The sequence below is a fragment of the Acidovorax sp. AC410 genome, assembly GCF_979253235.1.
In genome coordinates this window covers 2108992-2165520 of sequence record NZ_CEEDCG010000001.1, presented here as the reverse complement: position 1 = coordinate 2165520, position 56529 = coordinate 2108992, and the positions used below count along the sequence as shown (strand labels likewise).

General features: G+C 67.1%; 49 protein-coding genes, 1 CRISPR repeat array and 1 riboswitch (2 of these 51 cut by a window edge). Of the genes, 18 read left to right on the top strand and 31 right to left on the bottom strand.

Annotated features, from left to right (window positions below; translation table 11 throughout):
* From AC0IZS_RS10025 to AC0IZS_RS10005, 5 genes are all read left to right on the top strand, one after another.
* Positions 1-170: the 3' end of an SDR family NAD(P)-dependent oxidoreductase gene (locus AC0IZS_RS10025; RefSeq protein WP_471635502.1), read on the top strand. 616 nt of this gene lie to the left of the window's left edge; 170 of the gene's 786 nt are visible here — the last part of the coding sequence; its start codon lies off the left edge, out of view; it ends in the stop codon at positions 168-170.
* A gap of 51 nt (positions 171-221) precedes the next feature.
* Positions 222-1214, top strand: coding sequence for a Bug family tripartite tricarboxylate transporter substrate binding protein (locus AC0IZS_RS10020; RefSeq protein ID WP_436176387.1), 993 nt, complete (start codon positions 222-224; stop codon positions 1212-1214).
* Positions 1215-1347: 133 nt separating this feature from the next.
* Complete coding sequence (locus AC0IZS_RS10015; protein ID WP_471635501.1) at positions 1348-3087, top strand: acyl-CoA dehydrogenase family protein; 1740 nt, start codon at positions 1348-1350, stop codon at positions 3085-3087.
* A 110-nt stretch (positions 3088-3197) separates the two neighbouring features.
* Positions 3198-4955 carry a tannase/feruloyl esterase family alpha/beta hydrolase gene (locus AC0IZS_RS10010; RefSeq protein ID WP_471635500.1) on the top strand — a complete coding sequence of 586 codons (1758 nt, stop codon included), beginning with the start codon at positions 3198-3200 and terminating at the stop codon, positions 4953-4955.
* An 85-nt stretch (positions 4956-5040) separates the two neighbouring features.
* A complete protein-coding gene (locus AC0IZS_RS10005; protein WP_471635499.1) occupies positions 5041-5469 on the top strand; it encodes a VOC family protein in 429 nt (142 codons plus the stop codon).
* Here AC0IZS_RS10005 and AC0IZS_RS10000 read toward each other — a convergent pair.
* Genes AC0IZS_RS10000 through pcaB form a run of 3 tightly spaced genes read right to left on the bottom strand, consistent with a single transcriptional unit; the run spans position 5459 to position 9381 of the window.
* Entirely contained in the window at positions 5459-6958 is a 1500-nt protein-coding gene (locus AC0IZS_RS10000; RefSeq protein ID WP_471635498.1) for a fumarate hydratase, read from the bottom strand. The two genes, AC0IZS_RS10005 and AC0IZS_RS10000, sit on opposite strands and share 11 nt — an antisense overlap.
* A gap of 3 nt (positions 6959-6961) precedes the next feature.
* Entirely contained in the window at positions 6962-7945 is a 984-nt protein-coding gene (locus AC0IZS_RS09995) for a Bug family tripartite tricarboxylate transporter substrate binding protein (RefSeq protein ID WP_471635497.1), read from the bottom strand.
* Positions 7946-8004: 59 nt separating this feature from the next.
* Positions 8005-9381 (bottom strand): 3-carboxy-cis,cis-muconate cycloisomerase, encoded by a 1377-nt coding sequence (pcaB, locus tag AC0IZS_RS09990; protein WP_471635496.1) that lies wholly within the window; start codon positions 9379-9381, stop codon positions 8005-8007.
* A 116-nt stretch (positions 9382-9497) separates the two neighbouring features.
* Here pcaB and AC0IZS_RS09985 point away from each other — a divergent pair, with 116 nt between their 5' ends.
* The 3 genes from AC0IZS_RS09985 to AC0IZS_RS09975 all read left to right on the top strand — a co-directional run bounded on the left by AC0IZS_RS09985 (position 9498) and on the right by AC0IZS_RS09975 (position 11200).
* Positions 9498-10232 (top strand): GntR family transcriptional regulator, encoded by a 735-nt coding sequence (locus tag AC0IZS_RS09985; RefSeq protein ID WP_471635495.1) that lies wholly within the window; start codon positions 9498-9500, stop codon positions 10230-10232.
* Between the two features lie 85 nt (positions 10233-10317).
* The gene (locus AC0IZS_RS09980; protein ID WP_471635494.1) at positions 10318-10698 is read left to right on the top strand and encodes a VOC family protein; all 381 of its coding nucleotides are present in this window, start codon (positions 10318-10320) and stop codon (positions 10696-10698) included.
* Positions 10655-11200, top strand: a complete 546-nt coding sequence (locus tag AC0IZS_RS09975; protein ID WP_471635493.1) for an EVE domain-containing protein — start codon at positions 10655-10657, stop codon at positions 11198-11200. The genes AC0IZS_RS09980 and AC0IZS_RS09975 overlap by 44 nt, the downstream gene beginning before the upstream one ends.
* Before the next feature lie 3 nt (positions 11201-11203).
* On the opposite strand, the gene AC0IZS_RS09970 is transcribed toward AC0IZS_RS09975, so the two are convergent.
* The 12 genes from AC0IZS_RS09970 to AC0IZS_RS09915 all read right to left on the bottom strand — a co-directional run bounded on the left by AC0IZS_RS09970 (position 11204) and on the right by AC0IZS_RS09915 (position 26340).
* Complete coding sequence (locus AC0IZS_RS09970; protein ID WP_471635492.1) at positions 11204-14941, bottom strand: molybdopterin cofactor-binding domain-containing protein; 3738 nt, start codon at positions 14939-14941, stop codon at positions 11204-11206.
* Positions 14938-15465: a (2Fe-2S)-binding protein gene (locus AC0IZS_RS09965; protein WP_471635491.1), complete on the bottom strand. Its 528-nt coding sequence runs from the start codon at positions 15463-15465 to the stop codon at positions 14938-14940. The genes AC0IZS_RS09970 and AC0IZS_RS09965 overlap by 4 nt, the downstream gene beginning before the upstream one ends.
* A gap of 16 nt (positions 15466-15481) precedes the next feature.
* Positions 15482-16657 carry an ABC transporter substrate-binding protein gene (locus AC0IZS_RS09960; protein ID WP_471635490.1) on the bottom strand — a complete coding sequence of 392 codons (1176 nt, stop codon included), beginning with the start codon at positions 16655-16657 and terminating at the stop codon, positions 15482-15484.
* A gap of 155 nt (positions 16658-16812) precedes the next feature.
* On the bottom strand, positions 16813-17538 hold the full coding sequence (pncA, locus tag AC0IZS_RS09955) for a bifunctional nicotinamidase/pyrazinamidase (protein ID WP_471639494.1): 726 nt from the start codon (positions 17536-17538) through the stop codon (positions 16813-16815).
* Between the two features lie 79 nt (positions 17539-17617).
* On the bottom strand, positions 17618-18364 hold the full coding sequence (locus tag AC0IZS_RS09950; protein WP_471635489.1) for an ABC transporter ATP-binding protein: 747 nt from the start codon (positions 18362-18364) through the stop codon (positions 17618-17620).
* Positions 18364-19164: an ABC transporter ATP-binding protein gene (locus AC0IZS_RS09945; RefSeq protein WP_179682549.1), complete on the bottom strand. Its 801-nt coding sequence runs from the start codon at positions 19162-19164 to the stop codon at positions 18364-18366. Before AC0IZS_RS09945 ends, AC0IZS_RS09950 begins: the two co-directional genes overlap by 1 nt.
* Positions 19161-21056 carry an ABC transporter permease gene (locus AC0IZS_RS09940; RefSeq protein ID WP_471635488.1) on the bottom strand — a complete coding sequence of 632 codons (1896 nt, stop codon included), beginning with the start codon at positions 21054-21056 and terminating at the stop codon, positions 19161-19163. Before AC0IZS_RS09940 ends, AC0IZS_RS09945 begins: the two co-directional genes overlap by 4 nt.
* Before the next feature lie 141 nt (positions 21057-21197).
* A complete protein-coding gene (locus tag AC0IZS_RS09935; RefSeq protein ID WP_471639493.1) occupies positions 21198-22397 on the bottom strand; it encodes an ABC transporter substrate-binding protein in 1200 nt (399 codons plus the stop codon).
* Positions 22398-22491: 94 nt separating this feature from the next.
* Positions 22492-23076: an amino acid synthesis family protein gene (locus AC0IZS_RS09930; protein WP_471635487.1), complete on the bottom strand. Its 585-nt coding sequence runs from the start codon at positions 23074-23076 to the stop codon at positions 22492-22494.
* Between the two features lie 43 nt (positions 23077-23119).
* Entirely contained in the window at positions 23120-23761 is a 642-nt protein-coding gene (locus AC0IZS_RS09925) for an amino acid synthesis family protein (RefSeq protein ID WP_471635486.1), read from the bottom strand.
* Between the two features lie 20 nt (positions 23762-23781).
* Positions 23782-24705 (bottom strand): UPF0280 family protein, encoded by a 924-nt coding sequence (locus AC0IZS_RS09920; RefSeq protein ID WP_471635485.1) that lies wholly within the window; start codon positions 24703-24705, stop codon positions 23782-23784.
* A gap of 12 nt (positions 24706-24717) precedes the next feature.
* Positions 24718-26340 (bottom strand): 6-hydroxynicotinate reductase, encoded by a 1623-nt coding sequence (locus tag AC0IZS_RS09915; protein WP_471635484.1) that lies wholly within the window; start codon positions 26338-26340, stop codon positions 24718-24720.
* Between the two features lie 175 nt (positions 26341-26515).
* Here AC0IZS_RS09915 and fdxA point away from each other — a divergent pair, with 175 nt between their 5' ends.
* From fdxA to AC0IZS_RS09885, 6 genes are all read left to right on the top strand, one after another.
* Positions 26516-26845: a ferredoxin FdxA gene (gene fdxA, locus AC0IZS_RS09910; RefSeq protein ID WP_471635483.1), complete on the top strand. Its 330-nt coding sequence runs from the start codon at positions 26516-26518 to the stop codon at positions 26843-26845.
* Between the two features lie 67 nt (positions 26846-26912).
* Entirely contained in the window at positions 26913-27686 is a 774-nt protein-coding gene (locus AC0IZS_RS09905) for a ferredoxin--NADP reductase (RefSeq protein WP_471635482.1), read from the top strand.
* 61 nt (positions 27687-27747) lie between these two features.
* Complete coding sequence (locus AC0IZS_RS09900) at positions 27748-28434, top strand: TetR/AcrR family transcriptional regulator (RefSeq protein ID WP_436176374.1); 687 nt, start codon at positions 27748-27750, stop codon at positions 28432-28434.
* 258 nt (positions 28435-28692) lie between these two features.
* Positions 28693-29880: an amidohydrolase family protein gene (locus AC0IZS_RS09895; RefSeq protein ID WP_471635481.1), complete on the top strand. Its 1188-nt coding sequence runs from the start codon at positions 28693-28695 to the stop codon at positions 29878-29880.
* A gap of 95 nt (positions 29881-29975) precedes the next feature.
* Complete coding sequence (locus tag AC0IZS_RS09890) at positions 29976-30725, top strand: electron transfer flavoprotein subunit beta/FixA family protein (protein WP_471635480.1); 750 nt, start codon at positions 29976-29978, stop codon at positions 30723-30725.
* Positions 30726-31658: an electron transfer flavoprotein subunit alpha/FixB family protein gene (locus AC0IZS_RS09885; RefSeq protein ID WP_471635479.1), complete on the top strand. Its 933-nt coding sequence runs from the start codon at positions 30726-30728 to the stop codon at positions 31656-31658. It abuts the gene before it with no gap.
* Between the two features lie 16 nt (positions 31659-31674).
* Here the strand turns inward: AC0IZS_RS09885 and AC0IZS_RS09880 are convergent, their stop codons facing one another.
* Positions 31675-32442, bottom strand: a complete 768-nt coding sequence (locus AC0IZS_RS09880; protein ID WP_471635478.1) for an outer membrane lipoprotein — start codon at positions 32440-32442, stop codon at positions 31675-31677.
* A 240-nt stretch (positions 32443-32682) separates the two neighbouring features.
* A complete protein-coding gene (locus tag AC0IZS_RS09875; RefSeq protein WP_471635477.1) occupies positions 32683-33642 on the bottom strand; it encodes a YihY/virulence factor BrkB family protein in 960 nt (319 codons plus the stop codon).
* Between the two features lie 135 nt (positions 33643-33777).
* Between AC0IZS_RS09875 and AC0IZS_RS09870 the strand changes: the two genes are divergently transcribed.
* Together AC0IZS_RS09870 and AC0IZS_RS09865 are read left to right on the top strand one after the other, a co-directional pair.
* The gene (locus AC0IZS_RS09870) at positions 33778-34911 is read left to right on the top strand and encodes a serine hydrolase domain-containing protein (protein WP_471635476.1); all 1134 of its coding nucleotides are present in this window, start codon (positions 33778-33780) and stop codon (positions 34909-34911) included.
* Positions 34912-34962: 51 nt separating this feature from the next.
* Positions 34963-35514 (top strand): shikimate kinase, encoded by a 552-nt coding sequence (locus AC0IZS_RS09865; RefSeq protein WP_471635475.1) that lies wholly within the window; start codon positions 34963-34965, stop codon positions 35512-35514.
* A gap of 23 nt (positions 35515-35537) precedes the next feature.
* On the opposite strand, the gene AC0IZS_RS09860 is transcribed toward AC0IZS_RS09865, so the two are convergent.
* Entirely contained in the window at positions 35538-36317 is a 780-nt protein-coding gene (locus tag AC0IZS_RS09860) for an IclR family transcriptional regulator (protein ID WP_471635474.1), read from the bottom strand.
* A 93-nt stretch (positions 36318-36410) separates the two neighbouring features.
* On the opposite strand from AC0IZS_RS09860, the gene AC0IZS_RS09855 reads away from it, so the two are divergent.
* A complete protein-coding gene (locus AC0IZS_RS09855; protein WP_471635473.1) occupies positions 36411-37415 on the top strand; it encodes a Bug family tripartite tricarboxylate transporter substrate binding protein in 1005 nt (334 codons plus the stop codon).
* 30 nt (positions 37416-37445) lie between these two features.
* Positions 37446-38717: a fumarylacetoacetase gene (gene fahA / locus AC0IZS_RS09850; protein ID WP_471635472.1), complete on the top strand. Its 1272-nt coding sequence runs from the start codon at positions 37446-37448 to the stop codon at positions 38715-38717.
* Between the two features lie 112 nt (positions 38718-38829).
* Positions 38830-41700: a CRISPR direct-repeat array (repeat unit 36 nt; unit sequence GTTCCGGTCAGAGCGCATATCCCAGTGATCTAGACT).
* A gap of 71 nt (positions 41701-41771) precedes the next feature.
* Here fahA and cas2 read toward each other — a convergent pair.
* From cas2 to urtA, 13 genes are all read right to left on the bottom strand, one after another.
* Positions 41772-42098: a CRISPR-associated endonuclease Cas2 gene (cas2, locus tag AC0IZS_RS09845; RefSeq protein WP_366145936.1), complete on the bottom strand. Its 327-nt coding sequence runs from the start codon at positions 42096-42098 to the stop codon at positions 41772-41774.
* A gap of 20 nt (positions 42099-42118) precedes the next feature.
* Positions 42119-43048 carry a type II CRISPR-associated endonuclease Cas1 gene (cas1, locus tag AC0IZS_RS09840; protein WP_471635471.1) on the bottom strand — a complete coding sequence of 310 codons (930 nt, stop codon included), beginning with the start codon at positions 43046-43048 and terminating at the stop codon, positions 42119-42121.
* Positions 43049-43053: 5 nt separating this feature from the next.
* On the bottom strand, positions 43054-46191 hold the full coding sequence (gene cas9, locus AC0IZS_RS09835) for a type II CRISPR RNA-guided endonuclease Cas9 (protein WP_471635470.1): 3138 nt from the start codon (positions 46189-46191) through the stop codon (positions 43054-43056).
* Positions 46192-46353: 162 nt separating this feature from the next.
* On the bottom strand, positions 46354-49092 hold the full coding sequence (gene metH, locus AC0IZS_RS09830; protein WP_471635469.1) for a methionine synthase: 2739 nt from the start codon (positions 49090-49092) through the stop codon (positions 46354-46356).
* A 29-nt stretch (positions 49093-49121) separates the two neighbouring features.
* A riboswitch (S-adenosyl-L-homocysteine riboswitch) is annotated at positions 49122-49217 on the bottom strand.
* 17 nt (positions 49218-49234) lie between these two features.
* Positions 49235-49990 (bottom strand): hypothetical protein, encoded by a 756-nt coding sequence (locus tag AC0IZS_RS09825; RefSeq protein ID WP_471635468.1) that lies wholly within the window; start codon positions 49988-49990, stop codon positions 49235-49237.
* A gap of 48 nt (positions 49991-50038) precedes the next feature.
* Positions 50039-51064, bottom strand: coding sequence for an aliphatic amidase (locus AC0IZS_RS09820; RefSeq protein WP_471635467.1), 1026 nt, complete (start codon positions 51062-51064; stop codon positions 50039-50041).
* Between the two features lie 37 nt (positions 51065-51101).
* A complete protein-coding gene (locus AC0IZS_RS09815; RefSeq protein WP_471635466.1) occupies positions 51102-51470 on the bottom strand; it encodes an FmdB family zinc ribbon protein in 369 nt (122 codons plus the stop codon).
* 15 nt (positions 51471-51485) lie between these two features.
* Positions 51486-52715: a formamidase gene (fmdA, locus tag AC0IZS_RS09810; RefSeq protein ID WP_057266745.1), complete on the bottom strand. Its 1230-nt coding sequence runs from the start codon at positions 52713-52715 to the stop codon at positions 51486-51488.
* A 57-nt stretch (positions 52716-52772) separates the two neighbouring features.
* The gene (urtE, locus tag AC0IZS_RS09805) at positions 52773-53462 is read right to left on the bottom strand and encodes an urea ABC transporter ATP-binding subunit UrtE (RefSeq protein ID WP_471635465.1); all 690 of its coding nucleotides are present in this window, start codon (positions 53460-53462) and stop codon (positions 52773-52775) included.
* Positions 53463-53492: 30 nt separating this feature from the next.
* Positions 53493-54236 carry an urea ABC transporter ATP-binding protein UrtD gene (gene urtD / locus AC0IZS_RS09800; RefSeq protein WP_145694307.1) on the bottom strand — a complete coding sequence of 248 codons (744 nt, stop codon included), beginning with the start codon at positions 54234-54236 and terminating at the stop codon, positions 53493-53495.
* Positions 54237-54263: 27 nt separating this feature from the next.
* Entirely contained in the window at positions 54264-55469 is a 1206-nt protein-coding gene (urtC, locus tag AC0IZS_RS09795) for an urea ABC transporter permease subunit UrtC (RefSeq protein ID WP_471635464.1), read from the bottom strand.
* A gap of 43 nt (positions 55470-55512) precedes the next feature.
* A complete protein-coding gene (urtB, locus tag AC0IZS_RS09790; RefSeq protein WP_057266749.1) occupies positions 55513-56427 on the bottom strand; it encodes an urea ABC transporter permease subunit UrtB in 915 nt (304 codons plus the stop codon).
* Between the two features lie 84 nt (positions 56428-56511).
* Positions 56512-56529 carry the 3' portion of an urea ABC transporter substrate-binding protein gene (gene urtA, locus AC0IZS_RS09785; protein ID WP_471635463.1) on the bottom strand. The gene runs 1251 nt beyond the window's last position, so only the last 18 of its 1269 coding nucleotides appear in the window; the start codon falls outside the window, past its right edge; it ends in the stop codon at positions 56512-56514.

The following is a 56529-nucleotide window of genomic DNA, read 5'->3' as shown; positions in this document are numbered from 1 at the left end:
AGGAGCTGCCCGAGGCCGTGCAGCAGTCGCTGGCGGCGAGCATCCCCTTCCCCCCGCGCCTGGGCAAGCCCGAGGAGTTTGCCGAGCTGGCGGCCCACATCGTGACCAACGGACACCTCAACGGCGAAGTCATCCGCCTCGACGGTGCCCTGCGCATGGCACCCCGATAGCCCCCCCGTTCCCTGCCCCGTCAACACACCATACCTATACCGGAGACAACCATGACGACGACACGACGCCACTTTGTTCACACCCTGGGCAGCGCCGCCGCCCTCGCAGCGCTCTATCCCCTGTCTTCCTTCGCGCAGGCGCTGGACCAGGTCAAGATCATGTACGGCTTTCCGGCCGGCAGCGCGGGCGACAGCGTGGCCCGCCGCGTGGCCGAGAAGCTGGGCGGCACGGCCTACAGCAAGAACCCGGGCTTCGTCGAGAACAAGCCCGGCGCCGGTGGCCGCATCGCAGTGGAAACGCTGAAGAACTCCCCCGCCGATGGCTCGGTGCTCACCCTGGCACCGGTATCGGCCCTGTCGGTGTACCCGCACATCTACCCCAAGCTCAGCTACAAGCCCGACGACGTGGTGCCCGTCTCCATCGGCGCGATCATGCACCACGGCCTGGCCGTGGGCCCGGCCGTGCCGGCCGAGGTGAAGACGCTCAAGGACTTCCTGGCCTGGGCCAAGGCGAACCCGGACAAGGCCAGCTACGGCTCGCCCGGCGCGGGCTCCATGCCCCACCTGCTGGGCGCGCTGCTGGGCATCCGTGCGGCAGTGGAGCTCAAGCACGTTCCCTACCGTGGCACCGTGCCCAGCATCACCGACCTGGTGGGCGGCCAGATCGCTGCCGCCATGAACCCCAGCGGCGACTACCTGCAGTACATGAAGACCGGCCGCGTGCGCGTGCTGGCCACCTCGGGCAAGAAGCGCTCGCCCTACCTGCCAGATGTGCCCACCTTCATCGAACTGGGCTACCCCGACGTGACGTCCGAGGAATGGTTCGGCTTCTACGCCCCGGCCAAGACGCCCGCCGCCACGCTGGCCAGTGCCAATGCCGCCATCACCGGCGCGCTCAAGGACAAGACCGTGATCGACGCGCTGGGCGTCGTTGGCCTGGTGGCCCACGGCAGCACGCAGCAGGAGATGCTGGCCGACCAGAAGGCCGAGTTCGAGCGCTGGGGCCCGCTGGTCAAACAGATCGGGTTCACTTCAGAGTCTTGACTCTGGATTGGCTCCCCCCTGAGGGGGGACGCCTCCGGTGGCCCGGCAAAGCCGGTTCCACGGTGGCGCTGGCCTTTGGCCGCGCCAGTTGCGAAGGCCATGGGTTAACGACGGACAAGGACGCACGATCAGCATGCAAGCACACCAGACCCTGGCCGATATCCAGCACCTGCTGACCGAAGTGCTCCATGCGCCTTCGCAGTGGCAGGCGCTGGCGCCGTTTGCCGACACCGATGGCGGGCTGGCGGCGCAGGTGCTGGAGGAGGCCGCCAAGTTCGTCGACAGCGCCATCGCCCCGCTGCAGCGCACCGGCGACGCAGAGGGCTGCCACTTCGAGGCCGGCAGCGTCACCACGCCCGCCGGTTTTCGCGCGGCCTACCAGGCCTTCTGGCAGGCCGGCTGGCCCTCGCTGGCCTGCGCGCCCGAAGACGGTGGCCAGGGCCTGCCCGCGGTGCTCGAATGCGTGCTGTTCGAATGGCTGGCCGGTGCCAACCATGGCTGGACCATGGCGCCTGGCCTGCTGCACGGCGCCTACGAGTGCCTGCGCCACCATGGCAGCGAGGCCTTGAAGGCGCAGTACCTGCCGAAGATCGCCAGTGGCGAATGGCTGGCCACCATGTGCCTGACCGAGGCCCATGCGGGCAGCGACCTGGGCCTGGTGCGCACGCGCGGCGTACCGCAGGCCGACGGCAGCGTGCGCGTGAACGGCAGCAAGATCTTCATCTCCGGCGGCGAGCACGACCTGACCGACAACATCGTGCACCTGGTGCTGGCGCGCCTGCCCGGTGCACTGGCCGGCCCCAAGGGGCTGTCGCTGTTCCTCGTGCCCAAGCGGCTGCCGGGCGGCGAGCGCAATGCCGTGGTGTGCGAACGCATCGAGGAGAAGATGGGCCTGCACGGCAGCCCCACCTGCGTGATGCGCTTCGACGATGCCACGGGCTGGCTGGTGGGCGAGCCCCACAAGGGCCTGGCCGCCATGTTCGTGATGATGAACGCCGCGCGCCTGCACGTGGGACTGCAGGGCCTGGGCCTGCTCGAAGCGGCCTGGCAGAAGGCCAGCGCCTATGCCCACGAGCGCCGGCAGATGCGTGCGCCCAAGGCCGTTGGCAGCAGCGCACCCGCGGGCCCCGATCCGATTGCCGAACACCCGGCCATGCGCCGCATCCTGCAGACGCAGCGCGCCTGGATCGACGGCGGGCGCGTGCTGGCCTACCACACGGCCCTGCAGCTCGACGTGGCGCGCCACCACCCCGACGCGACCGAGCGCGCCGTGGCCCAGCGCTGGTGCGCGCTGGTCACGCCCGTGCTCAAGGCCGCGCTGACCGACCAGGCCTTCCATGGCGCCAGCGCCTGCCTGCAGGTCTTCGGCGGCCACGGCTACGTGCGCGAATGGGGCATCGAGCAGATCGTGCGCGATGCGCGCGTGGCCATGATCTACGAGGGCACGAACGAAATCCAGGCCATCGACCTGCTGGTGCGCAAGGTGCTGGCCGATGGCGGCCAGGGCCTGTGTGCACTGCTCGCATCCCTGCGTGCCGGCCTGCCCCCCGACGAAGCCGCCAACACCCGGCGCAATGCCCTGGCCGACACCACGCGCGCGCTGGCCGCCGCAGCCGCCACCCACCCCGAGCTACCTTACTGGGTGGCCGACGACTACCTGCGGGCCGTGGCCCTGGTGCTGCTGGAGTGGGCCTGGGCGCGTGTCGCAGCGGCACCCGCCAGCCACGTGCCGCGCTGGACCGAACCGGCGCAGGCATGCAAGACCTGGGTGCTGCCCGAATTCGACATGCGCCTGGCCATCATTCGCCAGCGCCTGTCCACCGCTGCAGCCGACGTTCACCGACGTACCGCGCCCGCCATGGCTGCCGCCTGACGGTCCACGCCTTTTTTTCTCTCTTTGCTTTCCCCATCCCACAGCGCTTCGAGGCCGCGCTGCGGGTCTGCCTGCCTGCGCCTTGAGACAACACACGAGGAGACAACACCATGAAGACGAACGAGGGTATCTGGAGAACGCACCGTGGCCTGGGCCGCCCCCTGGCACTGGCCGCCCTGCCCGCCGCGGTATCGCTGCTGCTGGCCGGCTGCGGCGGATCCGACGGGGGGCTGCGGCAGCTCTCGGCGGCCTCGCCAGGCACGCTGCAGTCCTGCGCCAACCTGGCCACCACGCTGGCCCTGCCCAATACGCGCATCGCCTCCGCCGTGCCCGTGGCCGAGGGCGAGCTCAAGGCCACCGGCGTGAACACCCCCATCCCGGCGCACTGCCTGGTCAAAGGGGCGATGAACCAGCGCACCAGCACGGTCGATGGCGCGAGCTACGCCATCGGCTTCGAGATGCGCATGCCCGTGGCCTGGAACGGCCGCTTCCTCTACCAGGCCAACGGTGGACTCGATGGCAGCGTGGTCACGGCCCTGGGCGCGACCAGCGGCGCGGCACCCGTCGCGCCGGCGCTGAGCCAGGGCTTCGCGGTGCTCAGCTCGGACGCGGGGCACAGCGCTCCCACGCCCTTCTTCGGCGTGGACCCGCAGGCCCGGCTGGACTATGGCTACACGGCCGTGGGCAGCCTCACGCCCATGGCCAAGGACCTCATCAAGAGCGCCTACGGCAAGGCGCCCGACCGCTCGTACTTTGCGGGCTGCTCCAACGGCGGGCGCCACGCCATGGTGGCCGCCTCGCGCTATGCGGACCAGTACGACGGCATCCTGGCCGGAAACCCGGGCTTTCACCTGCCCAAGGCAGCTACCGCGCAGCTGTGGAAGGCCCAGCAGTACGCCAAGGTCTCCACCCCGGATGCCAGCGGCCAGCCCGACCTGAACACGTCCGTGACCGCCGCCGAGTACAGGCTGCTGGGCAGCCGCATCCTCGCCAAGTGCGATGCGCTGGACGGCGTGACCGACGGCCAGGTCAACGACGTGGCGGCCTGCCAGGCGGCCTTCAACCTGCAGACCGACGTGCCCAGTTGCAGCGCCGGTGCCGCGCGGGACGGGACCTGCCTGACGCCAGCGCAGAAGAACGTGCTGGCCGACATCTTCGCGGGCCCGAAGAACAGCAAGGGCGAGGCGCTGTACACCGGCACCTGGTTCGATCCGGGCGTGGGCGGCGTCAACTTCGCACAGTGGCACCTGGGCTCGCCCGCCACGCGCGATGCCGGCGCCGTGGCCTTCATCTTCACTTCGCCGCCCTCCTCCGTGGCGGCCTTCGGCGCCACCACGGGTCTGCAGTACGCGCTGAACTTCAGCATGGAGACCGACTACCCGAAGATGTTCGCCACCAGCGCGCTCTACCCCGAGTCGCCCTGGTCCTTCATGACGCCACCCAACGAAGCCGATCTGGGCGCCTTGAAGGAACGCGGTGCCAAGATGATGGTCTACCACGGTGTGGCCGACGGCGTGTTCTCGCCCGTGGACACCGCCAACTGGATGGACCGGCTGCAGGCCAACCACAAGGGCGATGCCGCCAGCTTTGCGCGCCTGTACATGGTGCCCGGCATGAACCACTGCTCGGGCGGCCCCGCCACCGACCAGTTCGACATGCTGGCGCCGCTAGTGCAGTGGGTGGAGCAGGGCAAGGCGCCCGATACCGTGCTGGCCCAGGCCCGCGGCGCCGGTGCCAATGTGGTCAATACCGAGCTGCCCGCCAGCTGGTCGGCCAACCGCACGCGCCCGCTGTGCGTCTACCCCAAGGTGGCCCGCTACAACGGCACGGGTGATGTGGAGAGCGCCAGCAGCTTCAGTTGCCGGTAGCAGCTGTAACAGGGGGTGAGAGCAATGGTGCCCGCCCCCTGGCGCTGGCACACTGTGCCAGTGTTGTCACTTCAAGGACTGCGCCATGGAAGCACAGGAACTGCACAGGGGGCGTCTGATCGACCATATCCAGCTGGTGGTGCGCGATCTGGCCGCCAGCCAGGCCTTCTACACGGCCATCTTCGAAGTCCTTCAGGTGCCACTGGGCGGCACCGCCGAGGACTACTTCTGGGCCGACGAGCTATTCGTCTCCACGTCCAAAAGTGCCGCGGCACAGGGCCACCTCACGGGCCGGCACCACCTGGCCTTCCAGGCCCGGGACGAGGCCATGGTGCAGGCCTTCTACAAGGCGGCCCTGGCCCATGGCGGCAAGGACAATGGCGCCCCGGGGGAGCGGCCCTACCACCCGGGCTACTACGCGGCGTTCGTGCTCGACCCCGATGGCAACAACATCGAGGCCGTGTTCCACGGCAAGGCCCAGCGCAGCGCGACCTCGGTCAAGATCACGCTCTAGCTTCCAAGAAACGGTGGATCGTGTGCCCGTGCGAGTCCACGGCCACCGTGACCGGAAAGTCCACCACCTCGAACTCGTGGATGGCCTCCATGCCCAGGTCGGCAAAGGCCAGCACCCGTGCCTTGCGGATCGAGCGCGAGAGCAGGTAGGCCGCGCCGCCGGTCGCCGCAAGGTAGGCAGCGCCATGGCGGCGGATGGAGGCGATGGCCTCGGGCCCGCGCTCGGCCTTGCCGATCATGGCCAGCAGCCCGGTCTGCGCGAGCAGCGGCTCCACGAAGCGGTCCATGCGCGTGGCGGTGGTCGGGCCGGCCGGGCCCACGGCTTCGCCCGCCACGGCCTCCACCGGGCCCACGTAGTAGATGGTGCGGCCGTGCAGGTCCACGGGCAGCGGCTCGCCGCGCTCCAGCAGGTCCACCAGGCGTTTGTGCGCCGCGTCGCGCGCGGTCAGCAGGGTGCCCGTGAGCAGCAGGGTCTGGCCGACCTTCCATTGGCCGACCTCGGCACGGTCCAGCGTGTCCAGGTCCACGCGCACCGCATCGTCCACCGTGAAGTGGTCGGGAATGCCCTCCCAGGCGTCGAGCGACAGCTCCGGCAGGGGGGCCGGCCCTGTGCCGTCGAGCATGAGGCGCAGGTAGCGCGTGGCGGCGCAATTGGGGATCAGCGCCACGGGAATCGTGGCCGCATGGCAGGGCGCGCTGCGTACCTTCACGTCGAGCACAGCCGACAGGCCGCCGAGCCCCTGCGCGCCGATGCCCAGGGCATTGCTGCGCGCGTGCAGGTCCAGCCGCAGCGCCTCCTCGGGTGTGGTCGCGCCGCGCGCACGCAGTGCGTCGATGTCGATGGCATCGAACAGCGACAGCTTGGCCAACAGCATGGCCTGCTCGGGGCTGCCGCCGATGCCGATGCCCAGCACGCCGGGCGGGCACCAGCCCGCTCCCATGCCGGGCAGCTGCGCCAGCACCCAGTCGGCCACGCTGTCGCTGGGGTTGAGCGTGGCAAAGCGCGCCTTCACGTCACCGCCGCCGCCCTTGGCCACCACCAGCAGCTCCAGCGCATCGCCTTCCACCAGTTCGCAGTGCACGATGGAGGGCGTGTTGTCGCGCGTGTTGGTGCGCGCGCCCAGCGGGTCGGCCACCATGGTGGCGCGCAACGGGTTGGTGGGGTCGCCATAGGCGGTGCGCACCGCTTCGTCGACCACGGCCTGCAGGCTGCGCAACGGCGCGCCGTCGTGCCGGATGAAAGCCACGCCGGCACCCAGGCGCAGGAACACCTGGGCCACGCCCGTGTCCTGGCACAGCGGACGCCGGCCCAGGGCCGCCATGCGGCTGTTGACCAGCAACTGGCCCATGGCCGCGCGCGCCGGCGCATGGGTTTCGGCCGCATGGGCGCGCCGCAGCGCGCGCACGAAGTCGGGTGGATGCCGGTGGCTGATGAACTGCAGCGCCTGGGCGATGCTGGTGGCCAGGTCTTCCTGCGCAATGCGGGTCATGGCTCAGTCGATCTGGATCTTGGCGTCGGTCGCCACCTTGCGCCACTTGTCCACTTCAGCCGCCGTGTGCTTCGCGAACGCATCGGGCGCGTACTGGGCCTCGGGCAGCAGGTGGATGCCCTGCGCCACCATGCGCGCCGTCCACTGCTTGTCGGCCAGCGCCTTGAGGTAGGCGTGGTGGAGCTTTTGCACCACGTCCTTGGGCACCCCCTTGGGCGCATACAGGCCATACCAGGTGGCGGCCTCGAAGCCGGGCAGGGTCTTCTCTGCCAACGGCGGCACGTTCGGGTACTGCTGCGGCATGGGCGTGAGCGAGGTCAGCGCAATCGCATTGAGCCGACCACCCGTGACCTGGGGCAGCGCCGTGTTGCTCTGGTCGAACATGGCCTCCACCTGCCCGCCCACCAGGTCGTTCATGGCCGGGGCCGCGCCCTTGTACGAGATGGACGTGACCTCGATTCCGGCGCGCGATTCGAACAACGCGGCGATCAGGTGCGAGGTGGAACCCACGCCCGCATTGCCGAAGTTGATCTTGCGCGGGTTGGCCTTGGCCGCCACGATCAGCTCGCCGGCTGTCTTGTAGGGCGAGCTCTTGGGCACCAGCAGCACCAGCGGCGTGTCGGGAAAGCGGAACACCGCGTCGAAGTCCTTCACCGGGTCGTAGGCCAGCTTTTTGTACAGCGAAGGCGCCGCGCCCATGTAGCCCATGTGGCCGACCAGGAAGGTGTAGCCGTCGGGTGCCGACTTGGCAGCCTTGGCCGTGCCGATGGTGCCGCCCGCACCGGCCGCGTTCTCGATCACGATGGACTGGCCGATCTGGCGCCCCACCTTGTCGGCGATGTCGCGCGCCATGGCGTCGGTGGGCCCGCCCGCCGCGAACGGCACGACCCAGGTGAGCGGCTTGGCGGGCCAGGCCTGCTGGGCGTGGGCGAAGGTGGCGGCGCACAGCAATGCGGCGGCGGCACCGAGGACTTGGGCGGTGTTCATGGACTTGTCTCCTGCAATGGTTGTGGGAAGGAACGGAAAGCGCAAGCGGATGCGGTGCTTCAGTGGCCGAGCGCGGCCGAGGCGGCCAGGGCGCGGTCCACCATGGCGGGTGCCAGGCCCAGGTAGTTGGCGGGGTCGGTAAGGCGGTCGATGGTGGCGCGGTCAACGTGGCGCATGACCTCGGGCAGCGCAGCCAGGGCCTCGGCCAGCGTGCCGCCGTGTTCGTTGACGGTGCGGCAGGCGCCGTAGACCACGTCGTGCGCCTGCTGGCGGCCCATGGCCGGGGCCAGGCCCATCATCACGGCCTCGGCCACGATCAGGCCCCGGCTGATGCCCAGGTTGTTGCGCATGCGCGCTTCGTCCACGGTCAGGCCGCCGAGCGCGAACTTCGCCTGGTGCAGCGCGCCGGCGGTGAGGATGAAGCTCTCGGGCAGCGCCAGCCACTCGGCGTGCCAGGGGCCGGTGGCGCGCTCGAAGTCCTGCACCATGGCATCGACCATCAGCCCCGCGTGCTGGCGCACGGCTTTCGAGGCCGCCAGCATCAGCTCGCTGGAGATCGGGTTGCGCTTTTGCGGCATGGTGCTGCTGGCGCCCCGGCCCTTCACGAAGGGCTCGTAGACCTCGCCGAACTCGGTGGAGGCCATGATCATGATGTCCAGCGCGATCTTGCCCAGCGAGCCGGTGACCAGGGCCAGCAGATTGACGGCCTCGGCGAAGCCGTCGCGCGCCACGTGCCAGGTGGTCGCGGGCACGGCCAGGCCCAGTTCTTCAGCCAGCGCGGCCTGCACTTCGAAGCCCTTGTCGCCCAGCGAGGCCAGCGTGCCGGCAGCCCCGGCGAACTGCACCACCAGCACGCGCTTGCGCAGCTCGGCCAGGCGCTCCTGGTGCCGGTCGAACATGGCCAGCCAGATCGCCACCTTGTAGCCGAAGGTCACGGGCAGCGCCTGCTGCAGGTGGGTACGGCCGGCCATGGGCGTGTCGCGGTGCTTGGCCGCCAGCGCGGCCAGGATGCCGCGCAGTTCGCGGATGTCGGCCTCCACCAGCGCCATGCCGTCGCGCAACTGCAGCACGTTGGCCGTGTCCATGATGTCCTGGGTGGTGGCACCCCAGTGCACGTAGCGCCCGGCCTCGCCGCACATCTGCACGAGCTGGTGTACCAGCGGCAGGATGGGGTAGCCGACGATGTCGGTCTCGTGGCGCATGTGGTCGAAGTCCACGCGGTCCAGGCGCGATTCGCGCGCGATGGCCTCGGCCGCCTCGGCCGGGATCACGCCGCAGCGCGCCTCGGCCCGCGCCAGCGCCACCTCCACCTCGATGTAGCGGGCGACCAGGGTGTGGTCGGAGAACACCTCGCGCATGCGCGGCGTGCCGAAGGCGTCGCGGAACAGCACCGAATCAAGCACCGTGCTGGCGGGGGTAAACAGGGAAGAGGACATGGCAGGCCGAATATGTTGATAAAATACGAACATATATAAATGTTCGAACAAATGAACTGTAAATATGTTCGAACAAAACTAGATCTGGGGTTTTCCCTGAGCAGGAGCCTGCCCGCATGACCGCCGCCAAAAACACTGACCTCGCCCGCGACCTGTCCGAAGGCATCGCTTCGGGGCGCTTCGCCGTGGGCACGCTGCTGCCCACCGAGTTCGAGCTGTGCGACCAGTACGGCCTGAGCCGCTATGCCGTGCGCAAGGCGCTGGACGAACTGCAGGAGCTGGGCCTGATCTCGCGGCGCAAGAACGTGGGCACACGCGTGGAGGCCGTGCGGCCGCGCGCCGGCTTCACGCAGTCCATCGCCACGGTGGAAGAACTGGCGCGCTTTGGTGCCGAGCATGTGCGCACGGTGCAGTCGATCAACGACGTTGTGGCGGACCTGGCGCTCGCCAAGCACCTGGCCTGCCCCGGCGGCACGCGCTGGCTGCACATCGCCTGCCTGCGCATGGAAGGCGGCAGCACCCGGGCACGCCCGATCTGCTGGCTGGACCTGTACATCGACCCGGCCTATGCCGACATCGGCCCCATCGTGCGCGACGCGCCCGAGACGCTGGCCAGCTCCATCATCGAGGAGCGCTATGGCCGGCGCATCGCGCGCATCCGCCAGGACATCGAGGCCGTGCTGGTGCCACGCGAGCATGCCGAGGCCCTGCGTGCCGAGGCCGGCGCGCCGGCGCTGAAGATCACGCGCCACTACATCGACCCGGCCGACCAGGTGTTCGAGATCTCGGTCTCGCTGCACCCGGCGGACCGGTTCAAGTTCTCGATGGAAATGACCCGCACGAAGGAATGACGGCACTGCTGCAAACCTGCTGACAAAGCGGTGTCAGCAGACGGTCGGCACCATGCGGGCTCCATTCAACGCAAGGAGCCCTTCCATGAAAAACGCCATCACCTGGTTCGAGATCCCCACCACCCAGCTGGACCGCGCCCAGGCCTTCTACGAAGCCGTGCTGGGCCAGACCATGCGCCGCGAGGCCATGGGCCCGAGCGAAGGCGCCGTGTTCGCCTACGACCCCGAGGCCGATGGCACGGGTGGCGCACTGCTGATGGGACCGACGGCGCCACTGCCCGCGCCTGGCGCGGGCACCCTTGTCTACCTGGACGCCTCGCCTTCACTCGACGCAGCGCTCGCCCGCGTGCTGGACCAGGGCGGCCAGGTGGCCCTGCCGCGCCAGGCGCTGCCGCCGGGCCTGGGTTTCTTCGCGCACATCCATGACCTGGATGGCAACCGTGTCGGCCTCCACGCACTGGCCTGAGCCGGTGCAGTCGCACCTGTGGACCGAAGCGGCCCCACCGACGGCCACCACCGCCCCCCGAGGCAACTGGATTGCGGTGGCCAGCGCAAGCCATGCGCGGCGTGGCTTCGCCGAGCCGGGTGCGGGCTACATGCAGGTCTGCCATGGCAAGGTCGCGCCACTGCGGCGCGTCAAGCCCGGCGACCGCGTGGCGTACTACGCGCCCACGGTCACCAGGGGCGGCAGCGACAAGCTGCAGACCTTCGTTTCGCTGGGGCTGGTGAAGCCCGGCGAGCCCTATGCCTTCGCCATGGGCGGCGGCTTCGTGCCGTTTCGCAAGGGCGTGGACTATGTGCCCGCCCGCGAAGCGCCGATCGCAGCGCTGCTGGACCACTTCGACTTCGTGCAGGACCGCGCGCGCTGGGGCTATGCGTTCCGTTTCGGGCTCTTCACCATCAGCGCCCATGACATGCGGCTGATTGCCGATGCCATGGGTGCCGACGCGGATTCATTGCATTTCTGAACGCTATGGATGGGCCGGACCGGCGCGCACACGTGCCAGCGCGGCCGGCACATCGTTCCATGCGGGGCGCCCTGGCGCATAGCGCTGGCGCATATAGCCCGCGAGCTCTGCGATCTGCGCATCGCTGAGCGCATCACCAAAGCCGGGCATGAAGCCCAGTTCGCGCGAAGCCGGCTCGCGGATGCCGTGCACGATGACCTGCAGCAGGTTGTCTGGCCGGTCGCTGTGCAGGTTGCTGTTGAGCGCCAGCGTCACGTTCACGCCCAGAAGCTTGGGGCCGTTGCCGTCATGGTGGCAGGCAGCGCAGGCCCCGTCGAACAGGCGCTGTGCCTGGCCGGGCTGGGGCGCCAGTGCAGCGGCCCTGGCCACTGCGGTCTGCGCCTTCGTCAATGCTTCAGCGACTGGCTCCGGGGCCGCGCTGAACGAGGCCAGGTAGGTGGCCATGGCGCGGATGTCCTCGTCGGGCAGCTGCGCCAGTTCCTGCACCACGGGCGCCATGGGGCCAGAGGCGCTGCCGTGCTCCGGGCTGTGGCCCTTGCGCAGGTAGCTGTACAGCGCGTCGGCGCTCCACGGCACGGGCGCCTTCGACAGGCCGGTGAGCGCGGGCGCTTCCCAGCCATCGACCAGCGCACCCGAGAGGAAGGCCGCACCACCCATCTCCGCCCCCAGCGCATTGCGCGGCGTGTGGCAGGCGCCGCAGTGGCCGGCGCCCTGCACCAGGTAGGCGCCGCGGTTCCATTCGGGCGGGCGAGTGGGGTCGGGCTTCCAGGGCGTGGCGTCGTGGAACAGCGCGTTCCAGCCCGCCATGAGCGGGCGCACGCTGAACGGGAATGCCAGCTGCGTGGGCGGGACCTCGGAGCGCACCGGGGGCTGGGCCATGAGCCAGGCGTACAGCGCGGTCAGGTCGTCGTCGTCCATCTTCGCGAAGGACGTGTAGGGAAAGGCCGGGTACAGGTGCTTGCCGTCGCGCGAGATGCCCTCACGCATGGCGCGCTGGAAGGCGCTGAAGGACCACAGGCCGATACCGGTCTCGGCATCGGGCGTGAGGTTGGTGGTGGTGATGGTGCCGAAGGGCGTGTCCATGGCCCGCCCGCCGGCATTCGGCACGCCGCCCGGGGCCGTGTGGCAGACCACGCAGTCGCCGGCAGCCGCCACCAGGCGCCCACGTTCTATGGTGGCGGCGTTGTAGACCGAAGCACCTGCAGTCTGTGCGACCGGTGCGATGGCCGGGCGCCAGCCCAGCAACGCAGCACCCATCGCCAGGCCGCCCGCGGCCAGGGCCAGAGCCCGCGCCCAGGGGCTGCGCGGGCGTGGCCAGGTGGCCGTGGCGGGCACCACCGGGGCGGGCAGCTCCAGCGTGGGCAGCACATCGGCCGGTTCGGCCGGCGACCCCGCAGGGGCGGCACCGCCCTGCCCTGCGGCTGCGCCCAGCGGGTTGAGCCCGGCGCGCACCACCTCGGGCGTGAAAGGCGGCGCACGGAAGCGCACGCCCGTGGCGTCGAAGATGGCGTTGGCGATGGCCGCCGTGCCGGGCACCGAGGACGACTCGCCCGAGCCCAGCGGCGCCTCGTCCTGCCGGGGCATGTGCATGACCTCGATGACCGGCACCTCGCGGAAGCTCAGAATCGGGTAGCTGCCCCATTCGCGCGTATCCACCGCCTGCGTGACCGGGTCGAAGCGCACCTGCTCCTTGAGCGCGCGGCTGGTGGTCTGCACCACGTTGCCATGCACCTGGTGCTCCACGCCCGCGGGGTTGACCATCAGGCCCGCATCGTGCCCCACGACCACGCGGCGCACATGCACCTCACCGGTCTTCCGGTTCACGTCCACGTCGGCCACCCAAGCCGCCCAGGCGGCGCCGAAGCCCGGCCACTTGCTGTGGATGTAGCGCGCGTAGGCAAAGCCCTGGCCCTGCACCCAGTCGCCATCGGCGCCTTGCAGTTCGGCCGGGCCGGGCACGCGCGGGCCGGTATGGGGCAGCCAGCCGGCCTTCTCGGCCGTGGCCTTCACGAGCTCTGCCGCGCGCGGGTCGCTCAAGAGCTGCAGACGAAACTCGACCGGGTCCACGCCGGCCGCGGTGGCCAACTCGTCCACATAGGATTCGTGCGCGAACGAGTTGGGCAGGGCCGAGACGCCACGCAGCCACGAGGCACGCACGATGGGCGCCATGTCGTTCACGGCCACGCGCAGGTTGTCGTAATCGTAGGGCGGGCGGGCCGTGCGGTCGCCCATCTCGTAGGCCTGGGCCACGGGCTCGATGGTGCGGGTGAGCAGCAGCGCCAGCGTGGGCGCGCCGTTGGAGGGGTAGGATGTCTCGAAATCGTAGGCGGCCACCGAGCCATCGGCATTGAGCCCGCCGCGCACCTGCATGAGCTGGGCCGTGCCCTTGGGCTCCCACAGGTGCTCCTGCTCGCGCGTGAGCTGCACGCGCACGGGCGCACCCACAGCGCGCGAGAGCAGCGCGGCATCGGCCGCCACGTCGTCGGCGCCGTTGCGGCCGTAGCAGCCCGCGGCCTCCATGCGCACCAGGTCGATGTCCACGTCGGCCAGGCCCATCAGGCGCGCCAGGTCGGCGCGCAGTACGTGGGGGTTTTGCGTGCCGGCCCACACCGCCATGCGCGCACGGCCGGACGCTTCGTCCTGACGCCACTCGGCTACCGCGCACGAGGGGCCGATGGAGCCGTGCAGCTGGTACGGCCAGACATAGGTGCGGGGCATGGACTGCGCGGCACCGGCCAGCGCGGCATCCACATCGCCCTCGTCCACCAGGCGGCGTTGCGTGGAGGGGTTGGCGCGGATGGCCTGGGCCACGGCCTCGGGGCTGTCCTGGCGCGGGAAGCCGGGCCAGGGCTTCCAGTGCACGCGCAGCGCGCGCATCGCCTCCTCGGCCTGTTCCTCGCGCTCGGCGACGATGCCCACGAAGTCGCGCACCACCACCACCGCGCGGATGCCCGGGATGTGCGCGATGGACGACTGGTTCACCGATTCGAGCGTGTTGCCGATGAAGTCGCCATGGTCGGCCCCGGCATAGGGCGGGCGCACCACGCGGCCGTGCAGCATGCCGGGCACGCGCATGTCGTGCACGAAGACCAGCTCGCCGCTGACCTTGGCGGGTATGTCCACGCGCGGCACCGACTGGCCGACCACGGTGTAGTCGGCCGTTGGCTTGGTGGGCGTGGCCTCGGCGAGCTCCAGCGCGGTGTGCGCACCGGCCAGCAGCTCGCCATAGGCCACTTGGCGGGCCGGGTCGGCCGCCACCTGCACCACGCCGGCCTGCACCTGCAGCGCATCAGTCGCCACGCCCAGGCGCTCGGCGGCCTGGGCCACCAGCCAGTGGCGCGCCTGCGCTGCGGCGGTGCGCAGGGGCTTGGCGTGTATCTGGATCGAGGCGCTGGCAATGGTCGCGCCCTGGTTGGGCGCGCGCGTGGTATCGCCCAGCACCATGTTCACGTGGGCCAGCGGCACGTCGAGCTCTTCGGCCACGATCTGCGCGAGCGCCGTGCGGATGCCGGTGCCCAGGTCGACGTGCCCGTTGAGCGCGGTCACGCTGCCGTCGTCCCACACGGCCAGCAGGATCTCCACGCCCTCGGCTGGGTTGCCGGCCACCAGCGCGGGCTGGCCCTTCACGGGCGGAGGGGCGGGCGGCGGGTTGCGCACGACCAGCAGCACGCCCTCGGCCGCGTGGAAGTCGGCACGTGTGAGCGGGCTGTGCGCGCGCAACGCTACAGGGGGCGCGCTCATGCGGCCACCCCGCGCACCAGCACCGCCGCGCGCTGCACGGCGCGGATGATCTCCACATGCGTGCCGCAGCGGCACAGGTTGCCCGAAAGCTCGCGGCGGATGGCAGCCTCGTCGGGATCGGGGTTGCGTTCGAGCAGGGCCACGGCCATCATCACCATGCCATTGAGGCAGTAGCCGCACTGGGCGGCCTGCTCGTCGACGAAGGCCTGCTGCACCGGGTGCAGCCTTCCCTCCCCGGCCGCAGCACTTCCAGCGTGGCAACGCGCGGGCAGGCCCTCCAGCGTCGTCACCTCGCGGCCCGCCACGCCGTGCGCGGGGATCACGCAGGCACGCGCCGCCACCCCGTCCACCAGCACCGTGCAGGCGCCGCACTGGCCCAGGCCGCAGCCGTACTTGGGGCCATTGAGCGAGAGGTCGTTGCGCAGCACATGCAGCAGCGTGGCGCCCGCGCCCGGGGTACCTGCTGGCAGTTCACGTGGCTGGCCGTTGACGGCAAGAGAGAGAACGGTGGCTGGGGTCTGCATGATCCTGAATGAAACGTCAGCGGCGCAGGCTGCCGGTGCGCGTGTACATCTCCAGGTCCACGAAGTTGGACCCATTGTGGTTGTTCGGACCGTACTGCACCGGGAAATCGCCGAACTTGGTGGTGCCCAGGTCTTCCATGGCCTTGATGAAGGCCTCGCGCGTGAGGTTGCGCCCCGCGCGTTTGAGCCCTTCGACGAACACGCGCGCGGCGATATAGCCCTCGAGCATGGTGTAGCTGTCGATCTTGGCACCGGCATCGGTGCGGTCCTTGCGGTAGTCGACCACGATGGGCAGCCGGCTGGCCTGCGGCGACGGCACGATGCTGGCCGTGACCAAGCCCTCGATGCCGCCGTTCAGGCGCTGGGCCGAGCCCGGCGCGTCGGTGATGCCCACCGAGATGGTGTACAGCGGTGCAGCGCCCCCGCCCGCACGGTAGTCGCGCAGGAACACCTCGACCATCTTGCCGGCCATGATCATCACCACCGCGCCGGGCTGGGCCTTGGTGAGCTGGGCCACCTGGGCCTTGGCGTCGGTGGCGGCGATCTCCATGGGCGCGGACTCGACCACCTTGACCTTCAGGCCCTGGGCGATCTGCAGGCAGGTTTCGAGGTTGGATTTGCCGAACGCGCTGTTCTGGTAGGCGACCGCGATGTTGGTGATGCCCAGCGTGGCCAGGTGGCCGACGATCTTGCGCAGCTCGGTCTCGTAGCTGGCGCGCACATGGAACAGGTAGCGGTTGTGCGTGGTGCGAAACGACGTGGTGCCCACCAGCGGCGCGAACATGGGCACGCCGGCCTTCTCGGCCAGGGGCATGGCGGCGATCAGGTTGCCCGTGGCCACGTAGCCGATCAGGGCGAAGACCTTTTCCTCGTCGATCAGGCGCGCCGTGTTCTCGGCGGTCTTCTTGGGCTCGTAGGCGTCGTCGAGCGAGACGAGTTCGAGCTTGCGCTCGAACACCCCGCCGGCCTTGTTGGTGCGGTCGAAGTACAGGGAGATGCCGGCCTTGTAGTCCACGCCGAAGTCCTTGGCGGGCCCGGTGAAGACGGCGGACTGCCCCACTTTGATGCTTTTGTCGGTCACACCGGTCTCGGCCGCCGCAGCTGTGCCGGCGCTGCCCAGGGCCGTCGCCGCCATGGCCATCAGCACGGCCCTGCGGTCGGTGCGCCCATCCCTCATCCCACGGTACTTCATGAAACGCTCCTTACATCAAAGGTGGCAGTTTCCCCGCAACACGAGGGACTGTGCAACCATTTACAGGGGGTGTTGCGAAACCGTCAAAAACGGCTTCCCGCGCTGCCGGCCAGGCGGCAGCCCCTGGTGGTTTGCAAGTCCCGTGCCCATGGCGTTCAGGCGACGTCGAGGTCGCTCGACTGGATGCGCTTGACGCCTTTGGCCTTCATCTGCTTCCAGGCTGCCTCCAGCGAGCCATTGAGATCGATGGCCCGGCAGGCATCCTCCACCACATAGGTCTCGAAGCCCAGGCGCTTGGCGTCCAGGGCCGTCCAGGCCACGCAGAAGTCGGTGGCCAGGCCGGTCACGAACACGGTCTTGATGCCACGCTGCTTGAGGTAACCGGCCAGGCCGGTAGAGGTCTTGCGGTCGGCCTCCTCGAAGGCCGAGTAGCTGTCCACATGCTCGTGGAAGCCCTTGCGCAGGATCACCTGGGCCTGGGGCAGCTTGAGGTCCTTGTGCAGGGCCGCATCGTCGGTGCCGCGCACGCAGTGGTCGGGCCACAGCACCTGCTGGCCGTAGCTGAGCTTGGTGGTCTCGAAGGGCTTCTTGCCGGCATGCGTGCTCGCGAACGAGGCGTGGCCCGGCGTATGCCAGTCCTGCGTGACGACCACGTTCTCGAAGGCGGTGGCGATGCGGTTGATGACCGGCACCACCTCATCGCCCTTGGCCACCGGCAGCGTGCCGCCGGGCACGAAGCAGTTCTGCACGTCCACGACGATCAGTGCCGCTCGCTCGCCGGGCTTGATCTTGCCCGCCGCAAAGGCCAGGGGCAGGCCGCCCCCCGCAAGCGTGAAGGCGGCGGCAGATTGGAGGAAGAAACGGCGCTGGGCAGGGATCATCATGGCGGACACTCCGGTTGGGAACGCACTGGCAGATCGGTACGGGCCCACCGGGCCCGCGCCGGGAAAATCCTTGGTTTCAAACGCTCAGGTAGGACCTGCGCACCTCGTCGTTGGCGGCCAGCTCGGCCATGGACGCCTGGTAGCGGATCTGGCCCTTTTCGAGCACGTAGGCTCGGTCGGACACCAGCTCGGCGAAATGCATGTTCTGCTCGGACAGCAGAATGCTCACGCCCTGGGCCTTGAGCTCCAGGATCATCTGCGCCATCTGCTCGACGATGACCGGGGCCACGCCTTCGGAGGGTTCGTCGAGCAGCACCAGGTAGGGGTTGCCCATCAGCGTGCGCGCCACGGTCAGCATCTGCTGCTCGCCGCCACTCATGCGGCCGCCGGGGCGCTGCGGCATCTCGCCCAGGTTCGGGAACAGCTTGAACAGGGCCTCGGGCGTCCACAGCGGCGCTGCCGTGCCGTCAGGCCAGTGGCGCGCGGGCTGGCGCCCCACCTCCAGGTTTTCCATCACCGTGAGGTCGGTGAACACGCGGCGGTCCTCGGGCACGAAGCCCAGGCCCAGGCGCGCCGCATCGTGCGGGTCGCTTTTCGACAGGTCCTTGCCCATGAAGCGGATCTGGCCCTTGCGTTTGGCCAGCATGCCCATCAGCGTCTTGAGCGTGGTGGACTTGCCTGCGCCGTTGCGGCCCATCAGCGCCACGACCTCGCCGCGGCGCACGGTGAGGTCCACGTCGTACAGGATCTGCGCAGCGCCGTACCAGGCCTGCAGGCCCTTGGCCTCCAGCAACACGTCCTTGGAATCAATCGTCGTCGTCATCATGCGGTCTCCGCAGGCGCAGCGGCAGTCGCTGCACCGGCCGTCTTTTTCTCGAAGGTCTTGCCGGTGCCGAAGTACACCTCCTGCACCTTGGGGTGGTCGCGCAGCTCCAGCGGCTTGCCCTCGGCGATCAGGCGCCCGCGCGCCAGCACGATCATGCGGTCGGCGTAGGCGAACACCACATCCATGCTGTGCTCGGTGAACAGCACGGCCATGCCGCGGTCGATCACCAGCTGCTTGGTCAGCGCCATGAGCTCGTTGCGCTCCTTGGGCGCCATGCCGGCCGTGGGTTCGTCCATGAGCAGCAGCTTGGGCGCGTTGGCCATGGCGATGGCCAGCTCAACGCGCTTCACGTCCCCATAGGCCAGCACGCTGCAGGGGCGGTCGGCCTGGGCCTTCATGCCCACCTGCTCAAGCAGGGCCAGGGCTTCATCACGCTTGTGCTCCGAGGCCTTGCGGAACATCGAGAACAGGCGGCTGTCGTTGGAGATCAGTGCCATCTGCACGTTCTCCACCACGGTCAGCGAGGAGAAAGTCTCGGCGATCTGGAACGTGCGGCCCACGCCCATGCGCCAGATGTCGCGCGGCTTGCGGCCCACCAGCTCCTGGCCGTTGAGCTGGATCGAACCCACGTCGGCCGGCAGCTGGCCGTTGACCATGTTGAAGGTGGTGGACTTGCCGGCGCCGTTGGGGCCGATCAGGGCCAGCAGCTCGCCGGCCGCCAGCTCGAAATGGATGCCGTCGACGGCCTTGACCCCACCGAAGGACTTGCCCAGGCCGGTGACTTTGAGCAGGCTCATGCTGCCTCCTTGGCTTCGCGCTTGTTATCGAAGAGTTGCTTGATGGCCCCCGCGATGCCCTGCGGGAACAGCAGCACCAGGATCAGGATGATGGCGCCCAGCATGGCGCGCCAGTAGTCGGTGTTGCGTGCCACCGTGTCGTGCAGCCAGGTGAAGGTGACCGCACCCACCACCGGGCCGGCCAGGGTCTGGATGCCGCCCAGCAGCACCATCACCAGGCCGTCGACCGATTTGCCCACGTGCAGCGCCTCGGGCGAGATGCTGCCCTTGGAGAAGGCGAACAGCGCACCGCCCAGGCCCGCGAACAGGCCGGCGATGACAAAGGCCGTCCACTGCATGCGCTTGACGTCGATGCCGATGGCATCGGCGCGCAGCACCGAGTCGCGCCCGGCCCGCAGCGCATAGCCGAACGGCGAGAACAGCACCCGGCGCAGGGCCAGCACGCCACCCACCACCAAAGCCAGCGTGAGGAAGTAGTAGTTGCGCTTGTCCGACAGCCACTCGGCCGGCCACACGCCCGTGAGGCCGTTGCTGCCGCCGGTGAAGCCATCCCACTGGTAACAGATGGCCCAGGTGATCTGCGCAAAGGCCAGCGTCAGCATGGCCAGGTACACGCCCGACAGGCGCACGCAGAACCAGCCATAGATCAGCGCACCGGCCGCAGCGGCCAGGGGGGCCAGCAACAGCGCCGCTTCCATCGGGATGCCGGCCGAGCGCACCAGCAGCGCAGCCGCATAGGCCCCGAGGCCGAAGTAGGCCGCATGGCCGAACGAATGCATGCCCGCCGGCCCCATGATGAAGTGCAGGCTGGCCGCGAACAGCGCCGCGATCAGCAGGTCGATCATCAGCACGGTGAGATAGGGCGACCCGGTGGTGACGAAGGGCAGCAGCACCAGCGCGGCCACCAGCACGGCCGCACCGATCTTGTACCAGGGCGGCGAGGCGCGCAGCGGCGCTTCGGGAATACCGGTGTTGCGGCTGGCAGCCTGGGGCTTGCCCATCAGCCCCCAGGGGCGCACCACGAGCACGACGGCCATCACCAGGAACTCGACCACCAGCGTGAGCTTGGAGAACGAGACGCTGTAGCCGAAGATTTCGACCACGCCGAGCCAGATGCAGATGGCCTTGATCTCGGCAATCAGCAGCGCGGCCACATAGGCGCCCGGGATGGAGCCCATGCCGCCCACCACCACCACCACGAAGGCGGCGCCGATGGTGTTCAGGTCCATCTCCAGCGTGGCCGGCTCGCGCGGCAGCTGCAGCGCACCGCCCAGGCCGGCCAGCAGGGCGCCCAGGGCGAACACCGCTGTGAACAGCCAGGCCTGGTTCACGCCCAGGGCGCTGACCATCTCGCGGTCCTGCGTGGCGGCGCGCACCAGCGTGCCCCAGCGGGTGCGGGTGAGCAAGAGCCACAGCAGGCCCAGCACCACCGGGCCGACGACGATCAGGAACAGGTCATACGAAGGGAATTGCCGCCCCAGGATGTCTACCGAGCCCGACAGGCCCGGCGCACGCGGGCCGAGCAGTTCCTCGGGCCCCCAGATCCACAGTGCGGCGTCCTTGATCACCAGCACCAGCGCAAAGGTCGCCAGCAGCTGGAACAGCTCGGGTGCCTTGTAGATGCGGCGCAGCAGCACCACCTCCACCAGGGCACCGAGCGCGCCGACCACCACGGCCGACAGCAGCAGCGCAGGCCAGAAGCCCAGGCCGGTGCCCAGCTTGGCCACCATGGAGTAGGCGACGTAGATGCCCACCATGAAGAACGAGCCATGCGCGAAATTCACGATGCGCGTGACGCCGAAGATCAGCGATAGCCCGGCGCCCACGAGGAACAGCGAGGAGGCCCCCGCCAGTCCATTGAGCAGCTGAACGATAAAACTCGATAAACTCATTCCAGATCCTTCGGGGTCACGGCAAAGGTTGTCCCTCGGGCATGTCATCTGCCCGTTTTGTGCTTGTGGGGTTGCAATATGGCTGCAGCGGCCAGCGGACGCAAGGGTCCGCCGGAACTGCCGTCAGCCGGGGACCGGCGCTCAGTCGGCCGGGCGCATCTTCTTGACTTCTTCGTTCGTGGGCTGCACCTTGGCGCCGTCCACGTAGCGGTAGTCGACCATCACTCCCTTGCCACCCTCGTTCTTGGTGCGGCCCACGTAGCCGCCCATGGTGGACTGGTTGTCCTCGGGGCGGTAGGTGATGCGGCCGAACGGTGTGGGCACCTGCAGGCCCTTGAAGGCGACAACGAGCTTTTCGGTGTCGGTGGAGCCGGCCTTCTTGATGCCTTCGGCCAGCGACTTGATGGCGCTGTAGCCGACCACCGAGCCCAGGCGCGGGTAGTCGTTGAACTTGCCTTGGTAAGCCGTTTGGAAGGCCTTGTGCTCGGGCGTCTGCAGGCCGTACCAGGGGTAGCCGGTCACGATCCAGCCATTCGGTGCCTCGTCCTTGAGCGGGTCCATGTACTCGGGTTCGCCGGTCAGCAGGCTGACCACTTCACGGTCCTTGAACAGGCCACGCGTGTTGCCTTCGCGCACGAACTTGGACAGGTCGGCACCGAACAGCACGTTGAAGATCGCGTCGGGCTTGGCATCGGCCAGGGCCTGCACCACGCTGCCCGAGTCGACCTTGCCCAGCGGGGGCGCCTGCTCGACGACGAATTCCACGTCCGGCTGGGCCGCCTTGAGCAATTGCTTGAAGGTGGCCACGGCCGACTGGCCGTATTCGTAGTTGGGGTAGACCAGCGCCCAGCGCTTCTTCTTGAGGGCCACGGCCTCGGGCACCATCATCGACACCTGCATGTAGGTCGAGGGGCGCAGGCGGTAGGTGTAGCGGTTGCCGTTCTGCCAGACGATCTTGTCGGTCAGCGGCTCGCCGGCCAGGAAGAAGAATTTCTTTTGCTTGGCGAAGTCGGTGAGCGCCAGGCCCACGTGCGAGAGAAAGGAGCCGGTGAGCACATCCACCTTCTCGCGCGAGACCAGTTCCTCGGCGGCGCGCACGGCATCGCCGGGGTTGCCGTTGTCGTCGCGGATCACGAGCTGGACCTTCTTGCCCAGCAGGCCGCCCGCGGCGTTGATCTCGTCCACGGCCAGCTCCATGCCCTTCTTGTAGGGCTCCAGGAAGGCGGGCTGGGCCTTGTAGCTGTTGATCTCACCGATCTTGATGACATCCTGGGCCATCGCGGGAGCGATGGTGGCGGCCAGCGCGGCAGCGGCCGTAGCACGCATGAGGGTCTTAAGCATCGTCATGGAAACACTCCTGATGGATTGGATGGGAGAGAAACAGCGGTGGCAAACAGTATGCGGGAGACTGGGGGTCACGGGTGTGGCGGTGCGCTCAGCGCAGGCCGTCCTTGCCCTGGATTTCTGCGGTAGTGAGCCCGCCGATGCGCGGCAGCGGGCGGCCACCGGCCGTGACCACCACCGCCACCACGATTTCATTGGCGCGTGGTGCATCGGCCACACGGGCCTCCATGGCATCGAAGTGGCTGCGCACATAGGCGGCGTCCTTGTGGCCCAGCGGCACGTCGATGGCAGCGCCCAGGCCGCCGATCTTCTTGCTCGATGGCACCAGGGCGGCGCCCTTCTCGACCGCCACGCGCAGCGGCGCGCCCAGCTTGGGGTGCAGGATGGCGGCGGCGTGTTCGAGCTCGCCGCCCTCGCCCACGATGGCGGCCTTGCCATAGCTCTCGGCCTGGCCAGGGGCAATGCCCAGGGCGCGCACGCAGCGCTCGCCGAGCAGGCCGCCGAGCTCTTCGCCGATGGCGATCAGCTCGTCGAGGTTTTCCGCGTAGCGGCCAGCAAAAGGATTCTCGATGACGGCCATGGCCAGGGCCTTGCGCACGGGCGGGTTCACCTCGCGGCCCATTTCCACGCGCACTTCGTCGGTCTGGACGATGATTTTCCGGATCTTGGCTGGCATGTGTGCTCCTTGGTCTCTCGTAGTCGTTATGGTTGGCGTGGGTTCAGCGCAGGCCGTTCCACTGGCTGATGTCGGCGGCCTTGAGCCCGCCCACGCGTGCATGGATGCGTGCGCCGGTGGTCATGGCCAGGATGAAGACGATCTCGTCAGCCCGCGGCGCGCCGGGCACACGCACCTCGATGGCGTCGAAATGGCTGCGCACGTAGCTGGCATTGATGTGCGTGAGCGGCACGTCGAGCGCAGCGCCCGGGCCGCCCACCTTCTTGGTCGAGGGCACGATGGACAGCGCGTTGGCAGGCTGACCGGTCTTTTCCTCGGCCTGGCCCTTGGCGTAGGCGTTGCGGTCGCCCTTCCAGCCGAGCAGCTCGCGCATGGCGTAGCCGCCCGGCACATGCCACAGCGCGCCGTGCTCCAGCTCGCCAGCGGCGCCGATGATGGCGCCCTTGCCATAGGTCGCGATGCGCTCGGCCGGCACGTCCATGGCCGCCAGCAGGCGCTGCGCCATGTCCAGGCCCACGTCCTGCAGCGCATCCATCATGGGCAGGATGTCCGCCTCGTAGCGGCCGGCATAGGGGTTGGTGAGCACAGCACCGATAGCGCCGCGCAGCAGCGGTGCACCAGTCTCGGGCCCGAATTCGTGCCGGATTTCTTCAACATGGGTGAAAACGCGTCGGATCTGAATCATGGGATGGCCTGTGCAATTCATTAAGCAAATACTGAACCAACTTCAAAAACGGCGCCGGTTTCCCGAGGGGCGGCGTGCGGCGGCGCCAGGAGTTCGGAGGCAGTCGCCATCCATTGCCCCTGGCATGAGAGCAGCGCGCACCACAGGTGCCCGCGGGACTGCAATTCTTGCGCTTTTTCAAGACCGGCCTGCAGGGCCTGGCGCACCAGGGCTTCGGGCAGGGCCGGAACCTCCACTGTCACTGGGATGGCGCCCAGGTCGCTGTCGTCCTTGACCTCGCAGGCGGGCCTGCGCTGGATGCGCGCATCCTGCACGTTCACGGCATTGGCCACCACCGTGGCCACGGCATCGGCCTGGGCCGCCGTGGCCGCCAGGATGGTGACGCTGTCGGCAATGCCCAGCGAATGGCTGCGCCCGCGCCAGCCGCTGGTCGCCACGCCGCGCACCGGCATGGTGCTCGCAAGGCGAAAGGCGCCGTCGAGCAGCAGCCCGCCCTGCAGCTGCGCCGCGTCGAGCCCGGCGATGTCGGCATACACCCCGATGCGGGCCGATTCGCCCGGCGCCAGGTGCAGCGCGATGTCGCCGCCATTGTTCACCCAGGCGCGCTGCACGCCATCCACGGTGTAGCAGGCCAGCAGCTCCTGCGCCACCGAACCCGCCACTGCGGCCATGGGCGTGATGAAGTCCTGCCGAAACGGCCGGCAGGCGCTCCACATGCGGCGCGCCACGGGGCCTTGCAGCGGGCAGTCGCCAGCGCCCACCGGCGCACGCAGCGTGGGCAGCTCGCGCACCAGCTCCTGCAGCAGGCCCTGAAAGCGCACCCAGGCACGCGCATGCGCCGCGGCCACCGCGAGCGCATCGCCCTCGGCCTGCACGAGCACGTCCATGGGGCCGTGCTGCAGGTGCCAGCGGCCGGCGGACAGCAGTTGTCGGGTGGCTTGCATGGTGGTGTGCCTTCAACCCAGCAGCGGCGGCTGGCCCAGGGGCCAGGGGTTGGTCGCCGGCAGTACCAGCCACGCAACCGACTGCGGCGCACCATCGTTGTGCCAGGCACCGCGGTCGAGCACCTCGCGCAGGCTGCGCACCTGGTCCATGTGGCCACCCAGTAGCGCGTAGTCGCTGCGGCGCATGCTGAATTCGATGGGCGCCACGATGGCCGGCGTGGGCACGGTGCCAAAACTGTTGTCGGGCATGCGCAGCACGTCGGCCATCACCGTGATGCCGCCACCGGGCCAGACATAGGCCGGCGCACCGCCGCAGGTCACGTTGACCAGCGCATTCTTGATGGAGCGCGTGAGCAGCACCGGGTTCTCGGTGACGCCCGCACGCAGGCTGCCGCCGGCGCCACCGAGGAACAGCACCGAGGTCATCGAGGGTTCGCAGTTCTCGCCGATGCGGTCGACGATGCGGCGCACCTCGGCGGGCATCTCGGCTTCCACCGGATTCAGCGATTCGTCGAGCACATACCAGCTGGCGTGCTCGCCGGTGGTCGAGGTCATCAACAGGCGCAGGCCGGGCCAGGCCACCGCTTCGTCCCAGGTCTCGATGATGGACAGCGGGTCGGCGATGTCGGTGCCGCCCCAGCCCGTGCCGGGGTTGGCCACCTGGAAGTAGCGGCCCGGCGTGGACTTGCGCCCGCGCATCTTGATGCCCGAGGACTTCATGTCCAGGCAGCGGCCAGCCTGGTGCTCGGTGAGCACGCCGGTGATGTGGTCGTCCACGACCACCACCTCGTCGGCCTGGCCGAAGAACTGGCGCGCAAAGATGCCGATGGCGGCCGAGCCGCAGCCCACGCGCATGCGCTGCTCGGCCACGCCATTGACGATGGGCGCGTGCCCGGCCTGGATGACCAGTTGCGAGCCGCCATCGATGGTGAGCTCAACCGCCTGCTTGTTGCCCAAGAGCTGCATCATCTCGTTGGCGATGCGCCCTTCCTTCTTGCTGCCGCCCGTGAGGTGGTGCACGCCGCCGAGCGAGAGCATCTGCGAGCCATACTCAGCCGTGGTGACATGGCCTACGACCTCGCCCTTGCAGCGCACGTTGGCCTGCTCGGGGCCGAGAAAGCGGTCGGTGTCGATCTTCACCTTGAAGCTGCAGTAGCTGAAGATGCCTTCGGTGACCACGGTGACCATGTCCACGCCATCGACCTGGGAACCGACAATGAAGGGCGCAGGCTTGTAGTCGGGGTAGGTGGTGGAGGAGCCCACGCCGGTGACGAAGACCTCCTCGGTCAGCAGCAGGTCGCCGCTCCAGGCGGGCTGCTCAGCCGGGGCATCCTGGCCGTCGGCACCCGCGTCGGCAGCACGGCCCGCAAAAGGCACCAGCACGGCCTCGCCGTCCGCCATGGTCTTGCGCAGCAGCACCACCGGGTCGACCCGCACCAGCACGCCGGCCTGGTTGGCATAGCGGTCGCAGGCGCCGCTGCGGCCTTCGGAGATCTGGCACAGCACGGGGCAGGCGTTGCACTCCACCTTGGCCGTGTTCATGCGTTCATTGCGCGGCCGGGCGCGCTCGAGCACCTGGGGCAGCTCGGGTGTGTCCATGCCTGGAAGGCCGTCGGTCTTGGTGTGTTCAGTCATCGTGGCAACCCATTCCTCGCACCGTTTTCTGTGCTTGTACGTTCATGGCGTTTTGTGTAGCATTCACTTAACTTAAATGTTGTGATCACTACATTTGAGGCGAATGTAGCGCAATCATTCGCAGTCCGCAATAGTGTTTGCGCGCCCCCTGAAATGGTGCACAAGGAGCCCCAAAATGACGCACGTAGTCACAGACGCATGCATTCGGTGCAAGTACACCGATTGCGTGGATGTATGCCCGGTCGATTGCTTCAAGGAGGGGCCGGAATACCTGGTGATCGACCCCGACGAATGCATCGACTGTGCGGTCTGCATCCCCGAGTGCCCGGCCAATGCCATCTATGCCGAGGACGACCTGCCGCCGGGCATGGAAATCTTCATCCAGTTCAACAAAAAGCTGGCTCCGGGACTGCCCACTATCACCAAAAGAAAACCGCCTTTGCCAGATGCGGAACAATGGAGGGTTGTGAGCCACAAGCTTTCCGGGCTGGACGTCACCTACTGACGCCTGCGCCCCAGCCTTTCAGCCAGCTTTTCGCCCCATTTCTCAACTTTTAGCCGACGTTACGACCATGAGCGCCTTTCTTGAAGAACGCGTCCTCTCCGTCAACCATTTGACGGACCGCCTTTTTTCCTTCACCACCACGCGCGACACCGCGCTGCGGTTCTCCAATGGCCATTTCACGATGATCGGCCTGCGCGTGAACGGCAAGCCGTTGCTGCGCGCCTACAGCATCGCCAGCGCCAACTACGAAGAGCACCTGGAGTTCCTGTCGATCAAGGTGCCCGACGGCCCACTGACCTCGCGCCTGCAGAACATCCAGGTGGGCGACGCCATTGTCGTCGGCAAGAAGCCCACGGGCACCCTGCTGATTGATTACCTGCTGCCCGCCAAGCGCCTGTACATGCTCTCCACGGGCACCGGCCTGGCGCCCTTCCTGAGCCTGATCCGCGACCCCGAAACCTACGAAAAGTTCGAGGAAGTGGTGCTGGTGCATGGCGTGCGCGAAGTCCAGGAACTGGCCTACCACGACTACATCACCGAAGAATTGCCCAAGCACGAGTTCCTGGGCGAGATGGTGAGCAAGCAGCTCAAGTACTACCCCACGGTAACGCGCGAGGAGTTCAAGCACCAGGGCCGCGTGACCACCGTGATCGAAAACGGCCAACTCGCACGCGACCTGGGCCTGCCGGCCCTGAACCCGGTGGAAGACCGGGTGATGATCTGCGGCAGCCCCGAGATGCTGCGCGACCTCAAGCACATGATGGAAGTGCGCGGCTTCAAGGAAGGCAACACCACCAAGCCCGGCGACTTCGTGATTGAGCGCGCCTTCGCGGAGCAGTAATATCCCCGGCAGGCCCGGTCCCTGCATGGCAGGGGCTGCCCTGCCACCCAACGGATCATCCATGTCGGCCACACCCACCAAGACCCGGACTGCTTCCACCCGCGCCCCCTCCGCCCGCCGCACCGGCGTGCGCGAGCAGGCGGCACAAACCACGCGCGACAACATCCTCAAGGCGGCGATCAAGGTGTTCGCACGCTACGGCTACGAAGGCGGCAGCGTGGAGAAGATCTCCAAGGCCGCCAAGTCCTTCGACCGGATGATCTACTACTACTTCGGCAGCAAGGAAGGTCTCTTCATCGAGGTGCTCGAAGAGATCTACCGGCGCATGAACGACGCCGAGACGGCGCTGGACATCCGGCTCGAAACCCCGGTCGAAGCGCTCAAGTCCGTGGTCCGCTTCGTGAGCCAGTACTACCGCAAGCACCCCGAGTTTGTCACGCTGCTCAACACCGAGAACCTGCACAAGGGCAAGCACATCTCCAAGTCGATGCGCGCGCGCGAGTATTCCTCGCCCGCCGTCTCGGTGATCGAGCAGGTGCTGGCCGCGGGCGTGGCCAGCCAGGAGTTCCGCGCCGACCTGCGCGCGCGCGACCTGTACCTGCTGATCGCCTCGATGGGCTACTTCTACCAGTCCAACCGCTACACGCTCTCGGCCTTCCTGGGCGAGGACATCGACCAGCCCGAGGCCGTGGCGCACTGGGACGAGTTCATGATCGATACCGTGCTCAGGACCGTGCGGGCTTCCTGAGGCGCCAGAAGCGCGCTCCCTGGGGCTGACGGCCCCGATCTTGCGTGGCGCTTTGCGCGTCCGCTCCCCATCCGCGCGATCAGGGAGAGGGCGCAGCCTGCCTGCCTCGCCGCACTTTCGATTGGCGTCGCGGCAGCACGTTGCAGTGCTTGCCAGCTTGCACGACGCGGGCCTATTATGTAGTATTCACTACACGAATTGCAGCCCCACGATCGCCGCAGTTTGCCCCTACATCCCTCCCCCCGACTGGAACCTTCCATGGCAGACCTCTCCACCACTGCAACCTCCGGCAAAGTCGTCATCAAGAACATCGGCCTGCTGCTCTCGGGCGACCTGGAACGCCCCATCCTCGACGCCGACACCATCGTCGTGAACGACGGCCTCATCGTGGCCGTGGGCCGCGAGAAGGACTGCGACACCGAGCACGCGCGCACCACCATCGACGCGCGCCAGACCTGCGTGGCCCCCGGCCTGATCGACAGCCACGTACACCCCGTCTTCGGCGACTGGACTCCGCGCCAGAACCAGATCGGCTGGATCGACTCGACCATGAACGGCGGCGTCACCACCATGGTGTCGGCCGGCGAGGTACACCTGCCCGGCCGGCCCAAGGACATCGTGGGCCTGAAGGCCCTGGCCATCACCGCGCAGCGCGCGTTCGACAACTTCCGCCCCGGCGGCGTGAAGGTGATCGCGGGCGCGCCCATCATCGAGAAGGGCATGGTCGAGCAGGACTTCAAGGACATGGCCGATGCCGGTGTGACCCTGCTCGGCGAAGTGGGCCTGGGCACCGTGAAGGCCGGTTACGAGGCCCAGCAGATGGTGGCCTGGGCGCGCAAGTACGGCATCCAGAGCACCATCCACACCGGCGGGCCGTCCATCCCCGGCTCAGGACTGATCGACAAGGATGTGGTGCTGGAGGCCGATGCCGACGTGATCGGCCACATCAACGGCGGCCACACCTCGTTGCCGTGGAAGCATGTCTGCGAGCTGTGCGAAAAATCCTCGCGCGCCATCGAGCTGGTGCACAACGGCAACGAGAAGATCGCCATCGAGGCCGCACGCGCCGCCATGGAACTCAAGTGCCCGCACCGCGTGATCCTGGGCACCGACGGGCCTGCGGGCTCGGGCGTGCAACCGCTGGGCATGCTGCGCATGATTGCGCTGATCGCAAGCTTCGCCAATATCCCGGCCGAGCTGGTGTTCTGCTTTGCCACCGGCAACACGGCCCGCATCCGCAACCTCAACTGCGGGCTGATCGAGCCGGGCCGCGCGGCGGACTTCGTGTTCATGGACCGCGCCCAGCACACGGCCGGCGCCACGCTGCTCGAAAGCGTGCAGCTGGGCGACATCCCTGGCATCGGCATGGTGATGATCGATGGCCTGGTGCGCTGCGGCCGCAGCCGCAACACGCCGCCCGCCACCGAAATCCCCGTGGTGCTCTGAGCCCCGGCCTGAACGCCTTCAGCACACGCCCTTTATTGCCTGCGCAGGCCCACGCGCCTGCGCCCCCTTTTCTTTGTACTGATGGAGTTCCTCCCATGAAAGCAATCGTCGCCGTCAAGCGCGTGGTCGACTACAACGTCAAAGTCCGAGTCAAGTCGGACCAAACGGGTGTGGACATCGCCAACGTGAAGATGAGCATGAACCCCTTTGACGAAATCGCCGTCGAAGAGGCCGTGCGCCTGAAAGAAAAAGGCCTGGTGACCGAAGTCATCGCCGTCTCCTGCGGCGTGGCCCAGTGCCAGGAAACCCTGCGCACCGCCATGGCCATTGGCGCCGACCGCGCCATCCTGGTGGAAACCGACGTCGAACTGCAGCCCCTGGCCGTGGCCAAGATCCTCAAAGCCCTGGTCGACAAGGAACAGCCAGGCCTCGTGATCCTGGGCAAGCAGGCCATCGACGACGACGCCAACCAGACCGGCCAGATGCTCGCCGCTTTGGCCGACCTGCCCCAGGCCACCTTCGCCAGCAAGGTGGAACTGTCTGCCGACAAGGTCAGCGTGACCCGCGAAGTCGACGGCGGCCTGGAAACCCTGGCCCTGACCCTGCCCGCAGTCATCACCACCGACCTGCGCCTGAACGAGCCCCGCTACGTCACCTTGCCCAACATCATGAAGGCCAAGAAGAAGCAGCTCGATACCCTCAAGCCCGAAGACCTGGGTGTGGACGTCACGCCGCGCCTCAAGACCCTCAAGGTCACCGAGCCCGCCAAGCGCGGTGCCGGCGTCAAGGTGGCCGATGTCGCCGCCCTGGTCGAGAAACTCAAGAACGAAGCGAAGGTGATCTAAATGTCGGTACTCGTTATTGCTGAACACGACAACGCCGCCGTCAAGGGCGCCACCCTGAACACCGTGACCGCCGCCATTGCCTGCGGCGGCGACGTCCACGTGCTGATCGCTGGCCACAATGCCGGTGCTGCAGCCCAATCCGCCGCACAAATCGCGGGTGTGGCCAAGGTGATCCATGCGGATGCCCCCGGCCTGGAACACGGCCTGGCCGAGAACGTGGCCGCGCAAGTCCTGGCCATCGCCTCCAACTACAGCCATATCCTGTTCCCCGCGACCGCCAGCGGCAAGAACGTGGCCCCCCGCGTGGCCGCCAAGCTCGACGTCGCCCAGATCAGCGACATCACCAAGGTGGTCAGCCCCGACACCTTCGAGCGCCCCATCTACGCCGGCAACGCGATTGCCACCGTGCAGAGCAGTGACGCCACCAAGGTCATCACCGTGCGCACCACGGGGTTTGACCCGGCAGCAGCATCCGGTGGCAGTGCCGCCACCGAAACCTCCGCCGCCACGGCGGATACGGGCAAGAGCGTCTTTGTGGACAGCGAGATCGCCAAGAGCGACCGCCCCGAGCTGACCGCCGCCAAGATCATCGTCTCCGGTGGCCGGGCCCTGGGCAGCAAGGAAAAGTTCGACGAAGTGATGACCCCCCTGGCCGACAAGCTCGGCGCCGCCCTGGGTGCCAGCCGCGCGGCGGTGGATGCGGGCTACGCACCCAACGACTGGCAAGTGGGCCAGACCGGCAAGATCGTGGCGCCGCAGTTGTACATCGCAGCGGGTATCTCGGGGGCCATCCAGCATCTGGCGGGGATGAAGGACTCCAAGGTGATCGTGGCGATCAACAAGGATGCCGAGGCGCCGATCTTCAGTGTGGCCGACTATGGGCTGGAGGCGGACTTGTTTGCGGCGGTGCCGGAGCTGGTCAAGGCGCTGTGATCAGGCCTGCCACAGCTCAATAGCCGTTGGCCACGCGCACCGCGCCCGCAGGGGCGTTGGTGTACGCGCCACCGCCGTTCGGGCGGCTGTCGCGCTCGTGGTCGATGCGGTAGCCCTTGCCCTGCAGCGCCACGGGCGTGCCCACGGCCGGGGGCTGGGCGCGCGTGAAGCGGCGCAGCGACCCATCGTCCATGCGGACCGCCACCTGGTACACCGTGCGGGTGCGCGAGCGCTGCTCCACCTGGTGGCCCACATAGCCGCCGCCCACGGCGCCCAGTACCGTGGCGGCCGTGCGGCCATTGCCCTTGCCGATCTGGTTGCCTACCACCGCGCCGAGCACGCCGCCCGCGACCGCACCCACACCGGTGGCGGGCTCGGCCTGCTGGATGGCCTGCACCGATTCGACCCGGCCGCAGGTGTTGCACACCGGCGCGCGCTGCACCATCGGTGTCGTGCCGCCGGCCAGGTTCGCGCGCTGGGGCTGGAATGGCTCGGGCATGGGCGCAGGCGCGCGCTGGACCGGGGCCCCAGCCTGGGGTTGCACCAGGCCCAGCGGCGGCTGGGCGGGAACCCCCTGCAGCGATTCGGCCACCACGGCAGGGCTGGCCGCCGTTGCGGCGGCGGCAGGCCCCTCGGCGGGACGGTGCTGCACCACCAGCGTGGTACCCAGGGCCACCACACATGCCCCCAGGGAGGCGATGGCGACCCACATCCACTTCATGGGCGAAGTGGTGGAAGGCACTGTGCGCACATCGGACGGCTGCAAGGTGATCGGGCTGTTCATGGTGTTTCCTTTCGCGCGCGTGCGCGCCATTTTTTATTCATTGGTTCGTTTGTGTGCCGGGGCCGTCGCTCAATGCACAACGCAGCCCATGGACGCACGGTATACAGGCAATGGTGCCGGGCTTTGTCTGCTTTGTAAGGGTCGGTAAGAAGTGCTGCCAGCGCCCCGCAAGGCGCAGAGCCCAGCAGCAGACAATTGCCGTTGCTTACAGCGCCAAGCGACACGCGCCTGCCCGCCCATTCAAGGCACGGGTGCCACATCCGCGCCGGCCTGGGGCACGGGATCCGCCGGGGCGCGGCGCCGACGGACCTGCAGCCCGGCCTCGTCCAGCGCGCGCGCACAACTGGCTGCGAACAACAGCACGGCCGACGAAAAATAGATCCACATCAGCAGCACCACCAGCGATCCGGCCGCCCCATAGGCCGAGACGACCGCCGCCGTGGAGAGGTACCAGGCCAGCAGTTGCTTGCCAATGGTGAACAGGGTGGCGCCCACCACCGCGCCGGCGATCAGGCAGCGCAGCGGCGGCTTGCGCCCCGTGCCGATGCGCATCAACCCCACGAACAGCGCCACCGCGAAGCCGAAGGCCACCACCTCATTGACGACCTGCAGGATGGGGCCGAGCGGTGCGATGGAGAGCCGGGCACCGGCCCAGCCAGCGAACAAGTTGATGAGCGTGGACAGGGTGAGGGACACCAGCAGCAGGAAGCCGATGGCCAGCACATAGGCCAGGCCACGCAGGCGCAGCGAGGCCATGTGCCACCACGCGGCGCGCGAAGGGTCCGGCTCCGAGCCCTGCCACAGACGCGCCAGCGTCGACTGCAGCTCCACGAACACCCCGGTGGCGCCCGAGAGCAGCACCACGAAACCGATCAGCGATGCGAGACGCCCTTCGGAAGGCTCCTGGGCACTGGCCAGGGCCTGGCGCATGACGTCGGCCACGCGCTCGCCCATCACCGACTGCACCTGGTTCAGCAGGCTGCTTTCCAGGTAGCTGCGGTCCAGCCACCAACCCAACACCCCCACCAGCAACAGCAGCAGCGGCGCCAGGCTCAGCATGCCGTAGAAGGACATGGCGGCGCTCATGCGCAGGCCGTCGGCGTCGAGCCATAACTGCACCGCGCGCCACAGCGGCATCACGGGCTGCACCAGGGGTTTGAGGCGCTCGGTGGCGCGCTGGATGCGATCGGAAATGCTCATGCGCTGAGCATAGGAGGCCGGGCGGCGGATTTCCACCGGCCGGGCACGGAAGCCACTGTAGGCGCTGTCCCACAGGCGGCTGGGTCCATGTGCCACTTGTGGCAGGCTCCTGCCATCTTTCCAGGAGCCCCGTCCATGCATGCCCCCAGCCTGTCCCGACTGCGAACCGTCCTGCAGGACCACGTTGACCGTGGCATCCTGCCCGGCGCGGTGGCGTTGGTACACCACCGCGGCCAGACGCTGCTGCACGATGCCCTGGGCGCCCAGGCGCCCGGCGCAGGCGCACCGGCCATGGCAGCGGATTCGATCTTCCGCATCTATTCCATGACCAAGCCCGTGGTGTCGCTGGTCGCGCTGATGCTCATGGAGGAGGGGCGCCTGCCCCTGTCCCACCCCGTGGCGCGCTACCTGCCCACATTTGCCGGCCAGGGCGTGTTCGACCCAGCGACGGGGGGCACCACCGCCGTTCGGCGTGAGGCCACGGTGCATGACCTGCTGCGCCACACGGCGGGGCTGAGCTATGCCTGGGACACCGGCCCGGTGGCCCAGGCCTATCAAGCGGCACGCATCGGCTCGCGCCGCGACGGCAATGCCGTGCTCGCCAAGGCCATCGGGCCCCTGCCCCTGCTGCACCAGCCCAGCAGCTGCTGGGAATACAGCCGAGCCACCGATGTGCTGGGCGCGCTGCTGGAAGTGGTGGAGGACGAGCCCCTGGGCGCGATCCTGCAACGCCGCGTGTTCGGCCCGCTGCAGATGCACGACACCGGTTTTCACGTGCCGGCGGATCAGTTGCACCGCCTGGCCGAGCCTTTCGCGCGCGACCCGCAGACCGGCGCCGAGGTGGCACTCAACGACGTGTCGCGCCCGGCCACCTTCGAATCGGGCGGCGGCGGGTTGGTGTCCACGGCCGGCGACTACGCGCGTTTTGCGCGCCTGCTGCTGGCCGGCGGCACGCTCGATGGCGTGCGCCTGGCCAGCCGCGCCACCGTGGCCTTCATGGCGGCCGACCATCTGGGCGACAGCATCCCGGCGGCCGGGGACATCCTGCCCGAGGGCTACGGCTTTGGCCTGGGCGTGGCCGTGCGCCGCAGCGCCGGCCTGGCGCCCCATGCCGCCTCGGTGGGCCAGTACGGCTGGAGCGGCATGGGCGGCACCTTCTTCCTGGTGGACCCGGCCGAGGACCTGGTGGCCATCTTGCTCACCCAGGCGCCCGGCCAGCTGCGCTACCTGTGCGAGCTGTACCCGGCGCTGGTCTACGCGGCGCTGTAGCAACCACAGGGCCCTGCTTTAAACTCGCCCCCCAAGGGGCAAGAAAAGAATATGCAGATTCGCTGTGCACTGGTCGGCATGCCCGGCTCGGGCAAATCCACCGTCGGCAGGCAGCTGGCGCACCGCACGGGCGTGCCGTTCATCGACCTGGACCACCGGCTCGAGGAAACGCTGGGCACCAGCATCCGCCAGTTCTTCGAGGAACATGGCGAGGCGCGCTTTCGCGACCTGGAGGCCCAGGAACTCGCCAAGGCCGCTGCCCAGCCCGGGGGCATGGTGCTGTCGACCGGCGGCGGCGCCGTGCTGCGTCGCGAGAACCGCGACGTGCTGCGCGCCATGGGCCCGGTGCTCTACCTGCGCGCTTCGCCCGAAGAGATCTACAAGCGCGTCAAGCACGACCGTACCCGCCCCTTGCTGCAGGGCGGCAACCCCATGGACAAGCTGCGCGCCCTGTACGGACAGCGCGATGGCCTGTACCGCGAGACGGCGCACTACGTGATCGAAACCGGCCGCCCCACGGTACACATGCTGGTCAACATGATCATGATGCAGCTCGAAATGGCCGCCAGCGCCGACACCGGTGCCGATCAGGCGCCACAGTAGCCCCGATCCGCTGCTGACGACGCTCAGCGCAACGGCGCCGAGTCGCTCCAGTGGAAATGCACCCGCGGCTGGATGTCCGCGATCTCGGTGCGCAGCAGCGCGGCCAGCCGGGCGGCCTCGCGCTGGGTGAGCCGCGCCACCGTGGTCGACAGGCTGATGGCCGCGAACGCCCGCCCGCCCGCATCCACCACCGCATGGCCCACGGCCGCGGTATTGGTGTTCAGGCAACCGCCGCTGCGCGCATAGCCCAGGGCCTGGGTCTGCGCGAGCAACTGGCGCAGGGCCGGCCCGTCCAGCCCGCCGTAGCGCCCCAAGGTAGGCGCATTGGCCTGCATGGCCGCGTCGATGAATTCTGCGTCCTGCGCCGCCATCAGGGCCAGCCCGGCCGCGCCCACGCCCAGCGGGCGGCGCCCGCCCACGGTCACGCTCAGGGGCGGGTCGAGCCGCTGCACGTTGGTGTGGGCGTAGCAGACGGCCTCGTGCCCGCTGAGCACGAACAGGTAGGCCGCGTAGCCCGTGGCATCGGCCAGGCGCTGCAGATTGGCCGTGAACAGGGGCGCCACGTCGTGCCGCCCGCGCGCAGCCAGGCCATGCTCGAACGGGCGGCGGCCCAGCACGTAGCCGCGCCCCTCGGGCAACGCGGCCACCAGGCGCGCCGCCATCATGTCCTGCAGCAGCCGGTGTACGGTGGGGTGCGGTATGCCGGACTGGCGCGCGATGTCGGACAGCGACAGCCCGCGCGCGTCGTAGCGCGAGAGCTGGTCGAGGATGCGCAGCACGCGGTCGAGCACCAGGGTGGCCATGTTTGTCCATTCAGTGGAAAGAACGATTGTAGGAAACCGCAGGCCGGCCAAGAATGGCGGCATTCCTATAACCATCCTCGGAGACACCCGAACATGACCGCTTTCGACCGCCCCCACACCACCCGCCGCACCCTGCTGTGTACCGCCGCAGCCGCCACCGTGCTCGGTCTGGCCACCGGCCCGCTGGCCGCGCAGGAGGCCGCCTTCCCGGCCAAGCCCATCCGCTTCGTCGTGCCCTATGCCCCCGGCGGCACCACCGACCTGGTGGCGCGCACCGTGGGTGCCCACATGGCGCAGACCCTGGGCCAGCCGGTCATCATCGACAACCGCGCGGGTGCGGGCGGCAACATCGGCATGGACGCCGTGGCCAAGGCCGCGCCCGACGGCTACACCGTGGGCATGGGCGCCATCTCCACGAATGCGCTGAACCCGCACATCTACAAGAAGATGCCCTTCGACCCGCGCAAGGACTTCACGGCGGTGGGCCTGCTGGGCAACTCCACCATCGTGCTCGAGGCCGGCCCCGCCCTGCCCGTGAAAAACGTGGCCGAGCTGCTGGCCCACCTGCGCAAGAACCCCGGCCTGCCGTACGCCACGGCCGGTGCCGGCACTTCCATGCACCTGGCGGGCGTGCTCTTCGCCCAGACCAGCAAGACCGACCTGGTACACGTGCCCTACAAGGGCAGCGCGCCACTGATCACCGACCTGATCGGCGGCCAGGTGCCGATCGCGTTCGACAACCTGCCCGCCTCGCTGCCGCACATCCAGGCCGGCAAGCTGCGCGCCCTGGCCGTGGCCGGCGCCCAGCGTTCGCCGGCCCTGCCCGACGTGCCCACACTGGCCGAGGCCGGCCTGCCCGACTATGCGGTCGAGCCCTGGTTCGGCGTCTACGGCCCGGCCGGCCTGCCGGCTGCCGTGGCCCAGCGCCTGAACAAGGCCTTGGCAGACGCCCTGGCCGACCCCGCCGTCAAGGACAAGCTTCTGGCTGCGGGCTTCACGCCGCGCAGCGCCAGCGTGGCTGACTTCGACGCCCTGACCAGGCGCGAATACGAGCGCCTGGGCAAGGTCGCCCACAGTGCGCAGATGAGCGCCGACTGATCTTTTTCTCTCTTTCATCCCCTCGTGACCATGACCACCACCCTCGACGCCACCCACGACACCCGGCTGCGCAGCTGGGTCGCCTCCGCCAACACGGCGGGCTGCGACTTTCCCATCCAGAACCTGCCCTTCGGCCGCTACCGCAAGGCGGGCAGCAGCGAGGCGCTGCGCATCGGCGCGGCCATCGGCGACCAGATCCTGGACCTGCAGGCCGTGGGCCTCGCCGCCTCGAACGACATGAACGCGCTGATGGCTGCCACGCCAGCCGCGCGCCAGGCCCTGCGCCAACAGCTGTCCGAGGGCCTGCGCGAAGGCAGCAGCCAGCAGGCCGCCTGGTCCCGGGCGCTGTCGCCCCAGAGCGAGGCCGAAATGGCCGTACCCTGCCAGATCGGCGACTACACCGACTTCTACACCAGCGTGCACCACGCCACCACGGTGGGCAAGCAGTTCCGCCCCGACAACCCGCTGCTGCCCAACTACAAGTGGGTGCCCATCGGCTACCACGGCCGCGCCTCGTCCATCGGCATCAGCGGCCAGCGCGTCAAGCGCCCGCAAGGCCAGACCAAGGCGCCCGAGGCCGCCGCACCGGTGCTCGGCCCCTGCAAGCGGCTGGACTACGAGCTGGAGCTGGGCTGGTTCATCGGCCAGGGCAACGCCCAGGGCGAGCCCATCGCCATCGGCCAGGCGGAGCAGCACCTGTTCGGCGTCGCCCTGTTCAACGACTGGAGCGCGCGCGACATCCAGGGCTGGGAGTACCAGCCGCTCGGCCCCTTCCTGTCGAAGAACTTCGCCAGCACGCTCTCTCCCTGGGTCGTGACCATGGAGGCGCTGGCACCGTTCCGCGCGCCGTTCGAGCGTGACGCGGCGGACCCGCAGCCCCTGCCCTACCTCGACTCGCCCGGCAACCGCGCCCAGGGAGCCTTCACCATCGCGCTGGAGGTGCTGCTGCAGACCGCCCGCATGCGCGAAGCCGGCGAGCCCCCTGTGCGCCTGGCCCTGACCAACACCCAGCGCGCCGCGTACTGGACGCCCGCGCAGCTGGTGGCGCACCACACGGTGAACGGCTGCAACCTGCAGCCGGGCGACCTGATGGGATCGGGCACGCTCTCGGGCCCCGAGGCCAGCGAAGCCGGCTCGCTGCTGGAGCTGACCGGCGGCGGCAAGCAACCCGTCACGCTGCCGAATGGCGAGCAGCGCAGCTTCCTCGAAGACGGGGACACGCTGATCCTCAAAGGCTGGTGCGAGCGCGAAGGCGCGGTGCGCATCGGGCTCGGTGAGGTGAGTGGGACCATCGTGGGCTGAGGGACGGACGCGCGAGGCAAGCCGTTGCAACTGCTTGGGCTTGCTTTGCTTCTTTAGCGGTCGGATTCCAGTGATCTAGACGGAGGGTCTCCTCCTTTGTTGTGAGGGTCCTGTTCCGGCCAGAGCGCATATCCCAGTGATCTATACTGCATCACCGCCCCCAGCACCCCTACCCCACCGTTCCGGTCAGAGCGCATATCCCAGTGATCTAGACTAACGAGGCCTAACCCCTTCCCCGCCCCCTTGTTCCGGTCAGAGCGCATATCCCAGTGATCTAGACTTGTGTGGTGCATGTCTTGCTCCAATGAGGTGTTCCGGTCAGAGCGCATATCCCAGTGATCTAGACTCAGTCGCGCGCAACAGCGTCATGACCTTGAGTTCCGGTCAGAGCGCATATCCCAGTGATCTAGACTGCTATGTGCAGTGCTGGGGCGAAGGCGCCGGTTCCGGTCAGAGCGCATATCCCAGTGATCTAGACTTGGGTGACGATGTGGCCAAGCCCGCGCAGGGTTCCGGTCAGAGCGCATATCCCAGTGATCTAGACTCATCGTGCTGCAGTGGTCCAACGGCGCCGCGTTCCGGTCAGAGCGCATATCCCAGTGATCTAGACTGAGGCAGAGGGCCGAAGCGATGTGGAGCTTGTTCCGGTCAGAGCGCATATCCCAGTGATCTAGACTCAGCGGGCGCTGGTGCTGGCGCGCGGCCGAGTTCCGGTCAGAGCGCATATCCCAGTGATCTAGACTCTGGGGGATGGCCTCGACCATGGCGCCGCTGTTCCGGTCAGAGCGCATATCCCAGTGATCTAGACTCCGCCCTGTCCGCCCCTGCCTGCGCTGGCTGTTCCGGTCAGAGCGCATATCCCAGTGATCTAGACTGCCGGCGAGCAGGGGCACGAAGCGGCGGTGTTCCGGTCAGAGCGCATATCCCAGTGATCTAGACTACCAGCGCATGATCTGGCGGGGGCTGCGGGGTTCCGGTCAGAGCGCATATCCCAGTGATCTAGACTAAACGCCGGCCGCGCAGGGTTGACGGTGTAGTTCCGGTCAGAGCGCATATCCCAGTGATCTAGACTGCCCCAGCGGGTCGTAAACAGGGTCTTGCTGTTCCGGTCAGAGCGCATATCCCAGTGATCTAGACTATGCAGGCGCGAGGAAGTTGGCCAGGTCCAGTTCCGGTCAGAGCGCATATCCCAGTGATCTAGACTTGACGATCCGACCAGCCAGGCGCCAATCCGGTTCCGGTCAGAGCGCATATCCCAGTGATCTAGACTCATCTGGTCAGAATGCTGGACGGCGAGGCAGTTCCGGTCAGAGCGCATATCCCAGTGATCTAGACTCGCGGGTGATTGCGAGGCGAGTAGCTGCCAGTTCCGGTCAGAGCGCATATCCCAGTGATCTAGACTTCAGACACCATCGTAGACGCCCTCCCGATGGTTCCGGTCAGAGCGCATATCCCAGTGATCTAGACTTATGCCCTACTACAACGACGACACCATTGCGTTCCGGTCAGAGCGCATATCCCAGTGATCTAGACTGCCCAGATTGCCCGGGTGTTCGAAAACGTAGTTCCGGTCAGAGCGCATATCCCAGTGATCTAGACTAACGCTTCGATGAATTCGGCAACGTTCATGGTTCCGGTCAGAGCGCATATCCCAGTGATCTAGACTGGGCCGCGCGGATATGCACAGCTTGCGCGCGTTCCGGTCAGAGCGCATATCCCAGTGATCTAGACTATGGCGAAGGTGAAACCGTCGATTGGGGCCGTTCCGGTCAGAGCGCATATCCCAGTGATCTAGACTCAAGGGGCGTCGCGTCGTCACGAACATTGAGTTCCGGTCAGAGCGCATATCCCAGTGATCTAGACTTCCACCAATGGTCAAGGCGGCACACTGCAGTTCCGGTCAGAGCGCATATCCCAGTGATCTAGACTACGACGAGTACGCTGCCGCTTCTGGCCTGGGTTCCGGTCAGAGCGCATATCCCAGTGATCTAGACTTCGATAACGTCGCCGCAGTTGTCGCACGTGTTCCGGTCAGAGCGCATATCCCAGTGATCTAGACTGGCGGCGGCGCTGCTCTTTCAACACCTCCAGTTCCGGTCAGAGCGCATATCCCAGTGATCTAGACTAACTGTCGGAACACGTGGCGCTGCATATGGGTTCCGGTCAGAGCGCATATCCCAGTGATCTAGACTCATGTTGACCACGGTGTTAATGACCATGGGTTCCGGTCAGAGCGCATATCCCAGTGATCTAGACTGCATAACCTCAAGTCGATCCGAGAGCGCCTGTTCCGGTCAGAGCGCATATCCCAGTGATCTAGACTCCCTCGGATGGCTTCCCCTGGCCATCCCTGGTTCCGGTCAGAGCGCATATCCCAGTGATCTAGACTCGCACTGGTCGCTGCCCGTCCACCCTGCCTGTTCCGGTCAGAGCGCATATCCCAGTGATCTAGACTGGAGTGCTGCTGCTGCGTGAGGCAAGCGCCGTTCCGGTCAGAGCGCATATCCCAGTGATCTAGACTCTCTGGAAGAGCAGCCCGCACCGATCGCCAGTTCCGGTCAGAGCGCATATCCCAGTGATCTAGACTTTACGGCCACGTCATAGGGGACGGGCATCGGTTCCGGTCAGAGCGCATATCCCAGTGATCTAGACTCATCGACGAAGCCTGGCGCTTCTTCGGTACGTTCCGGTCAGAGCGCATATCCCAGTGATCTAGACTCTTCTCGCGCTTCAGCTTCAGGTTGGCCAGGTTCCGGTCAGAGCGCATATCCCAGTGATCTAGACTAAACCCGGTGGTCGGTACCCCTTCGCTTGAGTTCCGGTCAGAGCGCATATCCCAGTGATCTAGACTGGCGCCGTGCTGGTGCTGCGGACAACGCCAGTTCCGGTCAGAGCGCATATCCCAGTGATCTAGACTCCTGGGGCAGCCACTGAGTGAGCAGATACCGTTCCGGTCAGAGCGCATATCCCAGTGATCTAGACTCTGATCGCGGTAACCCCTTGATTCATCAAGAGGTTTTCCGCTTTCAGAGGACTAGAAATCCGCGCCATGGTTCAGAAGAGGTCGAATTGGTCGGGCGCTTTTTGCGCCGGTTGTTTCGTGCGCCCGCGATAGGTGATTGCGCGCTCGTATTGTTTGTCGGTGAACTGGAAGATATGCACTTTGCCGCCCGGAGGCAAGGCGCGCTCCACCGCGCGGCACAAGGTGTCCACCTGGGTCTGGCTGGTGCAAAACCGCATGTAGACACTGAACTGGCTCATTTCGCAGCCCAGGTCGAGCAGCGTGTTGCGAAACTGCGTGGCAGCCTTGCGCTCCGCTTTCTCCACCACCGGCAAATCGAACATCACCACCATCCACATAAGTCGGTACCCGGACAACATGGTGCGGCTGGCAGCGCACGTCAGTCGGGCTCGAAACTGCCCGCCAGCGAAAGGGGCAGACCAGGCAAGGGCAAGTCCAGCCTGACACGCTCTCCCAGGTAGACCTGGGCAAGCGATGTGGCCAGGCGCTGCATGCACACCATCACCGGGGTCACGCCCACCGCCGTCTGCATGTCGTCGTACAGCACGCGCACCAGGGCGCGCTTGGTGTCGGGCGTGACATGGGCTTCGCCTGCCTTGTGCAGTTGCCAAGCCTTGAGGTCCACCACCGGGCGAAACGGCTCCATCAAGTCGTCTACCAGACGCATCGCATTGGCATCGTTGCTGTGGTGCAAGCCAATGCTGGGGTGCAAGCCAGCAGCCACCACGGCACGGGCCGTGGCCGACCGCAGAATGGTGTAGCCGTAGTTCAACAAGGCGTTCAATCCGTCGCCGTCCTGGTCGCGCCGAAAGTCCGCGCCAAACAAAAGGCCCCAATAGCGCCGCGCACCCTGCGCTTCTATGTTCTCGGGATCACCGCTTTTGACCTTGCCCACCAGCGCCAGCAAAGGTATCGTTGGAGCAGCAGCGGCCTCCAGGGCCGCAGCCTGTTGCTCCAGCTTGGACTTGACCACCGCCGCCCATAGGCGTTTTTGCATCGGCAAACCTGCGGCAATCTGCGCCTCGATGCGCTTGGCCTGCACATGGTGGCCGTCGAGTGAGAGCAGCATGCCCACGGCGTTGTGGTTGGCGCCGCAAAGTACAAAGGGCGCGCCCCGCTCCGCCAGTGCCACCAGCAGGTTGTTGGTGTAGCTCAGGCCATGGGCATTGGCGATCACCGCCGCGATGTCGTCCAATGGCACCTGGCCGAGTTCCTTGCGCTCGCCTTCGGTGTCCTTCACCACCATGAAGCCCCGGTTCACAAAGAGGTGCCGCCTATCGTCTTCGATTTCGACAATGCGGCCGATCATGGTGCTCAGCCCTTGAAACCTCGGTCAGACAGCTCGCCAACGGGAGAAATGGTGACTTGGCGGGCCTCGGCCTTCTGCATGGAGCCAGCGTATTTGGACGTGTACCCAAATGCATCCTGCTTGTCACTGTTTCGGGCGTCCACATTGGCCTCGTGCACAGAAGCCATGAACACTTGCCCATTGTTTCCATTCACTTTGACGATCCGCATCGTCTTGGCAACTCCCTCCGCCTTCAATCGAACACTGTCTCCAATGACCAGGCGCATCACCAATGGCCGTCCGTTCTGTCCTACCGATGGATTGCGCAACTGTGTCCAACTTGATGCCCGCACAATGCGATAGGCATCGAAGGTCGAAATCACGTCGCCCTCCCACTTGCCCTTGTCGTTCACCGTGATTTCGATGCAGTAATTGCTGCCACCCACATAGCCCTTGTAAGGCAGTGGCCGCCCATCGGCATCCACGCCATGGCGTGCTGGCTGGCCTGGTTCTGCAATACGGATCAGGTTGGTGACCTCGCGGCCCGCACTGCCATCGGCCTTGCGCCGCTGCTTGATGCGGCCGTCCTTTCGGATGCCATAGGAAGTCTCTTCCATCATGGCGCCCTCGAAGCCATGGTCAGGCCGGTGGCTGACCCAGATGTGGCGCACAGCCCGCTCCACATGGTCACGGTAAGTGGGCCAGGGCAGGGGCATGTCTTCCACCAAGCGCGGAAGGTAACCTTCGCGCGCCTGGGCGCTGGCGCTGGCAAAGCGCTGCATCAGGCCTTGGTCCGTCACGCCGATCACGCAGGCGTCCACGGCATGGTGGCGATGGTCGTTGCGGTTTTTCTCGCCGTTCAGGCCCAGCACGTCGTTCAGCCCGAACTTGGCGCGCAGCATGGCCGTCATCTGGCCCGGTATCACCCGAACGCCTTGGGGGCATACCAGGCGCAGGTAGTTGGCGGCAACGCGCGAAAGGTAGCGGGTGTCATTCAGCGCGCGGGCCAGAAAGTCCTTGTCCTCGCCCAGCCAGCGCTCGTAGCCGTCGGGGGCAAAGCGGTAGCGCTTGCGTAGCGGCATGCGCTCGGCCCGCTGCAAGATGCCGTCGTAGTCCCATCCCTGTGCCTCAAAGTCGGCGCGCGCATTCCATGGCGTGCGGTTGCGCTTGACGCGGTTGGCCTGGCGCATGGCCACGGTCCGGTTGTTCAGGCTGTCGTCAAGCGTCTGGGAGAACGGCAGAATGTGTTCGATCTCCACCTGCTCGCTGAGCAGCATGGAAGCGCTGATCTGCAGGCCACTGTAGGGGCAGTGGCGGTCGGCCACGTCAAAGCTGAGTTCTTCCCACAGGATCCACTTCTGGATATCGCTGCCACGCACGCGCTCCAGACTGATGCCCAGCGTTTCCGCAATGCGCTCGCGGATGCGGGTGTTGCGCCGCTGGTTGTCGGCCTGCTTGCGCTGGGCGTCCTGCTTCTGTTCGCGGCTTTGCTTGAGGTCGCGCGCCAATTCGACAACCACCTCGGTAGGCCGGCCATACTTGCGAATGAGCGCATTGACCACCGTGCGTACCTGGTTGAGGCCAATATGCACGGTCGGGTTGGCAATCTTGCCGTAGCGCTTTTCGTCGGGGTCTTCGGGCTTGCCGCTGCCAAAGGCCACATGGCGCTGCAAGGCCTTGCCGTAGTACGGCAGTTGCTTGAAAGCAAACAGCGGCTGGATCTCGCCCGTGGCCGCAATGGTGCGTTCGCCCACCGGGTCCACATCGCCGGTGCCATGGTCAAAGTCAAATCCCAGGTCGCTGTGGTGCGCGAACCCCGCAGCCTGCACGGCCTTGTCATAAGTCACCACATCACGCTGTAGCTCGGGCACGATGCGCGCAAGCGCCTTGCGGCTCAGGCTGCCGTAGCCTTCGGGAAGGGCCGTGTTGGCAATCGCCTCGGCACGCGCTTCGTCTACGCCCGTGTGCTGCTGCAACCAGGCGATCAAGGCACCCTCGCCTTCTTCGCTCACCAGTTGCCAGACGATCTCGTCCTGCAGCGCAGTGTTAAAACCCGCCCAGGCTGCGCCAAACAGCTCTTTACGGCCCAACGCGGCACTGGCGGCGTTGCCCTTGAGTTCGGTGCGCTTTTCGTCTTCAAGGTTGAATTGCACCGTGCCCGAGAGCTTGAGCAGCTTGCGCATCTGCTCAAAGCCCAGCTTGGCGCGGCCCTCCAGAGCCGCCACCACCGCATCGCGCTGCGCCAGCGTCAACGGTAGCTCGCGCAGCGAGTCGTCCAGCAGGCGCAGGTGGTTGACCTCTTGCAGGATGCGAAAGCGCTGCGTGCTGGGCAAGGCCAAAGGGGCTCGCTCTTCGTCGGGCAACAAGGTACACCGGCCTGGTTTTACTGGGCGCAGCTTGCGCTGGAACAGCAGCGTATCCTTCAAATCGACCCGCGCGGCCTCGGTGAACAGGACTGGCTGAAAGACAGACTGCGCAGCCCAGAGTGCATCGAACTCCTGGGCAATCATGGCGCGGTCCACATACAGGTCGTAGCTCTTGTCGATGCGCTTCTTGCCCTCGTCCGTGGTGAAAGGGGTTTCGCGGTAGCGCGCCCGCACGCCCTGGCCCTTCACCCCTGCGGGCCTTTGCTGCATGCGGGCCCGCCAGAACCATTCGCCCACCGTCGCACAGCCACTGGCCGTGATCTGCTCACGCAGTTGGCCAATCGCCTTCTTGAGCGCGCTACTGTCATTGTCCTTGCGGTCGGTCTTGCGGTTGCTCTGGAAGCCCCGCCGCTGGTTGATATGGAACAGCGCTCGCGCAAACTCGCCGGGGGTCAGTGCCTCGTGCAAGCCCTTGGCGCGCAACTGGAAGGGATTGAGTTGCTCCAGTGCCTTGCGATCTGCTGCATCGGCCGGAAAGAAGCCATGGCGCAGCAACTGGTCCAGCATGCGGGCCTTGCGCTTGAGCAAGCGGTCACGGCGGCGGCGCATGGCGCGGGCGGCGCGGCGCGTCACGGCTAATGAAGCGCCATCTTTGGGATTGCGGCCATCGCTGAAGATGCGAACTCCCGCCTTGACAATGGCAGTGGGTTGCCCGCTGGGCGCCAGTCGAAAGATAGCCCATCCCAATGAGGTGGATCCCAGATCCAGGGCAAGTCGGTACGGCAAAGACGCAGGCATTTGTCCCTCTCGGTGTTTTTGCCATTTGTAACCCAAGCCGCTACAATTACCTCCACATATTTCACTGGGATATGCGCTCTGGACGCTAACAAGCTGAAAGATGCACCAAATGGAAAGCCCCGCATGCGGGGCTTTCGTCTTTCTGGGGCTGGCAAGAACCCGCTACAAGTTAGGCGCCAGCAAGCGCGCCAGCACAGCCTCGTCCATGCCCCGCCGCTGGGCCATGTCGTGCAGCTGGTCTTCACCGATCTTGCCGACGCTGAAGTACGTGCTCTCGGGGTGGCCCAGGTAGAAGCCGCTCACGCTGGCGGCCGGCATCATGGCCAGGCTTTCGGTCAGGGTCATGCCCACCTCCTCGCACTGCAGCACGCGGAACAACTCGCTCTTGGCGCTGTGGTCGGGGCAGGCAGGGTAGCCGGGCGCGGGGCGGATGCCGGCGTACTTCTCGCCAATCATCTCGTCGTTGGTCAGTTGCTCGCCTGCGGCATAGCCCCACAGGTCGGTGCGCACGCGCTGGTGCAGGCACTCGGCAAATGCCTCGGCCAGGCGGTCGGCCAGGCTCTTGAACAGGATCGCGGAATAGTCGTCGAGCGCGTCGATGAAGGCCTTTTCCTTCTTCTCGATGCCCAGGCCCGCCGTCACGGCGAACATGCCCGCATAGTCGGCGACGCCGCTCGATTTGGGCGCAACAAAGTCGGCCAGGCAGCGGCTGGGGCGGGTCACGCCGTCGATGACGTGCTTTTCGGTCTGCTGGCGCATGCCGTACCAGGTCATGGCGACCTCGGTGCGGGTTTCGTCGGTGTAGAACTCGATGTCGTCGTCATTCACGCTGTTGGCCGGGTACAGGCCCATCACGCCGCTGGCGGTGAGCCAGCGGCCCTCGATGATCTTTTTCAGCATGGCCTGCGCATCGGCGAACACGCGCGTGGCCTCCACGCCCACCACCTCGTCGGTCAGGATGGCGGGATAGGGGCCGGCCAGGTCCCAGGTCTGGAAGAACGGGCCCCAGTCGATGTAGCGCGCGAGCTCGGCCAGGTCGAAGTTCTTGAACACGCGCCGGCCCAGTGCGCGCGGCACGGTGGGCTGGTATGCGGCCCAGTCCACAGGCGTCCTGTTGGCGCGGACCTTGGCCAGCGACCACAGCGGGGTCTGCTTCTTGTTGGCGTGCTGGGTGCGCACCTTGTCGTAGTCGGCGTTGAGCTCCTGCACATAGTTGTCCACGCCGTCGCCCAGCAGGCTCTGGGCCACGCTCACGCTGCGCGAGGCGTCGGGCACGTAGACGACAGGGCCTTCGTAGTGCGGCGCGATCTTCACGGCGGTGTGTACGCGGCTGGTGGTGGCACCGCCGATGAGCAGGGGGATCTTCTTGATGCGGAAGTGCTCGTCCTTCTGCATCTCACCGGCCACGTACTGCATCTCTTCGAGGCTGGGCGTGATCAGGCCCGACAGGCCCACGATGTCGGCCCCCTCGACCTTGGCGCGCGCCAGGATCTCGTGGCAGGGCACCATCACGCCCATGTTCACCACCTCGAAGTTGTTGCACTGGAGCACGACGGTGACGATGTTCTTGCCGATGTCATGCACATCGCCCTTGACGGTGGCGATGATGATCTTGCCCTTGCTGCGCACGTCGCGCCCGGCCAGCTCGTCCAGGCGCTTTTCTTCCTCGATGTAAGGGATGAGGTGGGCCACGGCGGACTTCATCACGCGCGCGCTTTTCACCACCTGGGGCAGAAACATCTTGCCGGCGCCGAACAGGTCGCCCACGACGTTCATGCCGTCCATCAGCGGGCCTTCGATCACGTGCAGCGGGCGCCCGCCCTTGGCGACGATGGCCTGGTAGGCCTCTTCGGTGTCTTCGACGATGAAGTCGGTGATGCCATGCACCAGCGCGTGCGACAGGCGCTCGCCCACGGTGCGCGGGGCCTCGGGCGTGCCGCGCCATTCAAGGCGCTTGCTCTCGTCCTTGGCGCCGCTCTTGGCGGTCTCGGCCACCTCGACCAGGCGCTCGCCGGCATCGGGGCGGCGGTTGAGCACCACGTCCTCGACGCGCTCGCGCAGCGTGGGCTCCAGGTCGTCGTACACGCCGACCATGCCGGCGTTGACGATGCCCATGTCCATGCCGGCCTTGATGGCGTGGTACAGGAACACGGTGTGGATGGCTTCGCGCACCGGGTCGTTGCCGCGGAAGCTGAAGCTCACGTTGGAGACGCCGCCCGAGACCTTGGCGCCGGGCAGGTTCTGCTTGATCCAGCGCACGGCCTCGATGAAGTCGACCGCGTAGTTGTTGTGCTCTTCGATGCCGGTGGCCACCGCGAAGATGTTGGGGTCGAAGATGATGTCCTCGGGCGGAAAGCCCACCTCGTCGACCAGCACCCGGTAGGCGCGCTCGCAGATCTCGATCTTGCGCTCGAAGGTGTCGGCCTGACCCTGCTCGTCGAAGGCCATGACCACGGCGGCGGCACCGTAGCGGCGCACGAGGCGAGCCTCGTGCTTGAACTTGTCGACACCCTCCTTCATGGAGATGGAGTTCACGATGCCCTTGCCCTGCACGCAGCGCAGGCCGGCCTCGATCACCTCCCATTTGGAGCTGTCCACCATGATGGGCACGCGCGCGATGTCGGGCTCGGAGGCGATGAGCTGCAGAAAGCGCACCATGGCGGCCTTGCTGTCGAGCATGGCCTCGTCCATGTTGATGTCGATGACCTGGGCGCCGTTTTCCACCTGCTGGCGGGCCACGGCCAGGGCCTCCTCGTACTGCCCGTTGAGGATCATGCGGGCGAAGGCCTTGGAGCCGGTGACGTTGGTGCGCTCACCGATGTTGACGAACAGCGTGCCCTCGCCAATGGAGACGGGCTCCAGGCCGGACAGCTTCAGGGGGGGCATGGGAAGGGCGGACATCAGACTCACCTGCGCAATCGGTTCAGTAACGTAGGTGAGCGTCGTTGCGGGGTGGTCGGCCCCGAGCCTGACGAACGGCCGGCATCTGTGTGCCTGGGCGATCCGCTGCAACGCTCCTCGGGGGAGGCATGATTTTACCTGCTCAGCGCACAGGCAGGAATTGCAGGAAAGTGCCCCCCACGATCCCTTGCACATAGCTGATGGCCGCGCGGCGGTACTTCTCGGTCACCACCACGGCCACCAGGTCCAGGCGGGCGATGAGCTTGCCGAATTCGCGTTCGAAGCTCAGGTTGCGCCCCTGGGGGCCGATCTCGTCGGCCCACAACAGCGGCTGGCCCGCGGCATTGCGCCGCTGGGACAGCAGCCACACCGCCGATTCGACGTTGCGCGCGGCGTTGTACAGGTGCTGGGCGTCGAGCGAGTCGAGCAGAAAGAACTCGGTCTTGCCGCCGTGGGCGGTGACCAGCATGTCGGCCGTGGCGACGATGAAGGCGGCCACCCGGTCGCCCGCGAACTCGGGCGCCAGTGCAAAGGCCAGGGCCGTGATGTCGCGCCGGCCCTGCAGCGGCGCCCAGGGCTGGCGCTGTTCAATGGCGGCGCGCACCTGCTCCATGGCCTGCTCGCGGCTCGCCGCGCCGGCCTTGCGCCACTCGGCCGGGTTGCGGCGGTAGAGCTTGTCCATCAGCAGGGTCAGGCTGGCCAGGTTGTCGCGCATGGCCAGGGTCGCCATGCGGTTCAGGTCGGACTGGGCCAGCTCGCCCGTGCTGGTGGGCGCACCCCGCACCTCGCCGCGCGCGGTGGGCGCAGGGGCGGAGCACCCGGCCAGCAGGACGAGGGCCGCCAGGGCCACGCAGGCCAGGGGAAAGGACGATGAAAGAAGAGATGCAGGCGCCACCATGTGCGCTGCATTATCGGCAACTGCAGGGCAGGCCCTGGCAACCGCCCGTCACTCCGCGTGCGGAATCCCCTCGATAGGGCATTCGGCCGTGCCCACCGTGCTGCGCGTGAGCGCTTCGACTGCGGCGCGCGTGCCCTCGGGGTCGGTCACCCAGCGGTGGTAGAAGCCGTAAGGGCAGGCTGCGGCGCCCTTGTCTCCCTCATCGGAATGGATCATGCCGGTGTAGCCGCGGTGCAGCAGCTTGAACAAATGGTTCTCGGACTGGCCGTTCTTGCGGAAATCGCGGATCAGGCTGGTGGACAGGGCCGCATACTGCACGCCGTACTCCTCCTCTCCGCATTCGCCCAGGGTGCGGCCATCGAAGCCGATCAGCGCCGAGTGGCCGAAATAGCTGTACACGCCATCGAACCCCGCCGCATTGGCCACGGCCACGTAGGTGTTGTTGGCAAAGGCCATGGCCTTGCTGATGAGGATCTGCTGCTCCTTGGCCGGGTACATGTAGCCCTGGCAGCGCACGATGAGCTCGGCGCCCTTCATCGCGCAGTCGCGCCAAATCTCGGGGTAGTTGCCGTCGTCGCAGATGATGAGACTGATCTTGAGGCCCTTGGGGCCGTCGCTCACATAGGTCTGGTCGCCGGGGTACCAGCCCTCGATGGGCGTCCAGGGCATGATCTTGCGGTACTTCTGCACGATCTCGCCCTGGTCGTTCATGAGGATCAGGGTGTTGTACGGCATTTTCCGGGGGTGCTCTTCATGCCGCTCACCGGTCAGCGAGAACACACCCCAGACCTTGGCCTTGCGGCACGCAGCCGCGAAGATTTCCGTCTCCGGGCCGGGAATGGTGGTGGCGGTGTCCATCATCTCCTGGCGGTCGTACATGATGCCGTGGGTGCTGTACTCGGGGAAGATGGCGAGGTCCATGCCCGGCAGACCGGTCTTCATGCCGACCAGCATGTCGGCGATCTTGCGCGCGTTGTCCAGCACGTCGGCCTGGGTGTGCAGGCGCGGCATCTTGTAGTTGACCACCGCGACGCCGACGGTGTCCTTGCTGCTCGAAATATCGCCGTGGATCATGGCGTGTTCTCCTTGGATCGGTACTCGGTGGCCAGCGTCAATGGCTGATCATCCAGGGCCTTTTGGTGGGAAAAGTCTTGGCGCCATTCGGTGCCGTGACCGTCCCGCCGCGCTTGGTAGTGCCCCCGCCACTGCAGCAGCCACACCCCGAGGGGTGGCGCAGCCGGCCGTAGCTGCCGGCATCGCCGTCGCGCGAGGATGAGCGCGGGGCGTGCTGGGCACGCTCGTTGGTGTCGTGCGCGCGGCGCTGCTCGGGGCTCACGCAGGCCAGGTGCGGTGCGTGCGCGAACACACGCGCCGCGGCCGCCCCGCAGGCGGGGCAGGCGCAGGGCTCGTTGCGCAGGGCGACGCTGCGCAGCGCATCGAAGTTGCCGCAGTCGGCGCAGGCGTAGTCGTAGGTGGGCATGGGGGGCCTGCCTTGCTACTTGTCTTGCGAGATCGGCATGTCGATGCTGCCGTCGAGCATCTTCACTGGGCCGGCGGCGGTGGGGTTGATGTCGAAGTCGAAGATTTCCGTGGGCAGCCACAGCGTGGCGCAGGCGTTGGGCACGTCCACCACGCCGCTGATGTGGCCCTGCACGGGGGCCGTGCCCAGGATGGAATAGGCCTGCGCGCCGCTGTAGCCGAACTTTTTCAGGTACTCGATGGCGTTCAGGCAGGCCTGGCGGTAGGCCACCGTGACGTCCAGGTAGTGCTGCTTGCCCGATTCGTCGACCGAGATGCCTTCGAAGATCAGGTAGTCCTTGTAGTTGGGGGTGACCGGGCTGGGCTTGAAGATCGGGTTCTTGATGCCGTACTTGGCCATGCCGCCCTTGATCAGGCTGACCTTCATGTGCACCCAGCCGGCCATCTCGATGGCGCCGCAGAAGGTGATTTCGCCGTCGCCCTGGCTGAAGTGCAGGTCGCCCACCGACAGGCCCGCGCCTTCCACGTAGACCGGGAAGTACACCTTGGAGCCACGCGAGAGGTCCTTGATGTCGCAGTTGCCGCCATGCTCACGCGGCGGCACGGTGCGCGCGCCCTCGGCGGCGGCCTTGGCCTTGGCCTCGCCCTGCAGCTTGCCCATGTGGGCCGTCACGCCATTGGGCGGGTTCGCCAGGCCGGGCACGCGGTCGGGGTCGGTGGCGATCAGCTCGGCTTCGCGGGCGTTCCAGGCGTCGAGCATCTTCTGGTCGGGCAGGCAGCCGATGAGACCGGGGTGAATCAGCCCTGCGAAGTTCACGCCCGGGATGTGGCGGCTGTTGGTGAACATGCCATGGAAGTCCCAGATGGATTTTTGCGCCAGCGGGTAGTGCTCGGTGAGGAAGCCGCCGCCGTTCTTCTTGGAGAAGAAGCCGTTGAAGCCCCACAGGCTGTCGTCACGCGCGCCGATGTCGAGCAGGTCCACCACCAGCAGGTCGCCCGGCTCGGCACCCTTGACGCCCACCGGGCCCGACAGGAAATGCACGGTGGACAGGTCCACGTCGCGCACGTCGTCGGCGCTGTCGTCGTTCTTGATGGCGCCGCCGGTCCAGTCGTAGGTCTCAAGCTTGAACTCCGCCCCGGGCTCCACCCACACGGCCATGGGGATGTCCGGATGCCAGCGGTTGTGTACCAGCGGGTTCTCGTACGGGGACTGCTTGAGGTCCACCTTGATCAGGGTATCGGCCATGGCGTGTTGCTCCTTGGATGGTTGTGGAAGGGGAACGAAAAGAGACGGGAGAGAGGGTCAGACGGAAAGGTAGGCCTTGATGTGCTGCTGATCGGTGTCGGCACGCGCGGTCTCGTGTACCAGGCGGCCACCTTCGATGACGAACAGGCGGTCGGCCACGTCCATGGCGAACGAGAGCACCTGCTCGCTGACCACGATGGTGATCTGGCGCAGCTTGCGGATCTCGTTGAGCGCGCGGGCGATGTCCTTGATGATCGAAGGCTGGATGCCCTCGGTGGGTTCGTCGAGCAGCAGCACCTTGGGGTCGGTGACCAGCGCGCGCGCAATCGCCAGCTGCTGCTGTTGCCCGCCCGAGAGGTTGCCGCCCTTGCGCCGGCGCATGTCCCAGAGCACCGGGAACAGGGCGTAGATCTCCTCGGGGATCTCGCGCGTCTTCGAGTTTTCGAGGCCGGTCTGGATGTTTTCTTCCACCGTGAGCGTGGGAAAGATCATGCGGCCCTGGGGCACATAGGCGATGCCCTTGGCCACGCGGCGAAAGCTCTCGTCCCGCGTCACTTCCTGGCCGGCCACGCGGATGCTGCCACTCTTGACCGGCATCACTCCCATAAGGCTCTTGAACAGCGTGGTCTTGCCCATGCCGTTGCGGCCCATGATGGCCACGGTCTCGTTGGCGCGGCCCGAGAACGAGATACCGTGCAGTGCTTCGCTCTGGCCATAGGCCACGAACAGGTCCTTGACTTCCAACATACGGTGGTGCTCCTGTGCGGGGTGGTTCGGTCAGTGGCCGAGGTAGACGTCGATCACCTTGGGGTCGTTCTGGACCTTGTCCATCGAGCCCTCGGCCAGGATCTTTCCCTGGTGCATGACGGTGACCTTGTGCGCGATGCGCTTGACGAACTCCATGTCGTGCTCGATCACGATCACCGCGCGGTTCTTGCAGATGCGCTGCAGCAGCTCGGCAGTGAGCTCGCGCTCGCGTGCGCTCATGCCGGCGATGGGCTCGTCGAGCATCAGCAGCTCGGGCTCCTGCATCAGCAGCATCCCGATCTCCAGCCACTGCTTTTGCCCGTGCGAGAGCAGGCCGGCCTCGGTGTCGAGCTTGTCGCCGAGGCCGATGTCGTCGGCCACGGCCTGCACGCGCTCCTTCACCGCGGGGGTGCAGCGGAAGGCGAGTGCGCCGAACACCGAGCGGCCCGAGGGATACGAGACCTCCAGGTTCTGGAACACCGAGAGGTTTTCGTAGATCGAGGGCGTCTGGAACTTGCGGCCTATCCCCAGGCGCACGCGCTTGTGCTCGGCCATGCGCGTGAGCTCCTCGTTCTTGAACTTGATGCTGCCGCCGGTGGCGCGCGTCTTGCCGCAGATCAGGTCCAGCAGTGTGGTCTTGCCCGCGCCGTTGGGGCCGATGATCACGCGCAGCTCGTTCTTGTCGACGTACAGCGTGAGGGCGTCGATGGCCTTGAAGCCGTCGAACGAGACCGTGAGGTCTTCCACGGCCAGGGCGAAGTCGGTGTTGCTCATGGGGGGTGCTCCGGGTGCGGGGTGCGCTCAGGCGCTCTGGCTGCTGGTGCCTTCGGGCAGGGCCGGGGCGCGCGCTGCCGCAGCAGCGGGCTCGGCGTCTGCGGCCGGGCGGCCCACCGGTGCCGGGGCCCGCACCGAGGCCTGGCGCAGCGCCTCGCGCCGGCCCTTCCACCAGGGCACGATGTGGCTCTCCCACAGGCCGGCCAGGCCCATGGGGAAGGCCATGGTCACGCCGATGAACAGGGCCGCCATGAGGAACAGCCACAGGTCGGGAAAGCTCTCGGAGAAGTAGGTCTTGCCGGCGTTGACCAGCAAGGTGCCGTAGACCGCACCCACCAGGCTCATGCGCCCGCCCACGGCGGCGTAGATCACCATCTCGATGGAGGGCACGATGCCCACGAAGCTCGGCGACATGAAGCCCACCTGCAGCGAGAACAAGGCACCGCCGATGCCCGAGAGCGCGGCCGCCAGGCAGAAGGTGAAGACCTTGAAGTTGGCCACGTCGTAGCCCGAAAAGCGCACGCGGTCTTCCTTGTCGCGCATGGCCAGCAGCAGCGTGCCGAGCTTGCTGGTCTGGATGAAGCGGCACAGCACGATGGACAGCACCAGCAGTGCCACGCATACGTAGTACAGGATGTACTTGGCGCTGTCGGTGCGCGTGTCCCAGCCCCACAGGGTCTTGAGGTCGGTCATACCGTTGACGCCGCCGGTGTAGCCCTGCTGGCCGATGATGAGCACGGTGCAGATCAGCGCCACGGCCTGGGTGATGATGGCAAAGTACACGCCACCCACGCGGCGCTTGAACATGGCGAAGCTCACGATAAAGGCCAGCAGCGTGGGCACCACGATCACCGCGGCCAGCGAGAACGGCAGGCTCTTGAACGGCACCCAGAACGCGGGCAGCTCGGTGAGCTGGTTCCAGTCCATGAAGTCGGGGATGCCGGGGGTGGACTGGATCTTGGTGCTGACCGGGTCGGAGGCTTCGAGCTTGAGGAACATGGCCATGGCGTAGCCGCCCAGGCCGAAGAACACGCCCTGCCCCAGGCTGAGCACGCCGCCGTAGCCCCAGACCATGACCAGGCCGATGGCCACGAAGGCGTAGGTGAGGTACTTGCCGACCAGGTTCAGGCGAAAGATGTCGAGCGCCAGTGGCAGCACCACGGCCAGCAGCACGGTGAGCAGCACCAGGCTGGCGAGCTGGTAGCGCTGGATCCAGGCTTTGAGGGCATTCATGAAGGAACTCCGGTGGACTCGGGAAGGTGAAATCGATCGATGCTCAGCGGCGCACCTTGGAGGCGAACAACCCCTGCGGCCGCACCATCAGGATCAGCACGATCAGCGACAGCGTGATCACCTTGGCCATGGAGCCGGCCAGGAAGAACTCGGTGATGGACTGGGTCTGCGCGATGCCGAAGGCCGAGACCACCGTGCCCAGCAGGCTGGCCGCGCCGCCGAAGGTGACGACCAGGAAGGCGTCCACGATGTACAGCGAGCCCGAGGTCGGCCCGGTGGAGCCGATGGTGGTGAAGGCCGCACCCGCCACACCGGCAATGCCGCAGCCGATGGCGAAGGTCAGGCGGTCGGTCTTTTGCGTATCGATGCCCGTGGCATTGGCCATCACGCGGTTGGCCACCGTGGCACGCACCCGCAGGCCCCAGCGGCTTCGGTGCAGCGCCAGCAGCACGCCGCAGGTGACCACCGCCGTGAGGCCCAGCACGAACATGCCGTTGATGGGGATATCGAGGCCCTCGACGGGCGCCCACGAGCCCAGCAGCCAGTCGGGCAAGGTGGGGCTCACTTCCTTGGGGCCGATGAAGGTGCGAAAGCACTGCTGCAGCGCCAGGCTGATGCCCCAGGTGGCCAGCAGCGTATCGAGCGGGCGCTTGTACAGGTGGCGGATGAGCCCCCACTCCACCAGCCAGCCCGCAGCGAAGGCAAAGCCGAAAGCCGCCACGATGGCCACGGGAAAGTAGTAGGCCACCAGTTGCGGCGCATGCGTGGAGGCCAGCGTGGAGCCCAGGTAGATGGTGTAGGCGCCAATGGTCATGAACTCGCCATGCGCCATGTTGATCACGCCCATCTGCCCGAAGATGATGGCCAGCCCCAGGCCCATGAGCAGCAGCACGGCAAACAGGCTCAGGCCCGCAAAGCCCTGCATGAGGCCGATGTTGAGCATTTCTGAAAAGTTCATGGGTGCCAGACTCCATTCACGGCAAACAAGGGGGCGGCCATGCAGCGGCCCGGCCTGGTGGGCCGGACGCTGCAGCGGGGGGACTTACTGGTAACCCTTAGG

Excerpts from the sequence above, each read along its gene's own strand:
- AC0IZS_RS09925 (WP_471635486.1), bottom strand. The coding sequence starts at position 23,761 with ATGATTCAGATCCGACGCGTTTTCACCCATGTTGAAGAAATCCGGCAC.
- AC0IZS_RS10005 (WP_471635499.1), top strand. The coding sequence starts at position 5,041 with ATGGAAGCACAGGAACTGCACAGGGGGCGTCTGATCGACCATATCCAG.
- AC0IZS_RS09820 (WP_471635467.1), bottom strand. The coding sequence starts at position 51,064 with ATGATCCACGGCGATATTTCGAGCAGCAAGGACACCGTCGGCGTCGCG.
- urtB (WP_057266749.1), bottom strand. The coding sequence starts at position 56,427 with ATGAACTTTTCAGAAATGCTCAACATCGGCCTCATGCAGGGCTTTGCG.
- AC0IZS_RS09905 (WP_471635482.1), top strand. The coding sequence starts at position 26,913 with ATGAGCGCCTTTCTTGAAGAACGCGTCCTCTCCGTCAACCATTTGACG.
- AC0IZS_RS09935 (WP_471639493.1), bottom strand. The coding sequence starts at position 22,397 with ATGCTTAAGACCCTCATGCGTGCTACGGCCGCTGCCGCGCTGGCCGCC.
- AC0IZS_RS09985 (WP_471635495.1), top strand. The coding sequence starts at position 9,498 with ATGACCGCCGCCAAAAACACTGACCTCGCCCGCGACCTGTCCGAAGGC.
- AC0IZS_RS09975 (WP_471635493.1), top strand. The coding sequence starts at position 10,655 with ATGACCTGGATGGCAACCGTGTCGGCCTCCACGCACTGGCCTGAGCCG.
- cas1 (WP_471635471.1), bottom strand. The coding sequence starts at position 43,048 with ATGATCGGCCGCATTGTCGAAATCGAAGACGATAGGCGGCACCTCTTT.
- fmdA (WP_057266745.1), bottom strand. The coding sequence starts at position 52,715 with ATGGCCGATACCCTGATCAAGGTGGACCTCAAGCAGTCCCCGTACGAG.
- AC0IZS_RS10015 (WP_471635501.1), top strand. The coding sequence starts at position 1,348 with ATGCAAGCACACCAGACCCTGGCCGATATCCAGCACCTGCTGACCGAA.
- AC0IZS_RS09815 (WP_471635466.1), bottom strand. The coding sequence starts at position 51,470 with ATGCCCACCTACGACTACGCCTGCGCCGACTGCGGCAACTTCGATGCG.
- fdxA (WP_471635483.1), top strand. The coding sequence starts at position 26,516 with ATGACGCACGTAGTCACAGACGCATGCATTCGGTGCAAGTACACCGAT.
- AC0IZS_RS09995 (WP_471635497.1), bottom strand. The coding sequence starts at position 7,945 with ATGAACACCGCCCAAGTCCTCGGTGCCGCCGCCGCATTGCTGTGCGCC.
- AC0IZS_RS09880 (WP_471635478.1), bottom strand. The coding sequence starts at position 32,442 with ATGAACAGCCCGATCACCTTGCAGCCGTCCGATGTGCGCACAGTGCCT.
- AC0IZS_RS10010 (WP_471635500.1), top strand. The coding sequence starts at position 3,198 with ATGAAGACGAACGAGGGTATCTGGAGAACGCACCGTGGCCTGGGCCGC.
- AC0IZS_RS10020 (WP_436176387.1), top strand. The coding sequence starts at position 222 with ATGACGACGACACGACGCCACTTTGTTCACACCCTGGGCAGCGCCGCC.
- AC0IZS_RS09865 (WP_471635475.1), top strand. The coding sequence starts at position 34,963 with ATGCAGATTCGCTGTGCACTGGTCGGCATGCCCGGCTCGGGCAAATCC.
- AC0IZS_RS09890 (WP_471635480.1), top strand. The coding sequence starts at position 29,976 with ATGAAAGCAATCGTCGCCGTCAAGCGCGTGGTCGACTACAACGTCAAA.
- urtD (WP_145694307.1), bottom strand. The coding sequence starts at position 54,236 with ATGAGCAACACCGACTTCGCCCTGGCCGTGGAAGACCTCACGGTCTCG.
- AC0IZS_RS09855 (WP_471635473.1), top strand. The coding sequence starts at position 36,411 with ATGACCGCTTTCGACCGCCCCCACACCACCCGCCGCACCCTGCTGTGT.
- AC0IZS_RS09940 (WP_471635488.1), bottom strand. The coding sequence starts at position 21,056 with ATGAGTTTATCGAGTTTTATCGTTCAGCTGCTCAATGGACTGGCGGGG.
- fahA (WP_471635472.1), top strand. The coding sequence starts at position 37,446 with ATGACCACCACCCTCGACGCCACCCACGACACCCGGCTGCGCAGCTGG.
- AC0IZS_RS09885 (WP_471635479.1), top strand. The coding sequence starts at position 30,726 with ATGTCGGTACTCGTTATTGCTGAACACGACAACGCCGCCGTCAAGGGC.
- AC0IZS_RS09960 (WP_471635490.1), bottom strand. The coding sequence starts at position 16,657 with ATGAAGTACCGTGGGATGAGGGATGGGCGCACCGACCGCAGGGCCGTG.
- cas9 (WP_471635470.1), bottom strand. The coding sequence starts at position 46,191 with ATGCCTGCGTCTTTGCCGTACCGACTTGCCCTGGATCTGGGATCCACC.
- pcaB (WP_471635496.1), bottom strand. The coding sequence starts at position 9,381 with ATGTCCTCTTCCCTGTTTACCCCCGCCAGCACGGTGCTTGATTCGGTG.
- metH (WP_471635469.1), bottom strand. The coding sequence starts at position 49,092 with ATGTCCGCCCTTCCCATGCCCCCCCTGAAGCTGTCCGGCCTGGAGCCC.
- AC0IZS_RS10000 (WP_471635498.1), bottom strand. The coding sequence starts at position 6,958 with ATGACCCGCATTGCGCAGGAAGACCTGGCCACCAGCATCGCCCAGGCG.
- urtC (WP_471635464.1), bottom strand. The coding sequence starts at position 55,469 with ATGAATGCCCTCAAAGCCTGGATCCAGCGCTACCAGCTCGCCAGCCTG.
- AC0IZS_RS09870 (WP_471635476.1), top strand. The coding sequence starts at position 33,778 with ATGCATGCCCCCAGCCTGTCCCGACTGCGAACCGTCCTGCAGGACCAC.
- AC0IZS_RS09860 (WP_471635474.1), bottom strand. The coding sequence starts at position 36,317 with ATGGCCACCCTGGTGCTCGACCGCGTGCTGCGCATCCTCGACCAGCTC.
- AC0IZS_RS09920 (WP_471635485.1), bottom strand. The coding sequence starts at position 24,705 with ATGCAAGCCACCCGACAACTGCTGTCCGCCGGCCGCTGGCACCTGCAG.
- cas2 (WP_366145936.1), bottom strand. The coding sequence starts at position 42,098 with ATGTTGTCCGGGTACCGACTTATGTGGATGGTGGTGATGTTCGATTTG.
- urtE (WP_471635465.1), bottom strand. The coding sequence starts at position 53,462 with ATGTTGGAAGTCAAGGACCTGTTCGTGGCCTATGGCCAGAGCGAAGCA.
- AC0IZS_RS09970 (WP_471635492.1), bottom strand. The coding sequence starts at position 14,941 with ATGAGCGCGCCCCCTGTAGCGTTGCGCGCGCACAGCCCGCTCACACGT.
- AC0IZS_RS09980 (WP_471635494.1), top strand. The coding sequence starts at position 10,318 with ATGAAAAACGCCATCACCTGGTTCGAGATCCCCACCACCCAGCTGGAC.
- AC0IZS_RS09875 (WP_471635477.1), bottom strand. The coding sequence starts at position 33,642 with ATGAGCATTTCCGATCGCATCCAGCGCGCCACCGAGCGCCTCAAACCC.
- AC0IZS_RS09945 (WP_179682549.1), bottom strand. The coding sequence starts at position 19,164 with ATGAGCCTGCTCAAAGTCACCGGCCTGGGCAAGTCCTTCGGTGGGGTC.
- AC0IZS_RS09825 (WP_471635468.1), bottom strand. The coding sequence starts at position 49,990 with ATGGTGGCGCCTGCATCTCTTCTTTCATCGTCCTTTCCCCTGGCCTGC.
- AC0IZS_RS09930 (WP_471635487.1), bottom strand. The coding sequence starts at position 23,076 with ATGCCAGCCAAGATCCGGAAAATCATCGTCCAGACCGACGAAGTGCGC.
- AC0IZS_RS09950 (WP_471635489.1), bottom strand. The coding sequence starts at position 18,364 with ATGACGACGACGATTGATTCCAAGGACGTGTTGCTGGAGGCCAAGGGC.
- AC0IZS_RS09965 (WP_471635491.1), bottom strand. The coding sequence starts at position 15,465 with ATGCAGACCCCAGCCACCGTTCTCTCTCTTGCCGTCAACGGCCAGCCA.
- AC0IZS_RS09900 (WP_436176374.1), top strand. The coding sequence starts at position 27,748 with ATGTCGGCCACACCCACCAAGACCCGGACTGCTTCCACCCGCGCCCCC.
- AC0IZS_RS09895 (WP_471635481.1), top strand. The coding sequence starts at position 28,693 with ATGGCAGACCTCTCCACCACTGCAACCTCCGGCAAAGTCGTCATCAAG.
- pncA (WP_471639494.1), bottom strand. The coding sequence starts at position 17,538 with ATGATCCCTGCCCAGCGCCGTTTCTTCCTCCAATCTGCCGCCGCCTTC.
- AC0IZS_RS09915 (WP_471635484.1), bottom strand. The coding sequence starts at position 26,340 with ATGACTGAACACACCAAGACCGACGGCCTTCCAGGCATGGACACACCC.